Raw genomic sequence first — 57,671 nt, forward strand, 5'->3', positions numbered from 1 at the left:
TTCCGGGGCCAGCGTGACTTGCACTTGCAAGTCGGCATTGGCCGGACTGACCGTCAGCGCACTGGAAATGGCCTGGTTGTCAGCGCGCGTATCCGGTTCGCTCACTTCGCGCAGGATATCGCTCTTGACGCCGATGTAATACACGCCGTTCAAACGCGCCGGCAGGCGTAAGCTGGCGCGCGCATCATACGCCTCGCCGCTCAGTAATTGTCCTTGGTGACGCAGCACGCCCAGCACCACATCATCGTCATTGCCGATGATATTGTCGCGGCTTAACACCACCTGATCGCTCCAAGCCCCGGGCGCGCTCTCCTGGCCCTGGTTTTTGACGCGCCATTGCACATCCAGCATGCCGCCTGAAACCGCAGTCGCGGCCACGCTTAACATCTCCACTTTCAAGTCGGCATATTGCTTGGCGGCGGCAATCACGCTCAGATTCAGGCTGTTATTGCTTTCCGCATCTTGCGTCAGATTCGCCTCATACAACAGGCCAAGCCCGGCGCTGTTCATATCCGCTTCCACCGTGACTTCGATTTCGCCTGTGCCGCGCAAACCTTCCGGCAGGGTGAAGCTGAAGCTGCGCTCAGCGCTGGCGCCGGCTTCCAGCAAACGGTCGCGCTCAAAGGCGACGCTGGCGTCCAGCAGTTTTTCTCCGCTGCGTTTATTGCGCACCACCACCCGGTCGGTATAGGCCAGCGGGGTGGCCACCGCGCCGGCATTCACATCTTCCCAGGTAATCGTCAAGCGCGCGCCGGCTTGCGCCACGCCATCGCTGATGCGCAAATTGCGCACTTGCAGATCCGGCCCGCTGGCGAAGTTCTGCTGTCCCTGATTATTGCTCTCGCCTGTCCCTTGCGCATTCGCTTCGGCCACTTCGGCGCCGCTGTCAACCAGGATGCGCAGCTGGAATTGGCCGGTGGACAAATTGCCGCCCGGCCAGCTCAGTTGCAGGCTGCGGCCACGGCTGGCGCCGGCGGCGAACGGCCCGCCTTCGAGCAGATCGCGCAAACTGCCTTCCACCACCAGCTGATTGGCCAGGGTGTTCCAGATTTGCACTTTTTCGCTGAACGGCTGGGTGATTTCTTTGCCGCCCCGGTTGACGGTGCTCCAATTGATATTCACCACTTGCCCGGCCACCAGCGGGCCATCGGCTTGCAGCGCCACATTGTCGACTTGCAAATCGGCGTATTGCGCCAGCGCCACGCGGATTTCGCGCAGTGCGCTGTTATTCCCTTCCGCTGTGCCGTTGGCGTTGTACTCTTTGAGCACATTGTCAGCGTCGGTGGTGAGCGAAACGGCCAGGCGGCCCGCGCCTGCCGCGCCATCCGGCAGGCGCAGGGTGTAGCGGCGGTTTAAGGATTGCCCCACCTCAATCGCCCCTTCTTCGCTCTCGATGTGGGCCAGGCTGATGTTGGCGATAGTGGCGCCGGTGTCCAGATTGCGCACCACCAGGCGGTCATTCCAGTTGCCAGCGGCGCGCAGCACGCCCCGGTTTTCCACCGTCCACGCCACTTCCACGCTCTGCCCGGTTTCCACCCCTTCGGACGGGGTGATGCGCAGATCGTTTAAGAACAGATCCGGGGCCGGCTTGACTTGCAGACTGTCGAGCTGGATCGGGTCATGTTGCGGAATCAGCCAGCTGGTGAAGGCGTATTTGCGGTTGACCTGGCTGTCATTGTTCAAGCCTTCCAGCACCAGATAATAGGTTCCGCTTTGCTGGAATTGCGCCGGCTCCTGATCGTAACCGCCGTAGTTATACCAGGCTTGGCTGGCGTCAAATATGGTGCGTCCGGAGGCGTCAATCAGACGCCAGTAAATCCCGGTGGCGGCCGGGTTGGTTGGCAGGCTGTCAAAATAATATTTGTCGCCGGCTTGCGCGCTCAGGCTGTAGAGCCGCATGCCATTCGCCACTGCCAGCACGTCTTCCACGCGCTGGCCCGAGACCAGGGCTTGCGCTTCGCTGCCGCGCCAGATGCGCATGGCGCCGTTTTGCGCGCTGTTGCTGGTGTTGCGCACGGTCAGCAGATACTCGCCGGCGGCCAGCATTTGCAGCGCGTCACGGCTGTTGCTGTTCATCCAGTTGTCAAACACGGCGCCGTTCGGGCCATCCAGGCGCCATTGCAAATTGGCGTTGCCGCTCAAACTGTCAAAGGCGAAGAATTGCAGACTGTCCACCGATAAGCGCATGGTTTGCCATTCGCCCGCCTGCAGCGTCAGATTTTGCGCCAGCTCTGTGCTCAACATCGTCGGCTGACGCCAGGTGAAGCTGTAATTGCGCGCACTATTGCCGGCGTTGATATTGCCTTCCAGCCACAGGGTGTAGTGGCCGTCGGCGGCGATATCGAGCAAGCGCAGGCCGGATTGTTCGCGCAGCGTCAGCAGTCGCCCGGTGCTGTCAAACACCCGCACATCGCCATAGAAAGAAAGGTTTTCCAGCATGAAGACATCGCCCGCATGCGCCTCAAAGCCCAGCAGGCGGCTGGCCGTGCCCGGATTGACGCTGCCGCTTTGCGCGCCCGGCGTCAAGGCGCTGGCCTGGGATGCCGTCCAGGCCGCAAAATTCACGCTGCGCTCGCTGTTGTAGCGGCTCTTGATGCTGAGCATGTAGTCGCCAGCGGCCAGATGTCTGAGCTGGTCGCGCGCATTGCTGAATTGCCCTTCAAACACCACCCCGTCCGGGCCGCGCAGGCTCCAGCTGAAGTTGGCGTCATTCACCATGCCGTCAAACACCAGCACCTCGCCCTGATCCAGGTGCAAGGCGTAGTTGCTCTGTCCCATCGCCGGAATCTGCGCGCTCAGCAGCTGATTTGTTTGCAATACATTGCGGCTCAAGCGCAGATTCGCGTTGAAGGAAGCTTGCAAGGGTTCTGTGCCGGGCGTGCTGCGGCCCACCAGCAGGAAGTAATCGCCTTCTTCGCTTAAAGTTTGCATCACCCCGTCGGCATTGCCGTTACCGCTGGCGATCAATTGCCCAAGCGCAGAGTACAAACGCCATTGGCTGGCGCCGGCTGCTGTGCTGGATTCGATGTCTTGCACCACGCTGGGCGCAGCGCCAAAACCGCTGGAAGCCGCCACCGGCGCAATGCTGGCCTGAATCACATAGCTTGTGCCGGTCGGCGTGCCGCCCGGCTGAGTGTTTTGCGGATTTTGCGGATATTGCGTGAAAGCGAAATAGTAGCGTCCGCTGCGGGTGGCGGTGTAATTCAGGAAAGAATTCACCCCGCTGGTGCTGCCGGCGCCGCCATCAGAGGTATTGGAATCGTCATTCGCGGCGACTTGCACGCCATCGCTGTCATACACCCACAACATGGTGTCCATGTCGATGTAATCCACGTCCAGCGTCAGGGTTTCGCCCTGCACCAGGTCAACAGCGTAAAAATCAAAGTCTTGCGTCAGATTGTGCAGGCCATTGATTTGCACGCGCGGCAGTGCGGGGTTGGCCACATCCGGCGAAGGGCCAATCCCGAACGCGCTGCGCGCGATCAATTGCGCATTGGCGCGCGTGTTGTTATTGCTCAGATTGCCGGCTTTGTATTGGAAGCCGTCGCCCGCCATTGCGTTAAAACGCCAGGCCAGCGCTTGATTGCCCAGGTCGGCGTTGACCATCTGCCCCAGCGGCAGATTTTGCGCATAGGCGCTCAAGGTTTGCAGCGTGAAGCTGGCGCTTTGCGCCTGCGCCCCTTGCGCCTCCAATTCCAGCACATACGCGCCTTGCGCGCCCAGTTGCAAGGGTTGTTGCATCTGTCCCAGCTTGCCTTGCGTGATCAGCGCGCCTTGCGCATCGCGCAAGCGCCAGTTGACCTCGACCCCGGCGCTTTGCTGCAGCCAATACAAGCCGGCGGCGTCAGCGCTGAAGCTGTAGCGCAGCAGGCCGCTGGCGTCAAATTGCGCTTCGGTCTGCGCCCCCAGCACCAGCGGAATGGCGGGCGGCTGGCCGGCGATCTGCAGTTCAAATGCAAAGGCGGCGGCGACGCCCGGTGCGGCGTCCAGCAGCAAATAGTAATCGCCCGCCGCCAAACCTGCGGCCTGCCCTGCGCTTTGCAGATTGCCGCCGGCCAGACGTTCGCCTTGCGCATTCACAATGCGCCAGGCCCCGGCGGGGGCGTTTTGCGGGCCGGCGTAACGCACGCTGCCGCCTTGCTCCACGCTCACGCGCCATGCCTGGCTTTGGCCTGCGCTCAGATTGGCCGACAGCGCGCCGCCGGCGCTGGCTTGCGCCTGCGCTTGCCAATCTTGCAGCGCAAGGCTGATCTCGCCGCTGACCTGCGTTTCATCGGCGCTTTGCAGCAAGAGGGTGTATTCGCCGGCGGCCAGATCCAGCAGGCTGGCGTCAAACAAGACGCCGCTGCCACGATTGACGCCTTGCGCATCCAACAGCTGCCAGTTCAAATCCGCCCCGGCCAGGCCGTCGAGTAAGAGCGATTTGCCTTGCGTCAGGGTGAAGCGGTAGCCCAGACGGCCATAGGCGTCGGTTTGCCCTTGCACCGCCTGTCCGATTTGCAGGTCTTGCAACACAAGCGGGCTGCGCAGTTGCGCTTGCAGGGTGATGTCGCCGCTGCCGCCTTCGCGCCCCAGATGATCCGAATCAAACACCAGCCAATAATCGCCTGCCGCCAGATCGCGGCGCATGGCGCGGCTGGCCTCGTCCCAGTCTTGCACCACTTGCCCTTGCGCGTCCAGCAACACGCTGCGCAAGGGGAAGGGGCTGTCGCTCACCCCGGCCAGACGGAATTGCTGGCCGGCTTGCGCGTGCAGGCGCAAGGCCAGCGCGCGCGCATCGCGCACATTGACGGTTTGCGCCTGGCCATCGGTTTGCAGCGCGCTCACGCTCTGGTTCAAGGCTTGCCATTGGAATTGATAGCTGACGCTGCCTTCGCCATTGCCTTGCAGGCGCAGCAGATATTGGCCGGCGCGCAAATGCAGCGCTTTGGCGTCAAAGTTCAGATTGCCGCTGCCGATTTCCTCGCCGCTTAAGCTGCTCAACTGCCAGCCCGTGTAGCGGCTTGGCTTGATATTGTCAAACAGATACAGACCGTCGGCGCTGATGTCGAGCAGCAAGTTGTGCTGCGCGCCGGAATCCAGCTCGCCTTGGTTTTCCTGGCCCGGCGCAACACGCTCCAGCGCTTGCGCGGTGAGCGCGACGCTGAGCGCCCCGCCATGGTCTGGCGATGCGTCCCACACGATGTAGTAGCTGCCCGGCAACAGCATGGGCGAATCGCTGTTATCGCTGCCGTTGCGCCAGTCAAACAGGCGCTCGCCGCGCGCATCCAACAGGCTCCAGGAGCCATTCGCCGGCGTGTTTTGCGCCACATAGCGCATGAATTGCGGCTGGCTGACTTCAAACTTCGCCAGCAGCGCGCTGCCGGCTTCCAGCGTGCCGGACAGATTGCCATCCGCCGCCAAAGCGGCCGCATTGCGCAGGCTGTGCGCCTGCAGTGTCAAATTATTGGCGTCTTGCGCGCCTTCGCCTTCGCTGCTGGCTTGCAAACGGTATTCACCCGCCGCCAATTCCAGCGCGTGGTCCCAGTCGCCGCTTGCGCCGCGCCAAACGGAGACGCCTTGCGCATCCAGCAAATTCAGCGACACATAGCCACTGTAGGCGCGGAAATCCATCCACAACGTCTCGTTTTGCGCCAGCGTGAAACGGTATTCCGCCATGCCGCCGCGCGCCAGCGCGATTGGCAAAGGCGTGTCCACTTGCAATGCCGGCGCCTCTTGCACCGTCAGCCCAAAGCTGATTTCGCGCGCGCCGCTTTGCCCATCCACCCAATCGGCGTCCCACACCAGCCAATACGTCCCGGCGGCCAGATTGTTGACGCTGGCGGCCTGGTCGCCTGCGCGCCAGTCGCCCAGCGGGGCCCCTTGCGCGCCGAACAAACGCCATTGCCCCTGGCCGGACTGCTGCGGCGCATACTCCAGAATCTGTCCCGCTGTCAGCTCCACGCGCCAGGCCTGGCTGGCCCCGTTTTCGACGCTGAATTGTTGTGCGCCATTTTGCAGCGCGCCGGCCTGGCTCATGTCTTGCAGTTGCAGGCTGAAGGCTGCGCCGACATCGGCGCTGTCCACCAGAATGTGATAGGTCTTGTTTTGACCGTCTTCGCCCAGCCAGTGCAGGCCATCGCCGGCATCGATTTCTTGTCCTTGCGCATCAAACACGCGCAACACATTCACGCTGCCCGGCTGGCGCAAGTCCAGATAATATGGTTTGCGCGCCTCAGTCGCCAGGGTGAACCATTGCAAGCCGCCGGCGCCGGATTGGCCAGCCACGGCCACGCCCGCCGTGAGCGCTTGCGCTTGCGCGGCGATCTGCACAAAGTCCAGATTCACCAGCACATTCGCCAAGGTGCTGGCCTGGCCTTGCTCACCCGGCGCCGCTGCCGCGCTCTGCGGCGGGACGCGCGCTTCAATCGGCCGCAGATTGCCGGTGCTGTCCCACACCAGATAGTATTGGCCGGCTTTGAGGCCTTTTTCAAAGTGCGCTGCTGCCAGATCATACGAACCGTACACCAACTCCCCTTGCGCATCGAGCAAGCTCCAACTGCCTTCCAATTCGCCAATCGCGTTGGCTTTGTATTGCAGGCTGTCAAAGGCTTGCGCCTCGATTTTCCATACCAGCGCCTGACCGGCGTGCACGCTTTGCTCGATATGGCCATCCGCCGGCAGCGCTGGCGCATTGCGCAATGACTGCAGGCCCCATTCATATTCGGCGCCATCGCCCTGCAACACCAGGGTGTATTGGCCGGCCCCGAGCGCCAGTCGCGGATTGGCGCTCAGTTCGGCGCGGCCATCGTGCAACATGCCGTTTTGCACTTCGCGCCCCTGGCTGTCGTACAGGTTCCAGTAAATATCGCGGTTGAGAATCTTGTGCGCGTCCAACAGCAGCAGCTCATCGGTGGCCAGGGTAAAGCGGTAGGCCGCGCCGCGCTGATCCAGCGTGCCGCTCACGCTCTGTCCCAGATTCAAGCTGTGGCTGTGCGGCGCGCTATCGACAAAGCGCACTTGCACGCGCTCCACGCCTTCCGGCATGCCCGCCAGCACCAGCCAGTAATCCCCGCCGGCTTCGCTATGCCACTCCCATTCGCCTTCGCCATTCGGCACATGCGCCAGACGGCGGCCCGTGTTGTCCCAGATTTGCCAGTAATGCCCGGATGGCGCGCTGACCTGGTAGCGGCTGCCGGCTGCCAGCTGTACGCGGTACAAAGAAACCCCGGGGCTGCTCTCAAATTCGCCTGCCGCCAGCGCCGCTGCGCTGACTTCGCCGCTGTGCGCGCTGCTTTGCACGTAATAGTCGAGGGTGGAATCGCCTTCCACTTCGCCTCTTTCGGCCTGGATGCGCAAGGCGTAGTCGCCCGCTTCCAGCCAATAGCCATTGCCCAGAAATTGATTGCCGGCAAAGCCATCGTTCCAGCGCTCGCCGTCCGCACTCTCCAGGGTGTAGTTGAAATAGCGGCCATCCCGTCCCTGTCCGCCGAGCGCATACATGCCGGCTTGCGCCACATGGAAGCGCAGCACTTTTTCCGCGCCAGGGGCCAGGCTGAGCTGTTGCGGCTGATCGATTGTCAGGGCATCGCCCGCCGGCAGCGGGTCGTCGCGCCGGATAAACTTATAGTCAATATCGAGCGCCAGCGCATCCACATTCTCCAAGGCGCCGCTGATCAGGAGCTGGTAACGGCCGCCGCGCGCAGCTTTCCATTCTTCCAGCTTGGCGTCGCGCGCATCCTGCACTTTGCCGCCTTGCGCATCCAACAGGAACCAGCGCAAGCCCTGGCTGGCGGCGTGCTGCACGTCGAGGCTGATCACCTCGCCGGCTTGCAAGTCCAGATGGAACAGCGCCGCGCCGCTGCCCGGATTAAGCTCAATATGTTGCACACTGTCGCGCGTCAGGGCCGCGCTGCTCATTGCCTTCAGGCTGCGCATGGCGAATTGCACGCTTTGCGCCTGGCTTGCGTCGCTGCGGGTGAGCAGCAGTTCATAGCTGTTTGTCCCCAGCATAGTGAACACGCCTTGCTGGTCAGCGCGGAAATCGCCGGAAGCCAGTTCACCGCCGCCGGCGTAACGCAAGCGCCATTGCCAATCGCCCTGTCCCTGCAAGGCGTCCAGCCAGGCCAGGCCGGTCGCGCTTTCGCCGGCAAAGGCAAAGCGCAGCGTGCTTTGGCCGGCGGCGAATTGCGCTTGCTGCACCTGGTTTAAGTTCATGCTTTGATATTGCAGCAAATCGGCCTGCAAGCTTGCTTGCAGCGCTGCCGCTTGGCGCCCTTGCGCCACCAGATAATATTGGCCGGCGCTTAATTGCCTCAGTTCATATTCGCCGGAACCGGCGATATGCGCATATTCCGCGCCATTGCTTTGCACCAGGCGCAAGAGCATTTGCTCTGCATCCAGCGCGCCAAAGAGTTGCAATAAGCGGCTGCCGCCTTGATGATCGATTTTCCAGACTTGCGCCGTCTTGCCATACGCCAGGTCAAGCGCGACGCCGCCCGCCGGCAGGGCCGGCGCTTGCGACAGATCCAGCAAATTGAAGTCATAGCGTTGTGTCGCGGCGCCGCGATTGCGCAGCGACAACACATAGTCGCCCGGATACAGGGTGATGATGTTCTCGATCGTGTCTTGCGCCACTTCCCAATCCACCGCCGGCGCGCCCACCCGCTGCAAACGCCATTCGATGCCGCTCAAATCTTGCGCCGGATTCAACATCAGTAAGCGCTGGCTGGCGGCGCTGAATTGGAAGCTGTGCACCTGCGCGCCGCCGGCTTGCAATTCGCCGCTGAGTTGCTGTCCCAGCGTGGTCTGGAAGTTGGTTTCTGAACGCTCCTGCACGCTGGCGATGTAACGCATCGGCGCATCTTGCGCCATGCCTTGATCCAGCACAATCAGGTAGTTGCGCGCGGCGTCAGCCGGCACGTCCCATTCCACCAGGCCCTGGCCGAAATAGCTGCTGGCGATCAATTGATGGCTGCTGCGCTCATACACATAGATGCGCCCGGAACGGCCATCAAGTTCCCGCATGTCCAGCATCAAATGTTTGCCCGCCGCGCCGCTGGTTTCAAACATGGCCATGCCGCCCGCCACCAAGCCGGGCCGCTCTTGCGCCACGCTGCCCAAGCGCGGCAAATCAGCCGCGTCCATATCGCGCAAGGCGAAGCGATAGGCGCCCGGCACGGTATTCCCGCCGCGCATCACAAATTGATAGTCGCCCGGGGCCAGTTCCAAAGTCTGGGCATCGCCCAGGCTGCGTCCCTCAAACAGGGCTTGCCCGTTGGCCAGGTACAAGCTCCAGTTCATGCTTTGCCCTTCAATCGCATCCAGCAGCAAATGGCGCGACTGGCTCAGGCTGAAGGTCCAGGTGTCAGCCACATTCGAGGCGGCCAGTCTGGCCCCGCTCACGGTGTCCAGGGTCAAGGGACGGGTCTGACTGCGCGCCACGCCGACTTGCACATGCAGGCTGCCGGCGGCGTTATTGCTCAAATCGCCTTGCAGCACCAGCACATGGCGGCCGACAGGCAGATTCCATTGCCGCTCATATTGGGTGCGCTGCCAATCCATCTCGACCTGGCCATTCGCACCCAGCAGCATATAGCTGGCGCCGATGCCGCGTTCCTGATACCAGCTGATCGGCTCTGTGCCGGTGGTGTCAAACGCAATCAGGCGCGCGCCATTACCGGGGGCCAGCGTGATTTCGTTCAAGCTTTCCAGATTCTGCGGCGCGCCGCTCAAGGCCGCGCTCACATCCAGCAAACGCAAGGCGTATTCGCCGGTATCGCTGCTGCGCGAGCGCAGACTCAGGGTGTATTGCCCGGCGCGATTCAACTCCAGCCGGCTTTGGTAGCTGTTTTGTTCAGTTTCAATCAGGCCGGTCCAACTGCGGATTGCTCCTTGCGGGCCGCGCAATTCCCATTCGATATCCGGATTGTTGCGCAAGCTGTCAAACAGCAGCACTTTCGGCGCATCCAGCGTGAAGCTGTATTCCACGCTCTCGCCGCGCACACTGAAGGCGCCGGCCAGCGTTTGCTCCAGCGTCATGCTTTGTTTTTGCACGCGGTTTTCCAGCAGCGCAAAGGGGAAGTCAAGCGCTTGCGCTTGGCTCGAATCCAGCACCAGATAGTAGTTGCCGGCGCCCGGATTGAACACCGTGCTGCGTGACAGGTTGCCGCTGGCGCGCACTGCGCCCTGCTCTGAAATCAGGCGCCAGTAGCCGCTGCGGTTATCGCCCAGCGGGGTGAAATACAATTCCTGCGCTTGCGCCAGACTGAGGCGCCAGATTTGGCTGCGCTGGCCGGCTTCGATCTGCGCTTGGGTACTCTGTCCCACTTGCAAAAGCGGCGCGGCGCTGGCCTGCTGCACCCGGAATTGGAAAGGCAAGCCGGTCTGGTTGTTATTGCCTTTGACGATCAAGCTGTATTCACCGGCCGGCAAATCCAGCAGGCTGGCTTGATGATCATTGAATGAACGTGCGCTGACTTCATCGCCGCGCGGCCCGCGCAAACTCCATTGGGTATCGCTGCTGCCCATGTCAAACAACCATTGCCCGCCTTGCGCCAGGGTGAAGTTGTATTGATGCACCTGGCCCGCTTGCGCAATGCTGTCGCTCACGTTTTGATTCAATTCCAGGCTGTGGCTGACGATTTGCTGCGCCACCACTTGCAGCGCAAAGCTGCGGCTGGCGGCATTGTCTTGATAATTGCCGGCCACCACCAGCAGGTATTCTCCGCTCAGCGGCAAAACGATGTCGTTATAGTCACTGTGGGTGTAACCGCTGCGGATCAATCTGCCATCCGGCCCCAGCAGATGCCAGGGCAGCGAATCGCCCTGATTCATGCCATTGAAATTGATGCGCTGCCCGCTTTGCCCGTTGAAGCGGTATAAGCGGCTCATCGAGGCAGGATTGAGCACATCGCGCACTTCATCGCCCAGGTTGTAGGCGGCCCCGGCCTGGGCGGTCAAGACCCGCAGCTGGAAGTCGCCAGCCGTCTCGCTCCAGTTGCGCAGCTCCAGTTCGTAGCGGCCCGCTTCCAATTGCAGGAATTGGTTTTGATTGCCGCCGTCGGTATAAATCAGATTATTCCAGCCGCGCACATCGCCTTGCGGCCCTTTCAGGCGCCACACCACACTATTGCCGGCATTGCTGCGCAAAAAGTCCAGCATCAAGAGCTGCGCGCGGTTTAATTCAAAGTTGTACAGCACGCTTTGATGGCCGCCGTTGAAGGCGCCTTGCTGCAAATCATTGAATTGCAGCGTCTGCCGCGTCACCTCTTCGGCGCGCCATTGGTAGCTGTAGTTATAGGAAGACTGGCCAGTCCAGTAATAGCCATCCAGCATGAACACATATTCGCCGCTGTGGGCGGCGGTAAAGCGGCTGTCGTGCCCATCGTCCGGCAAGCTGACTTCGCGCCCGAAGGGGTCGATCATGCGGGTGTAAGCATTCACGCCGGCACGGTGCAAGACATAGCTTTGCCCGGCTTGCAGGTTGAGGCGCACGGCGTGAATCGCAGCGGCGGGCTGTTCCTGTCCGCTTTGCTGCTGGCCCAGATTGATCAGGGGCAGGCTGTTGACATCGCTGAGTTTGATTGCATACGCGCCGTTGTAGCCATTGGCGGCCAAGGTCAATGCATAATCGCCGGCGCTCAGGCGGTAATACGGCAGCAGATTGGAAGAGTCGCTTGCATTCAAGCCGCGCGCCGCCACTTCTTCACCGCGCGGCCCTTGCAGGCGCCAGGTTTGCCCGCCCTGGAACAGTTGCGCATCAAAGATCAGGCTGCTGTCTTGCGCCAGATTGAAACGCAAGACCCGGGTCTCGCTGCCGGAGGCAAAGTTGCCGCTGATTAAATTACCCAGGCTGATCGCCTCACCCGCCGGCAAAGCGGCTGGCGGGGTGTTTTTAATGAAATCAAATTGGAAACGGTAGTCCAGCGCTGCGCTGTTGTTGTAAGCGCCTTCCACCAGCACCACATAGGCGCCGCTGAAATTGAATTTGAGCGAGCTGATGTCGCTGGCCAGATTATTGCGGCTGACTTCGCGCCCGAAAGGATCCAGCAAACGCCAGCTGGCGCTGCCGGCGCTGACTTGCTGACTGTCAAAACGCCATTCATCGCCGGCTTGCGCATTCAGCACATAGACCTGGCTGGCGTTGCCCGGATCCAAGCGTCCGCTTTGCGCCACGCCTGTGTTTAATGCTATCCCCTGGGACAGATCCAGCACGGCAAACGAAAATGCGCCGCTGGCGCGCCCGACCCCGCGCACGCTCAAGCGGTAATTGCCGGCTTCCAGATTCGCCAGCACCGGATTGCCGTTGCCATCATCGCTGTTGGCGAAGTTGCGGAAAGCCATCACCTCGCCGCGCGGGCCGCTGACGCGCCATTCCAGATCATTGCGCGCGCTCAACACGTCCAGCGCCAGACTGCGCTGGCTTGCCAGCGTAAAGTCATAGTGCCGCCATTGGCCCGCATATTCCAAGGCCCCGTTTTGCGCCTCGCCCAGGGACATGCTATGCACCCCGTCTTGCGGCTGGCGCAGGGTCAGGGCGTAACTCAGACTGGCGGTGGCGGCGTTGCTATCGCTGCCTTCCAGCAACAGGTAATAGTCGCCGCTTTCCGGCAAACTGATGCGGCCTTGCGCGGTTTGCGCATTGCCCGTGCCGCCCAGCTGCTGGCCCCAGGCGTTCCATAAACGCCAGCCCAGTGTGCCGCCGCTGACGTTTTCCACATCCACCATCAGACTTTGCCCGGCTTGCGCGTTGAGGCGGTACAGCTTGCTGCCGCGCGCATCGTCCAAAGCCCCTTCTAAGCGCCCATCCTGCGCCACGCTTTGCGCGCCGGCGCGCGACAACAAACGGAAATCCAGCGAGCGCGTGGTGTTGACATCGCCATTTATTTCCAGCACATAGCGCCCGGCTTGCAGTTTGAGCCAGTTTTGGCCGCCGTACATATTGTCATAGCGCGCCTGGCCCTGCCAGGATACTTTTTCGCCGCCGCCCTCATCCAGCAAGCGCCACTTCAATCCGCTCATGCTGCCCAGCACATCCATGCTGATGTCTTGCGCCTGGTTCAAGTTCAGATCAAAACGCGCGGTCTTGCCCAAGCCGTCGATATGCGCGCTGGCGATGGTATCCAGGCTTAAGCTGCTGCGGCTGTCTTGCACCGGCAGCAGTTTGAAACTGAAATTGGCGTCCTGGCTGTTGCTGTTATAGCCTTCGACCAAGAGCAGATAGGCGCCGGCGGCGCCAAGCTTGAACGGCCCGCTGTTGCTGCGGATATCAAACTGCGAACCCACCTGGCGCCCGAAGGGGTCGATGAGGCGCGCCACCGCGCCGCCGCTGCTCATGCTCTGCGCCTGGAAGAACACGCTGCCTTCGGCGGTCGCATTAAAGCGGTACACCGCAGTTTTATTGCCGCCCGCCAGACTGCCGCTGATGCTGTCCGGCCCCGGCTGCACATCCTGCGCCGCGTCCGCATCAATCATGCGCAGACTGAAGTCGCCAATCGCATCCTGTGTCCCGTCCACCGTCAATTTGTATTTACCGGCGGGCAAAAAATATGCCGGGCTGGTGTACCCGGCATCGGTATCGGAGAAATTGCGCGAAGCCACTTGTCCGCTGGCGCCATCCAGTTTCCAGCTCAAATCGCTGCGGTTGATCAGGCTGTCAAACACCACCCGGGTCGGCGTCTCAATCACAAATTCATACGCCTGCTGTTCGCCCGGCACTTGCAATTGCCCGCTTACCGTCAGCGCCGCCGGATTCACATCCGCCGAAAGCAGCACGCGCGCTTCCAAAGACTCAAATTTCAAACTCGGCTTGAGCGCGCTGGCCGCCTGCAAGTCTTCACTGCGCATTTCCTGCTTAGCAACAGCGCCCTGGCCCGGCTTTTGCCCGTTATTTGCGTTTGACATAGCTTTCCTTTTGATCTGAGTCTTTCAAGCGCCGCTTTGCATTCCTTTTTGCGGAAGGCTGCGGCATATGTGTATGGTTATGCTGTCAGTGCGCGGCAATTCACTTCAAGTAAAAATTTTCCCGCGCGCGACCTGTAGTTTCCCACAGGCAAATCCTGTTGAATTTACCTGTCCGCCAGATCATTTTCAAGCAAAACCCGGCGCAAATACTAAGTACAAGCGTCCCCGCTCCTCTCTCAAATAACAAACAGGCGCTATGACAAAACGGGCGCTGCGGGTGCTTGGCACAGACTTAAAAAAAATGTAATTTTCTGCAAACCTCATTGTCATTTGATATGACAAATTATGCTTTCAGGTAGATTTGCAAAATGCGCGATGGTGAGCGTCATCAAGTAATTTATGACGCTTTTAAAAACATGCAAGCGGGGCCAATCAGAGGCGGGATAAAAAACGATGCGGGCAGGGCCAAGGCGGCAAAGCAAAACAGCTTCAGCCGCCTTTATCCGGTTCTGCTGCAGGGGGTGCGGCGGCATCGAGGCCGCGCAAGAATTTGAGTTTTTCGCCGATTTTGATTTCCAGCCCGCGCGGGGCCGGCTGATACCAGCCGGGTTCTTGCATACCGTCCGGCAAATAATTTTCACCGGCGGCGTAAGCCTGTTCCTCATCGTGGGCATAGCGGTATTGCGCGCCATAACCGAGGTCTTGCATCAAGCGTGTCGGCGCATTGCGCAAATGCAGCGGCACCGGGCGCGACTGGTCTTTTTGCACAAACGCCTGGGCTTGTTTGAACGCCATATAGCCGGCATTGCTTTTCGCCGCCATCGCCAGATAAATCACAGTTTGCGCCAAGGCCAGTTCGCCCTCGGGCGAGCCCAGGCGCTCATAGGTGGCGGCGGCGTCATTGGCAAGCTGGATCGCGCGCGGATCGGCCAAGCCGATATCTTCCCAGGCCATCCGCACGATGCGGCGCGCCAGATACAGCGGGTCCACCCCGCCATCGAGCATGCGGCAAAACCAATACAGCGCGGCGTCCGGGTGCGAGCCGCGCACCGATTTATGCAAGGCGGAAATCTGATCATAAAATTGCTCACCGCCTTTATCAAAGCGGCGCGCATGTTTGGCCAGGGCATTGCTGATGAAATCGGCGTCAATCTGCTCTTTGCGCGCAGCGCGCGCGGCAGTGGCGCACTGTTCCAGCAAATTCAACATGCGGCGCGCATCGCCATCGGCATACTCCACCAGCAAATGCAAAGCATCCGCGGCAAACGCCAGCCGCCCCAATGCCGCATCGCCGGCTTGCGCGCGCGCAATCAATTGGCGCAAATCCTGCGCATCCAGCGCCTGCAGCACATACACCTGAGCGCGCGAGAGCAAGGCGGAATTGACTTCAAATGATGGATTTTCCGTTGTGGCACCGATCAAAGTCACCAAGCCGGATTCGCAATACGGCAACAAACCGTCTTGCTGCGATTTATTGAAACGGTGGATTTCATCGACAAATAAAATCGTATGCCGGCCACGCAGGCGGTTGTGTTCGGCCTGCTCCATCGCGGCGCGAATGTCTTTGACGCCGGAAAACACCGCCGACAAGGCGATGAATTCGCAGTCGAACGCGGCGGCGGTCAAGCGCGCCAGCGTGGTTTTGCCCACCCCCGGCGGCCCCCAGAAAATCATGGAATGCGGCTGGCCGGCGTCAAACGCCAGGCGCAAAGGCTTGCCCTCGCCCAATAAATGGCGCTGCCCGATCACCTCTTCAATCCGCGCCGGGCGCAGGCGCTCGGCCAAGGGTTGATGCGGCGCGCTGGCCGCAGCGCCAAATAAATCGCCGCTCATTGCTGCAACACGTCCACCCCGGCAGGCATCTGGAAGCTGAATTGGGCCGCATCCAGGGCCGGATTTTTTTCAAAACGGGAAAACTGCAAGCGGGTTAATTGGCCAAAGGCATCGCGCAACAACATTTGTTGCGGCAAGCCCTGGGCAAAACCGATTTGAATGGTTTGAAACGATTTATCCGCACTGCGCGGGGTCAACTCCAGCCACTCCAGACCGTCTTTGGCGCCGCCATCTTTGACGCTGAAGTTTTTATCCACATCATTGCTGCCGAATAAAATCGCAGCCGGGCTTGCGGTCAGCACTTCGCCCAATTTGCGCACGCTGACCTGGGCCAAATCCTTGTCCCAGATATACAGCTTATCGCCATCCGATTGCAGCACCTGGGCATACGGTTTTTGATAGGTCCAGATAAATTTACCGGGACGGGCGAACAGAAAATTGCCGGTCGAGGTTTTGCCGCGCGCCTGGCTTTCGCCCTTGGCTTGCAATAAAACCTGACTGAATTCACCGCGCGCGCTCTTGGTGCTGCTTAAAAATTGGCGGAATTGGCTCACGCCATCGGCCAGCGCCCAATTCGCGCTGCAAGATAAGATGGCGGCGCTGACCAAGCGCAGTAAAACTGATTTCATAGACTCTCTCTGATTAGGCATCGCTGTTGCCCGCCGGCACCAGGATTTCCCGGTTGCCATTGCTTTGCATGGCCGACACGATGCCGCTGGTTTCCATCTGCTCAAGTAAGCGCGCGGCGCGGTTATAGCCGATGCGCAAATGGCGCTGCACCAGCGAAATCGAGGCTTTGCGGTTTTTCAAGACCACCGCCACCGCCTGATCATACATATTGTCGCCCTCGCCTGCCGCACCGCCGCCGGCAAAGGCCGCCGCCACATCGCCGCCGCCCTCATCGCCCACGCCGCCTTCCAAAATGCCTTCGACATAATTCGGCTCGCCCTGGGCTTTGAGATGTTTCACCACGCGGTGCACTTCATCATCTGAAACAAACGCCCCGTGCACCCGCATCGGCAGGCCGGAACCGGGCGGCATATACAGCATATCGCCCATACCCAGCAGGGTTTCGGCGCCCATTTGATCCAAAATCGTGCGCGAGTCGATCTTGCTCGACACCTGGAAAGCGATCCGGGTCGGGATATTCGCCTTGATCAAGCCGGTAATCACATCCACCGAAGGACGCTGGGTAGCCAAAATCAAATGCAGGCCGGCGGCGCGCGCTTTTTGCGCAATCCGCGCAATCAGCTCTTCCACCTTCTTGCCGACCACCATCATCAAATCCGCCAATTCGTCGATGATAATCACAATCACCGGCAGCTTTTCCAGCGGCTCCGGACTGTCCGGAGTAAGCGAAAAAGGATTCGGAATCAACTCTTCGCGCTTTTTCGCATCGGCGATTTTATGGTTGAAACCGGCCAGATTGCGCACCCCCAGATGCGACATGAGTTTATAGCGGCGCTCCATCTCATTCACCGCCCAATTCAAGGCATGCCCGGCCTGGCGCATATCGGTCACCACCGGCGCCAGCAGATGCGGAATGCCCTCATACACCGACATTTCCAGCATCTTGGGATCGATCAAAATCATGCGCACATCCGCCGCCTCAGCCTTGTACAGCAAAGACAGAATGGTGGCGTTAATACCGACCGATTTACCGGAACCGGTGGTGCCGGCGATCAAAAGATGCGGCATCTTGGCCAAATCCGCCACCACCGGATTGCCGGCGATATCCTTGCCCAGCGCAATCGTCAGATTGGAAGCGCCGTCGTTATACACTTTGGAGCCTAAAATCTCAGACAGGCGCACAATCTGGCGCTTCGGATTGGGCAGCTCCAGGCCCATATAATTTTTACCGGGAATGGTTTCCACCACGCGAATCGACGTCAGCGCCAGCGAGCGCGCCAAGTCGCGCGCCAGATTCACAATCTGACTGCCCTTGACCCCGGTGGCAGGTTCGATTTCATAGCGCGTAATCACCGGGCCGGGATACGCCGCCACCACCTTGGTTTCGACATTGAAATCAGATAATTTCTTTTCAATCAGACGCGAAGTGAATTCCAGCGTCTCAATGCTGACGGTTTCTTGCACCACCGGCGCATCGTCCAACAGCGCCAGCGGCGGCAAACCGCCCTCGCCGCTGGTTTCAAACAGGCTGACCTGACGTTCTTTTTCAATCCGCTCCGATTTTTGCACCGCCACCACCTGCGGCTCGATCTTGACCTTGGGCTGCGGGGTTTCCACATGTTTGGCGCGCACCTGATCTAACACCACCTCGCGCTTGACGGCGGCTTCCTGCCCCAGCTTGCGGTCTTCCCGGTCTTCATAGTGACGCCGCACCCAGTCGTACACGGTTTCCAGCGCCGCGCCGATTTTCTCGGCCAAGTCCAGCCAGGACATCTGAAAATACAGCGCAAAGCCTGAGGCCAGCATCAACAACAGCAACAGCGTGGCGCCATTGAAGCCCAGCGCCAAATGCGCGGTATGGCCGATCACCTCGCCAAACACGCCGCCCGGCGCGCGCGGCAATTGCACATTCAGGGTGTACATGCGCAGATATTCGATGCCGGAAGAACCGGTCAGCAGCAGCCCGAAACCGACGCTGCGGGCAATCCGCACGCCATCGCCTTCCAGCGGGGCCGGGCCTTGCACCGGATCACGATGTAAATCACGATAGCCGCGCCACACGGTGCGCAGCAATAAGACTATCCACCACCAGGCGGAAAAACCGAAGATATACAGCAAAATATCGGAAAGTTTGGCGCCCAGCCAGCCGCCGTGATTGGAAATCGCGCTGGCCGCCACCGAATGCGACCAACCCGGATCATACCGGTTGTAAGAAAACAGGGCTAACAGAATAAACACGCTGGCGCCCAGCAAAGCGAACCAGCGCAACTCCGCCAGCAGATGCGAGAGGCGGCCCGGCGCCGGGTTGCGTTCGTCATCGTTCCTGATATTCGCGCTTTTTGACTTGCTCATAGGGCTGATTCTGAAGCGGCGCGCGCCGCAAAGCTGTCATTCTACTGAGAATAACCGCCCTTGTGCAGGCTGATTTCATCTGCGGCGTGGACTGTTACGTCAAAAAAAGCGCTTTGTTTCATTTTTTACTATATTTTTATTACGGCAAACCTTTCAGAGCGATGCAGGCAAAAGCCAACTCCCCCTAACTGATCTATAATGCAGCCCTTTGCGGCATGCGCCGCGTCCCGCCGGCATTCCCCGCCGGCACTATGAGGCAATACGACCATGACCAAACACGCTCACGTTCTGATCTTAGGCTCCGGCCCGGCCGGTTACAGCGCCGCCGTGTACGCCGCGCGCGCCAACTTGAAACCCGTGCTGATCACCGGGGTGGAACAAGGCGGCCAATTGATGACCACCACCGATGTGGAAAACTGGCCGGCTGACCCGAATGGCGTACAAGGCCCGGAATTAATGGAGCGTTTCAAGCAACACGCCGAACGCTTCAACACCGAAATGATTTTCGACCACATCCACACCGTGGATTTCAAACAAAAGCCGTTTGTGCTCAAAGGCGACAGCGGCGAATACACATGCGATGCGCTGATCATCGCCACCGGCGCCTCGGCGCAATACCTGGGCCTGGAATCGGAACAGGCTTTCATGGGCAAGGGCGTATCGGCCTGCGCCACCTGCGACGGCTTTTTCTATCGCAACCGCGAAGTAGCGGTGGTGGGCGGCGGCAACACCGCCGTGGAAGAAGCGCTGTACCTGGCCAATATCGCCTCCAAAGTCACGCTGGTGCACCGGCGCGATAAATTCCGCGCCGAACCGATTTTGATCGACCGCATGATGGCCAAAGTCGCCGAAGGCAAGATCGAACTGGCGACCGACCACACCCTGGACGAAGTGCTGGGCGATGATTCCGGCGTCACCGGCATGCGCATCAAGTCCACCAAGGACGGTTCGACCCGCGACATCGCACTGCAAGGCGTCTTCATCGCCATCGGCCACAAACCCAACACCAGCATCTTTGAAGGCCAGATCGAGATGAACAATGGCTATATCAAAGTCAAGAGCGGTCTGGAAGGCTTCGCCACCATGACCAATGTGCCGGGCGTATTCGCCGCCGGCGACGTGGCCGACCATGTGTATCGCCAAGCCATCACCAGCGCCGGCACCGGCTGCATGGCGGCCTTGGACGCACAGCGCTTCCTGGAAGCGCAATAAGGACGCTGCGGGGCGGCTATGACGCAGGGCTTGAAGCAATTTGCCGATCTGAAAATCCTGGCAAAACAAATCAAGGAACGCGCCGCGCAGGAACGCGAGGCGCAACGCCTGCGCGCGATTGCCGCCCAGCGCCAGCGCGAGGAGGCGAATCTGTTCCGCCTCGCGGTGGGCGCGGTGACCCCGCTGAAAGACGACAACCGGGTCGAACCTTTTTTCATCACGCCGCAGCCGGTCGCCTTGCAATATCTGGCCGATGAGCAAGCCGCGCTGGTGGAATCGCTGTCAGATGAGTTTGACGCCCTCTCCCTGCTGGAAACCGATCAGGCGCTGAGCTACACCCGGCCAGGCGTCGGGCCGGAAGTGGTGCGCCGGCTGCGCCGGGGCCACTGGGTGATTCAAGACGAATTGGATTTACACGGATTGCGGCGCGATGATGCGCGCGAAAGTCTGGCGCTGTTTTTGCGCCTGGCCGGCAAGCGCGGCATCCGCTGCGTGCGCATTATTCACGGCAAGGGGCATGGCTCGGTGAATAAAGAGCCGGTGTTAAAAAATATGGTGTTCCGCTGGCTGGCGCAAAAACAGGAAGTGATGGCGTTTTGCGTAGCGCGCGCCGCTGACGGCGGGGCCGGCGCGCTGGTGGTTTTACTGCAGGGGCAAACCCGGCAGCATCAGCGGCATAGCGCACACGACCATGTTTGAAGCTGTGCGTCACGCCCCCTGTTCCCCTTGTTTCGGCTGCCCTTGCGCCGCCTCAAAATCGGCATAGCCTTTTTGCACCAATTCATAGGTTTTCTGGATACCGCTGGCGATATCGCCTTGCAGCACATTCAAGCCTTGCAAAATATCGCTGGCCTCATTAAAGCCCTGCTCAAACCCGCCGCGTATGGTTTGCATGAAATCTTTGAGCAGCTTGCCTTCATCCTCACCGGGATGCTGCTGTTTATAGGCTTCAAAAAAGCCGGTGGAAAGTTTGACGATGCGCTCGGCGGTAGCCTCCGGGGAATTATCCTGCCCCATCGCGTTTTGAATCGCGTTTTCGCCCAAATCTGACTGCAAGGCTTCGTTAATGCCTTGAATCGCGCTCTTGTAGAGCAAGGCCAGAGGTTGATTGCCGCTTTTGATCGCGACTTGCAGCGAAGATTGCACCACTTGTGCATTGAGACTGATTTGCGCCTGCTCACGCGCAGTGCCGCCGGCTTTGATTTCGCCGGCATTCTCCGCCGCACTGGCGGCGGCGGGAAGTGAAGCGGCTTGATTGGCGCCGGCGTTGCCGCTGATTGCGATACTCATGATGTGCTCCCTGTTGCCCTGTTCTGAATGCTTATCGGCAGGCGCCGGGAAAACTGCAAGAATTTTTAGCGGGGCGTATTTGTTGGGGGAGCGGGAAAGACGTGAGGGCAGATGGCATATCGAATCAAGCTCATTTGGGAACAGACTTGCTTCTGTAATGGGAACCCTCTGGCGCCCAGAACACCGCGCCAGATGGAGGGAGTTGCAGGTTTGGCGCAAGTCCACGCGCGCTCAGCGCACGCCGCAGCCCCTCCAAACCTTCCTGTGTTTCAATAATATAGCCCCCGGTAAGTACATCACCGTAGTGTTTCTCTGTATTTGTACGGGCCAGCGCCACGATGTCCGCCAGATTCCGATCCAATGACCAAATGTGGACATCTTGATCTTTAGCGTAAGTCTTAATGCGCCAGTTCTTGCCATCAGCTGCGTAGAACTGCACAGTGTCAAAGGCCGTATCCGAAGCGGCAGTTTCCACATTCTCAGAATAGCTGCTTTGAACGGACAGGAAAAAAATAACGAGAACCATTTTCATGATGTTTACTGGAATCTGTGCTGCTGCAGTGTTTAACTGTTCCCTATGCCCCTTAAAATCTGCGCCAGGCCCGGAAGCAAACCTGACGCAGAATAAGCGCTGTACGCGGCTCAGAACCAGGGCACGGTGGCTTGCTTGCTCAAACCGTAATCGTTGAATACCCCGGCGACTGGCTGCGGCTGCGATGGGCCGCGCTGCACATACAGGCGGAATTGCTGCGCAGTGCTGCGGCTGGTGATGCGCAAAAAAGGCCCCTGCCCCAAGCGCGCCTCGCTTTGCTCCAATTTCTCGCGCGCCTGCTCTGGCGTCATGCGCCCGCGCTTGATCGAGCGGCGCAGTAAGCGCTCAGGACTGCTCTTGAATTGCTTACGCAGCAAGCTGCAATGCGTCGCGCCTGCAGGAACCGGCGTCACCGGACTGACTTGGGTGTAATCGCGCAAACCCTTGAGCCAATCCAGCGCCATCAGCCGCGCCAGCGCCGGCGCGGCCCCATGCAAACGCAAGACTGCGCCCAGCGTATGACGCTGCTCTTGCAGCCCCGGAAAACTGAGCCCGATTTCACCGCGTCCGGCGTCGCACAAAGCCCGGTGCAGCTTGGCGAACAGCGCATTCATCAATACCGGTTCAGGAAATTCCGGATCAGGCAAAACCCGGATCTCGATGTAATGATCCATAGCGCAACCTCAGTTCGCTTCGCCAAACACGCCGCCGCGCACCAGGGTGGCGATCACATAATGTTGTTGTTTGACATCCGGGGCGCTGTTTTTCAAGACCCATTGATCGAGCAGATTATAAAAATCCATTTTCTCGCCCGGTTGACGATAGGCCACGCCGCGATTGGTGACAGAACCATACGGCTCGACCGCAATCGGCCCCAACTCCGCCGCACTCGGGTACCAGTCGTCAATGGTGCGCAAGGCGTTGCCGATTTTTTGCGAGTGCAAGGCGGCAGTCTTATCGACCTCGTATAAGAACTTGCTCTTTTTCCCCTCGCTTTTATCCAACACCAGTTCCTGCGATGGAAACACTTCCTGCCCGACGCCAAGCCGGGCGTAGGCCTCGATTTGCAAAAAGGCATATGCCTCACCGGCCAAACCCTGGCGGATCACTTCAGCCAGCGCCGCCAGATCGGCATCGGCCTTGGCGAAACTGCGCAAATCAAAGGCGGCGGCGTCAAACGTCCAGGTTTGCGCGACTTTTTCTTCGACGATATGGCGCACCCGCACTTGCAAGGCTTCCGCCCCGACCCGGTTGCGCCATAAAAAGCGGGCATTCGCGATATTGTGTGCATAGCGCAGCGCCAGTTCTTCAAAGCGATGGGTGGCGATATAGTCATTGATCACCTTGGCCAGCGCGGCTTGATAGGCTTGATCATTGCATGCTGAGGGCAATGCTAAATTACCCAGCACGCGCAAACTGAACGAGACTTTCAGCGTGTCCGCGTCAAATGGCAGCGCGGCCACATCGATGGTTTGCAGATTTGCGTTTTGAATTTCAGCATCCAGTTTCGCGGGGTTGGTGGCAACATCCTCAGCATGCGTTTCAGTCTTTTGCTTAGCCTTGGCTGATTTGGGCCGATTGGAAATAGTACCGCGTACAGATTTTTCTCTTAACTCTACCGCGCGCCATTTGTCAGCATCATTGCGCTCAGCCCAATTCCCGGCGAACATCAAGCCGTCTGAGTTGGCGAGCTTGCGCTCAAAAGCGAGTACGGAAGCTGTTTTCAACGTTGCATTAGTGGATTTAGCCATGATGTATTCCTTCAAATTAATTGATGCAGTGATAGTTGATTCGGGAATGCCAGCGTTGCTGTTGCCTTAATCGTCGTCTTCATCATCGTCGTCATCTGCGCTGAAGGTTTGATACGAGTTATGACATAGATAAAAGTCGCCCTCATGCTTGTGCTGCCAAAGTAATTGCCGCAAATCCTGAATGCGGTGTGGCGAGAGCCATTGGCCGATGGAATACGCCGATTCGACAAAGCGAAATGAGGTAACAGTGTCTCGCGTATCTTTGACTTGCCCTGCAGGATAGAGTGGCGAGATGGCGCGATAGCCTATGGCCAGCGGCGCCAGCCAGCCAGGCCCGGGTTTTGGCCGGCGTGCCCAGAGATAGGCGCCATCTTGATCCGGGCTGGCGGGCGCATCATATTGCAGGGTGCAAAAATCCAGCCAGGCATCCAGCAATTCCGCATCAGGCCGGGTTTGTTGCAAGTCGGCCCAATGCGCCTGCAACAAATCATGCCGTGACACCAGGGCAAAACCAGGCAAGAGACGTTTGATGACCTGACGGCGAAATTTGGCGCGCTCTTGCTCGCCATCCGGCATATCAGAGAAAAACACCGGTTCGCGAGCATCCATGCCAACAATCAAGCCGCCCGCCAAACGCAGGCTTGGCACAGTTTGTTTGAACCAGTTCAGCAAGCCCAGGTGGTTTTGCTCGTCATCGTATTTATCAAAATCCACCTGACCCGAGCCGAATTCGCACTCAATCATCAATGAGACTGTGCAATGCATTTTGCCTTCTTCGATGATGGGGGCGGTTTTGCCTTCTTTCGTCAAAGGATGGCGGCTTTGCACCAGGCTATAGTCGCCTTTTGCCGCAGGTTTGAGCACATTAACCTGATGCTGGTGACAGATCACGGCGCAACCGCCAAGGCGCACGCCTTGTGCGGCAAACAATTTACGTGAAAGCGCATGCGTGAAGCCGGTAAAATGGGTGATGGCTGGAAAGCCCCAGGTCAGGCCGGTCACCGCATTGGCGTTTTCCACTTGCAGATGACGCAATATCAACACCGACCTCATATTGCCTCCCGCATATCGTCATAGCGTAAATCAGCGCGCAAGCGGGCCTTTGCCCGCTTCAAATCCCTTTTCCACTGCTTTAACTCATCATCACCCATAGGCAAATCATCTGAACTGATTTTGTCATTCAACCAGCGCGCAAAACGGCGATAGATTTTTTCGCGCCAATCGTCTGCGTCCCTTTCTTGCAAGAACGCCTCATCTGTTTGCGCGCGAAACGGATCAAGCCAGAGTTGTTCGGCGCGAGGCAAGGCGCTGGATGCGCTCCACCCGGCCAGTTCGCGCATATCTTGCAAAGACATGGCGTAAAGCAGCAGCGCGTCAACTAATTCCTCCACCAATTCACGCCGGAATTCGCGGATTTTCATATTGCTGGCGGCGGTTTTTTTCTCATGTAACAAGCGTTTCAGTTTGCGTGCAGTGTTGTTGGCAAAAAAACCGTTATGGCGTTCCCAGGCAAACCAGAATGCATCAGATGTCTGAAAACTGGGAAGCTTTGTGTTGTGCCAATCTGGCGGACGGCAACTGAGCAAGTAAGCACGCCCGCCACGTTTGCTATTGCCCATGGAAATGTTTTGCGGCTTTGTACCGCCAAACTTCATCGCAGCAAGATCAGGAAAATAGATATCCGGGTAAGCGCATGCCTTGTTTTCGCGGCGCGCTTTGCGAATTTCTTTGGCGGCCTCGGAAAAACGTTGCTCGTTGATGCGTTCATGCAGACTTTGCGCAAGTACGGAAGAAAACATGGGGCCAAGCAAATGGTATTCGCCGTTTTCCAATGGGAAATAGACTTGCCGCATCAGGGTATGACTGCGTATTTCCTTGGCGCGGAAGACTTGCTGAAAACCGTTCAGCCAATCCGCCAATTGCTGCGGATCTTGTGCAAACGGGGCCAGCGCACTGGCGTCGCCTGCTTCCAGCATCTGCGCCAGACTGCGCCCATCGGCTTGCAATTGCAGCAGCGCCGCCACATCCAGCGCTGCAGCATTGCCGGCCACGTCCGCCTCAATCTGCGCCAGCGTGCCGGTGCAGACATAGCCGCAATGGACCTGCTGCGGCGCATAAATATTGGCCGCTTTGGCGTCGCTGTGGGTGAATTTTGCGCCATGAGTGACAAAAGCGATTTGCCCGGCGCGCTGCGCCGCATCATTCAGCCAGGCGGCGGGGCGGTGGGCGTCTTCCAAGGCGGTTTTTTTCTGCAAAAAATCAGCATGAATCAGATGCGCTTGATCCGGGCTGTCTGTTTGCGCCTTCTCTGCCTCTTTTTCCAACTTCTCCAGCTTGCCGGCCAAACGACCGGCTAAAAACGCTCTGATGGTGTGCTGCATTCAAGCTCCTTATTCAGGTTGTGGCGCAGTTCAGGTGTTTGTTTTGCGGCGCTGTCGGCAGCGCTCTTGTTTGGAATATTGAGTCAGCTTGTTCCTTGCAATTTATCCTGTCATCAATTCAGTACAGATTAATCAGCTTGCGCCAGCCATACGCCAGGCTTGCCAAATCATCTCCACATCCAAGGCAGCGCGGTGTGCGCCGTATTTGCCAGCCAATTCCGCCTTGTTGGCAAGAAACCGTTTCCATGCGGCCGGATCTGGCAGGGTTTCCTGCAGGGGCAGAACGTGAAACAGTCGAATTTCACCAGCGGCGCGGAATAAGGTTTGCAGCCAGTCATCATCCCATGGCGCATTGTCACTATAAAAAATGCCGCCGCACAGATGGGCCGCAGCGTTAATTTCTTGCGCCACATCGCGCGCCGCCGTGCCCTCATTCAATAATTGTGTGCGGCTGATGCCATGCAGTTTTTGCGCCGCCTCATCCCAATGCAGCCAAGCGGCTTCAGGCCGGATCAGCCACTGCCGGATTTCTCCGCGCCAGCGCAACGCCACTTCAATCGGATAGGAATCAAAATGCAGGCCGCTGGCTTCCAGGTCAATAATGGCGATCTCGCTCATAAATTGAAAAAGCGATGTCGTTGGCATGGATGTTTTCTACATCGGCTCATTTTTCACACCTTCAATTGAAGAAAATTCTCTTTACCTGCTTTCCGGGTAGCGCTTCTTGCATTCGCGTTTTCTGTCTTGGGGCCTTCCTGAACCGATTGCCAAGCGATCCAAGGGAGATGCGCGCCACACTGCGATAAACCCGCACAGCCTTGGCTTCGCCCTGTTTGGGTTTGGCGGCCATAGCGTGCTTGAGTCGCCACCAATGCAACCATGTGAGCAAGGCAATGATCATGACAATGGGCAACGCAATTGCCACGGTAAACATCGCGCCAAATTTATTGGATTCGGCTGTCACCATTAAATTTTGTATCACTTGCAGCAGTTCGAAGATCTTGCTCATTTTTCCCTCACCAGGCGTTATCGCGGTCATCCGCTGGTTTGGATTGTAGTACAAAAAACTTCCGCCTGCTAACTGTTTGCTTTAAAAAAATTGGCCATTCTTGAAATAGGCAGAATGGAATATAATGTTGACACTACTGCACAAGTAGCTCAGAAATGCTATCTGATAGCTTTCTTTACACACTCCACTGCCGCACAGGCAGCCAAGGCCCGCTGGATCACTTCCTGCGGGCCTTTTTTCTGCAACATGCCCGCAGCCCCCGCCAGCTTAGCGCCCTCAATTCGCCAACGGCGCCAAAATCCCCTCACACTCCCTGCTCCTGATTTTGCAAAACGCCGCTATATCCAAAAACACAGGCTCCGCCTCCACGGTGATGGGCAGCAGCATCGCTTGCATATACAGCTTCACCCAAACGCCGCGCTTTTGGCGGATATCGCGCAAAAATGATTCTGGCGGCGCGGTGATAAAAAGCGGCAGGGCAAACGTTATTGCCTCCAGCTCAGTTTGTTCGACCGGCTCATTGCTGCGACAGTCAGATTGCATCAGATCATTGACCAGCTCCTTGCCATCAGGCGTTACAAAGCATGCGACCGGGCGCAAGGCAAGAAAACGCCGCATACGCTCAGAAATCCAGGGATATCTTGGGAAATCCGCTTGCACGGTGTAAATCAGATTACGATAGTGCGGCCGCTGCGCTTCGCGCTCAATGCGCACGACTTGCAGCGAGCGCACGGAAAGGCTGTGGTAGTAGTTCAGTCCCCATAGCGTCGCTGCTGCAGCCATGAGGAGCAAAATGATGCGACTCGTCATAGCGCTCAGGTATTTGCTTTTACGCCGCTGGCTTGCGCAAGCTTTGCGCTATGCAAATCTGTCCCTCTTGAATATGAATTGATGGAAAGGTAAGGCGCTTGATCAGGTTTGCGTAATCCGGCAAATCTTCCTTGCTGTATTGCGGGCGGACTTCCTCGTAGTAAGACGACAACTCAGCCTCCGCTTGCATCATAAACATCAAATCCTGACTGAATTCCTCAAGAGTCTCATCGTCGGCATCGCCGGCATTGACGCATGCTTCCTTGATTTTCATATGCAATCTAAGGGCGTAGATCAGTTCCATCAAAGTATTCATTCCCAATTCGGTTTTCATACGGGCATTCTCCATTATGCTGAGGCCGATTGATCGCATTGATTTCTTGCGAGAAATACCACCCTCACTCCACCCTCCTATACACCCCAAACCCCTCCGCATAGCGGTAATCCTTCACATTTTCATGCAAGGCAATCACGCCAAATCTGCGGCTGGCTTGCTCCAGGCTGATGTCCAGATCCTGCGCCAGCTTGATGAGCAAATCTTTCAAATCCCATTTCATCCAAGGCGCCACGCCCGGCGCCAGGGTGATTTCATCGATCAACAACATGCTTTCGTCTTGTATGCTCAGGCGGCCATCTTTTTCCACAGCATGCAGCAGCGGCTTGTCGTCTTCCTGCTCCATATAGAACACATATTCCTGTTCAGCCTGGCCTGCGCGAAACGGGGTGTGGCTTTGCAATTCATAAGCCCATTGCACCGGGCAGCGCCACCACAGCGCGCCATACCATTCCGTCGGCGCTTCACTCCCCAAGAGGCGGGCGCGCAGCTGTGCGTGTTCCAGATCGGCCAAACTGCGTTTGGGCTTGAGTTTGGCTGATTCCTGAATGCGCGGCAGCGCGCTGATGATGTCGATGTGTTCCGGCGGGATATTTGCTTGCAAATCTTTATCGGCAAGCGCCAGCGCGCCATTTTCCACACCGGGCTTGGCATACGCGATTTGCTTGCCGGTGAGCGCATTGAAATTGTGACTGAGCACAAGCACGTTGGGCGCTTGCGGCGGTATTTGCCGGTGGCGTTGCACCCGTCCCGCCAACTGAATAATGGAGCGCAGCGAACTCGGTTCTACCACACTCCAGTCATAGTCATGGTCGCGCCCGACTTCAGCCACCGGGGTGGCGAACACCATAAATATCACTTGCCGCGCATGCGCGCCTGCCAGCGCGGCGCGCACCGATGGGCATTGCCACACCTGCTCAGGCTGGTGACGGCTCAAGGCTTGATCCAACACGCCTTCCATCGCGGAACGCACTGCCAGCGGATGGCGGCTGTGATAAATGCAAAAACGCACTTGTGTATCGTCCGGCCATGCGCTGCTGAGCATGTTTTGCGCAACCGCCACCAATTGGCGGATATTGGCAAAGCGCAGCAAGCCAAAGGAAACCTGCTGCCGCCCGTCCGGCGTCGGGCTGGCATGCGCCGCATGCAGGCGCAACACGCCTGCTTGCATGCTGCGCGCCATCGCCGCCACCGCTTCTTTTTCACTCAGTATGCCCGTGGGCATAGGCAGCCAGGCGCCGCGCCGCAGGAGCGCGCTTTTTTGCTGCAGATTTGCGCTGCGCTGCGCCACAAAGACGGCATGCGCCTGCACCATCTCATCTTGCTTGGCGCAGGCGGCGCTATGGCGGCCAAATTCATCAAACCAGGCGCACAGCACCGGCGGCATGGCGCCTTCATCTCCGCGCGCGGCATGAAACAAGGCGCGCCCTGCCGCATAGGCTTCAAATAATGCTTGCACCAGGGCCGGCGGCAAGGTGGCGGAAGATAACACGATGCGTGTCCCCAGCATGCCGGCCCAGTGAATCAGACGGGCTAAGGCTGGCATATCGGACAAGTCAAAATCGTCCGGCTCGTCCACGATCAAATCACCGCTTAACAGGCGCAACATCGGCCCGATCTGCCGCCCGCCGCGTTCGCCCTCAGTGGCCGGCATTAAATAGTCAATGGTGGACACCAAAATCGGCGCGCTCAGCAAGCGCCGCAAATTCGGATCATGCGCCAATAAACGCCCCAGCCGGCCTTGATCCAAGGCGCCCTCATAGCGCACATAACTGTCCTCATCCAACAGCGCTTGCGCCGAGGCGCTGCCGCTGGCTTCCGCCGCATCATGTTGCGCGCCCAGCTCATGCAGTTGGCGCACGGCGGCGGAACCGATCAAGACCGCCAGATCATCATCTTGCAAGCGCAGCCTGTTGCGCAAGGCGTCCCCGGTTTGCAGCGTGAGGGTGCGCAGGCCAAGCGCAATCGAAAAGCGGCAACCCTGTTTTTGATCGGCCAGGGCGTACAGAATGCGCGCATTGGCAAAGGTTTTGCCGCAGCCGGTGGAGGCCATATTCACCCCGAAAAAACCCTGTTTCACGCTGGCTTGCGCCATGCTTTGGGCCAAATCAAAGGCCATGTCCTGCCATTTAAAGCGCGCATCCTGCACGCGTTTTTTGAAACCGGGGTGGCGCGACAGCGCCGGCAGCGAAGCGCGCACAGCCGGCAGCATGCCGGCGATTTGCTGCGCCAGCCAGCCTACGCTTAAATTGTGTTCATCCAGACGCTGTTTGAGTGCGCCGCTGCTGCGCTCGGTATTGGCCCAGACTTGATAAGCCGGGTCTTGGCGCGCCGGCAATGCGCCCTGGCTGGAATAGCTGTGGTCTGCCAGCATCAAACTGAGGCGCGCCAAGTGCGCAGAAAAAGAATCCTGCAGCCAATCCGGGCCAAACAACTGGCCGTGCCGCAGCGCGCGCGCCGCCAGCAGCTGCGCTTTACTGCGCCAGGTTTGGCTTAGCAGCGGTGTGCCGTGTTCAAACTTCCATACTTTGCAGCGTTCAGCCGCGCTGCTGTCGGCGTATTGCGGGGAATTCCAATGCGCATTCATGAAGCGCTCTTCCAACCATTGATTGGCGTTGGCGATGACTGCCTTGGATTTATTCTCTTTGCAGGGATAATCATGCAGCAAGCGATGGTGCGAGACGATCAGCCAGCCGACGCAGCGCGCCAGCGGGGTTTTCAGATACAGCCGGAAGGGGTTGACTGCGCGCGGATCGGACAGCTCACGCCCGTCTTTGCTTTTTTTGGGCGCGGGCGCCATCGCATCCAACACCTGCTTCACGCGCGCGTCATCTGCCGCCGCCACCTGCGCCAGCGCTTGCAGCCAGGCTCGGTCGTCGCGCCCATCGACAAAGGCGGCGAACAGCAGCAAGCTGACCCATTCATGCCGCAGCGGTTCGACAGTGTGCGCCGCTGTCTTGAGCTTGGCCTGAAACAGCTGATTGGCTTTACCAAAATCATGAAACAGCCCGGCAATTGCCGCCAAACAGGCAATCGATTCCAGGCTGCGCCACTGGTTTTCATCGGCGGCGCGCAAAATGTCGCGTTTGCTTTGATGGGTGGGGGCGGCGCCGTTGTCATTAAAGGCGGCGCGATTGCCGACAATCCACAGCAATTCAGCATGCGCGCCTTGTTTGATCCACCAGCAAGCCACCGCAGTATTGCGGCGCGCACTTTGGCGCAACAATTTGCGCAACACATCCAAACCGTCTTGCGTGATCAGGGTTTGCCAGGTGCGCTCGCCTTTGCGCTCGGCAAATTGGTCGAGGATGCGGCGGCTTTGCTGCAATGCGTTTTTACTGCATTCAGAAATCAACAGCACATTCATTTGCCCACCTGAGAAAAACGCAGTGCGGTTTCTTTTAAGGTGTCGATCATCACATCCAAGGCGCCGGCGCGGTGAAAGGCGTTGATGCAGCGTTGGCGGAATGCGCTTTCATCATCGCCGGCGGCAGCGGCCAGAAACGCTTGCGGCAAAATCAGTGCATCTTTGATCAAGTCGGCGACATCAAACACCAGGCCGCCGCGCCGGGTTTTGCCATGCAAAATCGCCAAGCCATGCGGCAGGCCCAGCACCCAGGTCGCGCTGGCGGCCAAGCCATAGGCCAGATAATTGCCATGGTCTAAAAAGCGGTTGGCCGGGTCCACCCCGCTGCCGCGCTTGCCGCGTGTGAATTCGCCATAGGCGCTCAGTTGCGCCATGGTTTTATAGAGTTGTTTGGTGAGGCGCGCTTCCAGATTGAGGATATCTGTTTGACTGGCGGCGCCGGGCAAGTCCGCGCTGAAGTCTTGCAAAATGGATTCGAGTTGCGCTTCATCCAGCGCCAATTTGTCATCGCGGCTGTGTTTTAAGCGCAACCAATGTTGCCTGATTTGCGCTGCGCGCACGGTTTGAAAATGTTTGGCGGCGTCTAAACGCGCTGCATCCTGATACCAAAAACTGCACCAGTGTTGCAAGAATTCGGTGGGGCGGTATTCGCTTTGCGGGGAAATCCATTCCACCGCCTGTTCCCATTCGCTGCCGGCAATCAATGGCGTGCCGCCGCCGCCGCAAAACCCGACCATCACCCCGGCCCTGGCGAATTCGCGCATGGCCGGCTGCGATACCGAGCAACCTGTGCCGAGCAAGATAAAGCTGGTATTGGCGATCGGGATATTCCAATACAGCGAGCGGCTGCCTTCGTCTGTCACATATTCCACGCGCCCGCCATTGACCAGCACGCGGCAATGTTCGAGGTAGTACAAATTGGCGCGTTTGGAATGCAGAATGCTTTTCAAATCCGAAGGGGAAAAATCTTCCATGGGTTTTCAGGAGGGGATGCGGAGCATTTATTATCCGGTTTTTGCCGCTTGTTGCCGGCTTGGCGTGAATGAATTCTCTTTTTTGATATGCAGTTTTTAAGGTTTCGTTGTTTTTCTTTCACATGGCGCATGGGTCAGTTTTTGCGCCGAGCGCAATGGCCATGGACAAGCCTTTTTTTGGCGCTATCGCTAAGTGCTTGATTTTAAAGGGGCGGATTTGAGGGGCTGAAAAAAGGGTATACTCGGCTGAACCGGGCTTTTTTCTTTAACAATCAGAGAGTTGGGATGGGAAGAAGTCGGGTTCACTGCCGCACAGGCAGCTTAGAAAACAAAATACGCGGGTTTGCCGCGCAAATTGATGTTCACTGCCGCACAGGCAGCTTAGAAAAGCTCTTCCCCCTTCAAGTCTTTCAGGGACACGTTCACTGCCGCACAGGCAGCTTAGAAATTTTCGCGTTCTTTAGCCGCCAAGGCGAATTCGTTCACTGCCGCACAGGCAGCTTAGAAATTGATATCACCGTCCCGACCTTGACGAAGTATGTTCACTGCCGCACAGGCAGCTTAGAAAAGTCTGTTTTTTCGCTCGACTTCGCCGCTTTCGTTCACTGCCGCACAGGCAGCTTAGAAATCGCTCATGACTGCCGCACAACTTGGCTTGGAGTTCACTGCCGCACAGGCAGCTTAGAAACAGACCGGGACAGGGCAAGCGCAGTCCTTGAAGTTCACTGCCGCACAGGCAGCTTAGAAAACGGCGGGCGGCGATTCGATGGGTCGCTCGCAGTTCACTGCCGCACAGGCAGCTTAGAAAAGCACAACATCCGCCCTGATGAACTGGAAGGCGTTCACTGCCGCACAGGCAGCTTAGAAATTAGGATGAGCTTCTATCAGGTCGCTCAGACTGTTCACTGCCGCACAGGCAGCTTAGAAATTGCCGATATTGTCGCCGTCGGGCTTGACCGTGTTCACTGCCGCACAGGCAGCTTAGAAAATGGAATTTGTGCGGGACGATAACCGGCGTTAGTTCACTGCCGCACAGGCAGCTTAGAAATGATATGGAAGACAAAAAAACAGTCAAGCCGCGTTCACTGCCGCACAGGCAGCTTAGAAACTAAAACAGCGCCATCTGGCGCGAATCAACCTGGTTCACTGCCGCACAGGCAGCTTAGAAAATCGCGCTCTGCTGCTGATATGAGCATCCATGGTTCACTGCCGCACAGGCAGCTTAGAAATTTCCAGCCTGGCCGATAACAGCTCCACCAGCGTTCACTGCCGCACAGGCAGCTTAGAAATATTGGCCCCATCACCGTCAGCGCGGCCCGGCGTTCACTGCCGCACAGGCAGCTTAGAAAAACCGGATCAGGACAGCCCAGCCTTGCCAGAAGTTCACTGCCGCACAGGCAGCTTAGAAAATCGCGGTACTGTGGTGTGGGACAAGGGGCGCGTTCACTGCCGCACAGGCAGCTTAGAAATTCGGTGAACGTGGCCCAAGCAGCATGCGGTGGTTCACTGCCGCACAGGCAGCTTAGAAAATACAGTCCCCTTTTGTCAGCTTGCCCTTGTTGTTCACTGCCGCACAGGCAGCTTAGAAAAGTACGCCGGGCGCGACATGGCCGAGTATGGCGTTCACTGCCGCACAGGCAGCTTAGAAATGGCCGTGCTGCACACCCTGCCAAAAACACGCGTTCACTGCCGCACAGGCAGCTTAGAAATGGCTTGCTGCAGTAAGTCTTGAGCCGCGCTGGTTCACTGCCGCACAGGCAGCTTAGAAAAGCCGCAGACATGCCCGATGCGGATGGCATGCGTTCACTGCCGCACAGGCAGCTTAGAAAAGCAGCTATGCAGGTTGGCGGCGGGTGGGAAAGTTCACTGCCGCACAGGCAGCTTAGAAACAGGCTGTAGCGCAGGTTCGCGGCCTGCCCGCGTTCACTGCCGCACAGGCAGCTTAGAAAACTTTCCGAATGGCAAACCGCGCATGATTGAGGTTCACTGCCGCACAGGCAGCTTAGAAATTGCGCGCGGCTTCGAGCATAAATTGCTGCGGGTTCACTGCCGCACAGGCAGCTTAGAAATTGCACCAGTCATCCGGCTTTTTGATCGCCCGGTTCACTGCCGCACAGGCAGCTTAGAAACAGTGGGTAAAAAATGCGCAAAAGCGTTTAACGTTCACTGCCGCACAGGCAGCTTAGAAAACACATAACCGAGGAGTGGCTTGATTCCGCGATGTTCACTGCCGCACAGGCAGCTTAGAAAGCTTGGTTTTTTCCGCGAGCCGTCAACCAGCTGTTCACTGCCGCACAGGCAGCTTAGAAATGAACAAAACGGCAACAGGCGTCAATATCATCGTTCACTGCCGCACAGGCAGCTTAGAAAAGGGAAAATCCATCGCGCAAGCCTGCGAAATAGTTCACTGCCGCACAGGCAGCTTAGAAATGCAATAAGTCGGCGCTGATGCTGGCGGCGGCGTTCACTGCCGCACAGGCAGCTTAGAAAAACAGCCGGCGCCCCTGGTTGTGGTTCCCTGGCGTTCACTGCCGCACAGGCAGCTTAGAAATGCAACTGCGCCGCCAGCACCGGCAAGCCTTCGTTCACTGCCGCACAGGCAGCTTAGAAATGGGCGTGCAAGGGACAGAGTTTTATCGGTTTGTTCACTGCCGCACAGGCAGCTTAGAAATTTTTTCCGCCGGACTTCGTTGACCGACATCCGTTCACTGCCGCACAGGCAGCTTAGAAAGGAAACGTCAACAGATCAGTCCCCCGAGTGACGTTCACTGCCGCACAGGCAGCTTAGAAAAGCAGATCCAGCGCCAGGCACAACCCGCGATGGTTCACTGCCGCACAGGCAGCTTAGAAAATTTTGCACAGCGGCGAAAGCAAAACCCCGGTGTTCACTGCCGCACAGGCAGCTTAGAAAAGTGGGGGACACGATGAGGGCGCGATCTGTCCGTTCACTGCCGCACAGGCAGCTTAGAAAATGCTGCGTTTTTCAAACGGCGCTTTGCAGATGTTCACTGCCGCACAGGCAGCTTAGAAAGCAGGGCGGGGCGTGAGGGGTGGCCAGGCTGAGTTCACTGCCGCACAGGCAGCTTAGAAAAATAAGTGGGCGGTGGGCTGGCTGACGTTGAAGTTCACTGCCGCACAGGCAGCTTAGAAAATGATAAAGGCCGGATTTGTTAAAGCGCTCGCGTTCACTGCCGCACAGGCAGCTTAGAAAGTCCGGATCTTTTTGGATTTCCAGATTCAAAAGTTCACTGCCGCACAGGCAGCTTAGAAACCTGCAGTCCCGGCGGGCTTTTCCTCTCGTACCGTTCACTGCCGCACAGGCAGCTTAGAAAAAAGCATGCGCGGACTGCACATTTTCGGATCTGTTCACTGCCGCACAGGCAGCTTAGAAAGCGGCATCGTCGGATTTTCGGGCGCGGTGCTGGTTCACTGCCGCACAGGCAGCTTAGAAATGACACGGGGCGGCCAGCAAACTACAGAGGGAGTTCACTGCCGCACAGGCAGCTTAGAAAATGTGTCAAACCGCGAGTTATTTAACGAATCTGTTCACTGCCGCACAGGCAGCTTAGAAAAGCTGGAGGCTGGCCAGGTCATCGCCGGCTGGGTTCACTGCCGCACAGGCAGCTTAGAAATTGGGGTGGGCTTGCCGGCGCGCTGTGCTTGAGTTCACTGCCGCACAGGCAGCTTAGAAAACATACGGAAAGGCTGCCCGCAGCAGCATATTGTTCACTGCCGCACAGGCAGCTTAGAAATTCCAGCCAGGGACAAACGTGCAGGTGGTTCCGTTCACTGCCGCACAGGCAGCTTAGAAAAACCCGGATGGGCGCAGCAGCTGTGGACAGTCGTTCACTGCCGCACAGGCAGCTTAGAAAAGCAAAAACCAACAAGACAGCGCATACAACAAGTTCACTGCCGCACAGGCAGCTTAGAAACGCCGGTCAAGTTCGGCCGCTACGGCGCGCGCGTTCACTGCCGCACAGGCAGCTTAGAAAATGGTTCATTGCTATCAAGTCGTCAATCGTCAGTTCACTGCCGCACAGGCAGCTTAGAAAATCCCGAAGGGGACGGAACAGCATTGGGCCGCGTTCACTGCCGCACAGGCAGCTTAGAAAAAGCCCATGGTTGACGCACCGAGAATGCGAGCGTTCACTGCCGCACAGGCAGCTTAGAAAAAAATCGGCGTTGAGCGAGTTGGCATTCGCATGTTCACTGCCGCACAGGCAGCTTAGAAATTGCGCAAGCTGGGTGTTTTCATCCACGCCGAGTTCACTGCCGCACAGGCAGCTTAGAAATGTACAAGCATGATGCAGCCGTTTTGGCACCCGTTCACTGCCGCACAGGCAGCTTAGAAATGCACGACCATTGCGCACTGCGCCCGAATTTCGTTCACTGCCGCACAGGCAGCTTAGAAATAATATACACACATCAGCAGCACAAACAAATCGTTCACTGCCGCACAGGCAGCTTAAAAATCAAGTGTCCATTTTCGCGGGTTCAATCCTTCAGTCTCCGAGAAGCCGGATCGTGCAACCGTTCGCCCTGAGCCTGTCGAAGGGCATGGTTGATCATGGAAAACCGTGGTTCGACAGGCTCACCACGAACGGCAAAACACAAGTGGCTCGACAGGCTCACCACGAACGGCAAAACACAAGTGCTTCGACAGGATCACCACGAACGGCAGAAGCAAAACCGTGGTTCGACAGGCTCACCACGCACGGCAAAACCCAAACTGCCTTTCCCCCTCCACCACACCCGCCGCATTTGCCTGACGCTTTCCGATACCGATCCCGCGCCAAGCCGAGGCGCCATCAGCCGCCCCCCAATGCCTTGCTCCACCCGGACAATTTTTATACGCTGATCAGGCCGGGGCGTCTGGAAAAATGGCACAATGGCGGCTTTTCAGCGGCGCTCTCTCTCCGCCCTCTTCTGTTTGCTTTTTCTGCTTATCGCCCATGTCCATCCAGCACAGCTTTCTCTGGCACGATTACGAAACTTTTGGCGCCAATCCGCGCGCTGACCGGCCGGCCCAGTTCGCCGCCATCCGCACCAATGCCGATCTGGAAGAAGTGGGCAAACCCATCATGCTGTATTGCCAGCCGGGGCTGGATTATCTGCCGGATGCGCAATCCTGTTTAATCACCGGCATCACGCCGCAGCAATGCCTGGAACGCGGCGTGCCGGAATATCAGTTCGCGCAAACCATTGAAGCCGCTTTCGCCCAGCCGGGCACGGTCGGTTGCGGCTATAACACCCTGCGTTTTGATGATGAGGTGACGCGCTTTTTGTTGTGGCGCAATTTGCTCGATCCTTATGCGCGCGAGTGGCAAAACGGTTGCGGGCGCTGGGATATTCTGGATATGGCGCGCACCACCTGGGCGCTGCGCCCGGAAGGTTTGCAGTGGCCGCGCAATGAGGAGGGCAAAATCAGTTTCCGGCTGGAACATTTGAGCGCGGCCAACGGCATTGTGCATGAGCAGGCGCATGATGCGCTGTCAGATGTGCGCGCCACCATCGCCATGGCGCGCTTAATCCGTCAGGCGCAGCCGCGTTTATATGATTTTTGCTTTGCGCTGCATAAAAAAGAGCGCGTGAAACAGGAGTTGGGCTTGCATTTGCCGCTGGAACAGCGCCGCCCGGTGTTGCATGTCTCGGGTATGTTCGGGGTCGAGCGCGGTTGTCTGGCGCTGGTGTTTCCGCTGGCGGAGCATCCGCATAATAAAAATGAAGTCATCGTCTGGGATTGCGCTTTTGATCCGGACGAACTGTTCAGCCTGGATGCGGAACAGGCCCGCCTGCGCATGTTTTCCAAGACGGAAGATTTGCCGCCCGGCGTGGCCCGTCTGCCGATTAAAACCATCCATCTGAACCGCTCGCCGGTAGTGATTTCCGCTCTCAAAACCTTGAGCGCGGCGCGCGCCGAGGAGTTCGGCATGAATCTGGCGCAGGCGCAGCAGCATGCCGAACAATTACGCGCCGCCCTGCAAAGCGCGGATTTGAGCGCGCTGTGGCGCGATTTGTATGCGCGCGAAGATTGGCAAAGCCAGGATGTGGACTTGGATTTGTACGGCGGTTTTGTCGGCCCGGACGACCGGCGCCAACTCAACAGCCTGCGCGCGCTGGATGGCGATGCGCTGGCGGCGAAACGCTTGCATTTTCAAGATCCGCGTCTGGAAGAATTGCTGTTTCGCTACCGCGCCCGCAACTTCCCCGACAGCCTGAACGAGGCTGAACAAATGCGCTGGATGGAACTTTGCTCTGCGCGCCTGCTGGAAGGCGCTGGCGGCGCGCGCGATCTCGACAGCCTGCTGGCGCAGTTGGATCAATTGCAGGAAGGCGCGGATGAGCGCACCATGGAAATTCTGGAACAGGTGCACGCCTGGGCCGAACAAATTGCGCCGATGTGAGAAGTCCATGACTTACAGCACAGATTTATCCGCGCCGCTGGTGATGCTGGACTTTGAAACCACCGATATGGGGCCGGAAATGGGCGGCCGCATCACGGAAGTGGCGGCTTTACGCATCGAGGGCAGGCAAATCACGCAGCGCTTTGTTTCGCTGGTGAATTGCGGCGCCTATGTGTCGCCTTTTATCACGCAATTGACCGGCATCACGCAAAAAATGGTGGATGGCGCGCCGCCGGCGGCGGAAATCGTGCCGGCGCTGCTTGAATTTATCGGCAGCGATGTGTTGGCCGCGCATAACGCCAGTTTTGATCAGAAATTTTTACTCAATGAGGCGCGCTTGCAGGGCATACAGCCGCGCCACGCCGGCATGCTGTGCTCGGTGATGCTGGCGCGCCGCCTCTTGCCGGGTTACCGCAGCTACAGTCTGGGCCAGATTGCCGCTGCGCGCGGGATTGCCTTTTCTTCGCGTGCGCACCGGGCGGAAGCGGATGCGGAGGTGGCGGCGCATCTGGTGTTGCAGATGGTGGATAAGCTGGGGCGCGATTTTGGCCACGCCAGCATTGCGCCGCAACTCTTATTGCAGATCAATCAAAAGAGCGCGGCGCAAACCCCGGCGTTTTTACGCAAGCAGCTGTTTGAGCAGGCATAAAAAAACCCGCATCCGGGGATGCGGGCGCAAACCTTGAGTAAAGCATGTGCCCCCAATGACGACACAGGGCGCAGTGTGCGCTCAGCACATGTCAGCGCTGTGACATGCGCCGCATATCTTGCGCTTTATGCTTGGCGGAATTTATTGATTTCATCGCGCGTATGCAGCGCGGCGCGGCGCGCGGCGGCGGCAAAGTCTTCATCATCGTGCGGCTTGGCGTACAAAATCGCGCGCGAGGAATTGATCATCATGCCAAGGCCGTTGGCGGTTTGCCCGGCTTGCACGGTGGCTTGAATATCGCCGCCCTGCGCGCCCACGCCCGGCACCAGCAAGGGCATTTCGCCCACCAGGGCGCGCACTGCCGCCAATTCCTGCGGGAAGGTGGCGCCGACCACCAGAGCGCATTGGCCGTTGGCGTTCCATTTTTGCGCCACCAGTTGCGCCACATATTGGTAGAGCGGCATATCGCCTACCTGCAAAAACTGCAGATCGGAGCCGCCGGCATTGGAGGTGCGGCATAAAATAATCACGCCCCGGTCTTTCCATTCCAGATACGGTTGCACCGAATCAAAACCCATATACGGATTGACCGTCACGGCATCGGCTTTGTAACGCTCGTATGCTTCTTTGGCGTATTGCGCAGCGGTGGCGCCGATGTCGCCGCGCTTGGCGTCCAAAATCAAAGGGATATGGGGATAGGTTTCGCGCACATAGGCGCATACCGCTTCGAGCTGGTCTTCCGCGCCTTGCGAGGCGAAATAGGCGATTTGCGGTTTGAAGGCGCACACCAGATCAGCGGTGGCGTCGATGATGGCGCGGCAGAAATTGAAAATCCCGTCCGGCGCCATTTGCAAGTCTTCCGGCAGTTTGTCCATGTCCGGGTCCAGGCCCACGCACAACAGGGAATCATTACGCTGCCAGGCTGCATTCAATTTTTCGACAAATTTCATGGCTGACCTTTTCTACAAAGAGTTTGCGCTTGCGCGGGCGGGGCATCTTGCTGTGCTATGCTGCGCGCAGTGGCGCGCCTTGTCAATTCCGGCATCGTCATCCTTCGTTTTGCAAAGGGCGATATTTTACCCTGGAGCAAGCCCGATCCGGGACACAGGCTGTTTGCATGCCATGCTGAGAATGCTTTTATGACCAATCCCTCTCCTGAAGCGCCGCTGCGTTTAGCGTCCTGGCGCGAATTAGCCTTGCTGGCTTTGCTCACTCTGTGCTGGGGCTTGAATTGGCCGGTGATGAAACTCGGGGTGCAAGATTATCCGCCGCTGGCGTTTCGCGCTATTTCCATGGGCTTGGGTTTGCTGGTGCTGTATGTGATTGCGCGCATCGGTAAAGTTGCGCTGGCCGCGCCGCGTGCGCACTGGCGTCAGATCATGCTGTTGGGCATACCGAATATGGTGATCTGGCATGTGTTTATCATTCTGGCGGTCAAGCAATTGAGTTCGGGCCGCAGCGCGATTCTGGGCTACACCATGCCGCTCTGGGCCGCCTTGCTGGCCTGGCTGCTGTATCGTGAAAAACTGAGCGCGCGCGCGGCATTCGGCCTGGCTTGCGCCGGGGCCGGGGTGGCGCTCTTATTGCAGCAGGAATGGCTAAGCCTGTCCGGGCGTCCCTTGGGTTTGCTGTGCGCCTTGATCGCGGCTGCCGGCTGGGCTTTGGGGACGATTTTGCTCAAGCGCGATGCGCCGCCGCTGCCCACCATCTGCCTGACTTTCTGGATGTTGGCGCAAGCCCTGCTCTGCCTGTGCCTGGGCAGCTTGCTGTTTGAGCGCGCTGCCTGGCGCGCGCCCGATGCCAAAACCTGGGCCGCGATCTGGTACAACGCGGTGGTGGTGTTTGGCTTTGCGCATGTGGCCTGGTTTCGCTTAGCGCGCCTGTTGCCGCCGCTGGCGTCCGGCCTGTCGGTGATGTTAATTCCCATGGTGGGGGTGTTTTCCGGGGCCTGGCTGCTGTGGGAAACGCCGCATTGGCAGGATTATGCGGCGCTGTGCTTGATGCTGCTGGCGATGGGCGCGGTGTTGTTGCAGAAAAAAGAATGAGCCGGCAGGCAGCAGCGCTGGACGCCCCTGGCGCAGCGCTGGCGCCGGGGGCGGGCCGGCCTCAGTTGCTGCGCTTACCCTGCAATTCGGCGCGGGTTTGCTCCATCATATCCAGCATGGTTTGCGCCTGCTGACGCACGCCAGCCGCCGGCGCGCGCGTCAAGCTGCGCAGCTGAGCCATCGCCTTATTCAGCAATTGGCGCGCTTCGTCGCTGCGGCGCATGGCTTGCAGGCATTGCGCATGCAGCAGTTGCAAACGCAATAAGGCTAATTGCAGCAGTGGATTCTTCGGCGCGCGCAAGGCGCAGCGCTTGAACATGGCTTGCGCGGCTTCGATATGCGGCAGGGCCAAATCTTCCCGCCGCGCGATATGCTGAGCGCGCGCCAGCGCTTCTTCGCTCTCGCCCAATTCTTCAACCCAGTTCAGGGGCGCCGGTGTGACTGCGCACAATTCGACAAAGATGCTGCGGCTGTGCTGCAAATGCGGCATCGCCATATCCACCTGGTCGGCAAACACCAGCACCTTGCCCAGCATGCGCGCACGCACGCCAATGGCCGCGCTGGCCTCCTCGCTTGGCGCGTCTTGCGCCAGTGCCTGGGCTTGATCAAGCGCGTCTTGCAAGAGTTTGATCGCGGCGCCGTGCTCGTCGGACAGAAATTGCAAGCGCCCCAGCAAAAATTGCACTTCGCTGCGCTGTTCGCGCAGGCTGATTTGATTGGCCGGGCTGGCTTGTATGAGGTCAAGTTGCTGTTGCGCGCGCAGCAGCGCTTCTTTGCACGCGGCGCGGTCGCCGCCCAAATCGCCTATCGCATGTTGCAGCAATAATTGGCGTACGAATAATTGTTGCGCCAGGCTGTCCTGCGCTGCCATCTGAATGAGTTTGGGCAGAGCATCCAGGCTGCGGCGCAATGCGCGCTCGGCTTCCTGCAAGGCATCGATCTGGTAGTGGTAGCTGGCCAGCATTTCCAGGCTGCAGCACAAGCCGCCCTGGTTTTCCGCATTCGGGCCTTCATCTTGCTCCAGGCTCTCAAAATCCTGCAGAGCGCGCTGAATCAATTCCAGCGCTTCGGGGGAGTTTTGTTCAAACAGAATTTGCGCTTGCTGCAAGCAGATCCAGCCTGAGAGCTGGCGCCAGTGGCTGCTGGCGGTCTCGCTTTTGAGCAATTTTTCATACAGTCTGGCCACGCTGTCCTGTTGCTGCGCCAATTGCGCCATGTCGCCTTGCGCATGCAGCCAGGCGTGCTGCTCGACCAAGGCGTCCAGCAGTGTGAGCAAGTCGTCCTGACTGGTGTGCTCAAGATCGGGTAAGGCGCTGTCAATCAAGGGGCGCGCGGTGGCGCTGCGGGTGAATTCGGGCGCTAACAGGCGCAGGTAAAGCGGGCTGGTGTGAGTCATTGTGAATAGGGTCTTTCGCGATAGGGCGGCATGCGCCGGGGCGCATGAAAACAAAGCGGCGATTGTAGCGCATACTGCGCTGTCAAAACGCATCTGCTGCGGCAGAATGCGGCGCGCCATGGATTGCCACCCATCTTTTTGCCATATGGCAAGCTTTGTCACAGACTTACCACAATTCTTTGCCAAACTGATACTTATTTATGCGCAAAAACATGCCGCGAAAAAGCGCAGGATATGATGTCGCGCATGCATCCGCGCGCTGACTGCGGCTTGCCTTTGTTCTTCCACGCGTTTTCCTTTCGAATGGAGCTCCCCCCCATGCGTGACACGGCTCTGGCGCCTGAGAGCGCCGCTGATCTGGCCCTGCGCCAAGAAATCAGCTCAGGCTTGCAGCAAGCCTGCCCTGTGATTTCTCCCAAATTTTTATATGACGACATGGGTTCGCGTCTGTTTGAAGCGATTTGCCTTTTGCCTGAATATTATTTAACCCGCACTGAGGCGCGCATTTTCAGCCGCCATCAGGATGAAATATTAAGCGCGCTGGGGCAGGATATCTGCCTGATCGAACCCGGCGCCGGCAGTTGCGAAAAAGCGCAAAAACTGCTGCAAGCGGGTCTGGCGGCGTGGCAATATGTGGCGCTGGATATTTCCGCCGATTTTCTGCAGCAGGCCGCCAGCCGCCTGCGTCAGCATTTCCCGCAGCTGGAGGTAATGGCGCATAGCATGGATTTTTCGCGCGAATTTGAGCTGCCCGCACAAGCCCAAACCGCGCGCCGGGTGTTTTTCTATCCCGGTTCCTCGATTGGCAATTTCATGCCTGAGCAGGCGGTGGATTTGATGGGGCGCATGCGCGACGCCATGGATGAAGATGGCGGCTTGCTGATCGGGGTCGATATGAAAAAACCCAAGCGCATCCTGGACGCCGCCTATGATGATGCGATGGGCTTGACGGCGGCTTTCAATCTGAATCTGCTGCGCAATGTGAACCGCATTCTGGAAGCCGATTTTGATTTGCGCGAATGGCAACACCAGGGTTTTTACAATGTCGCGCAAGGCCGGGTGGAAATGCATCTGGCCGCCAAACATGAGCTGCTGGCGCAATGGCCGGGCGGCGCGCGCCGCTTTGAACGGGGCGAATCGATTCACACTGAAAACAGCTATAAATACACGCTGGATGAATTCGCCGCCCTGCTCAAACGCGCCAGCTTTGCTGTGAAACAGGTGTGGCAGGATGAGGATGCCTGGTTCTCCGTGATTTATGCGAAGCCGGTATGATGGGCGCGGCGGAAAAATTTCAACAGGTGCGCCAGCACACCCTGGCGCTGATCGAAGGCTTATCAGCGGAAGATTGCTGTGTGCAGGCGATGCCGGACGCGAGTCCGGCGAAATGGCATTTGGCGCACACCAGCTGGTTTTTTGAAACCTTTATCCTGGCGCGCTTTGCACCCGGCTTCCAGCCCTTCGATGCGGCCTATAAAGTCTTATTCAATTCCTATTACCAGGGGGTGGGCGAACAATATCCACGTCCCAAACGCGGACTGCTGACCCGTCCCGCGCTGCCTGAAGTGCTGGCCTACCGCCGCCATGTGGAGCACGGCATTCTGCAACTCTTGCAAGCCGCCCCGGCGGATCAAGCGCTGCTAAGCTTGCTCGAACTTGGCTTGCAACACGAGCAGCAGCACCAGGAATTATTGCTGACCGATGTCAAATATCTCTTGTCCTGCAATCCGCTGGCCCCAGCCTGGCGCGTGGACTGTCGCGCCAGCAGTCCCGAAACGCAGGCCATGCATGCGCCGCAGAGCGCGTGGCGCAGTTGCGAAGGCGGTTTGCAGGAAATCGGCGCAAGCGGCGCGGGCTTTTGTTTTGACAATGAATTGCCGCGTCACACTGTGTATACCGCGCCGTTTGCGATTGCCGCAACGCCGGTCAGCAATGCGCAATGGCTGGCGTTCATCGAGGCCGGCGGCTACCAGGAGCCGCAATATTGGCTGGCCGAGGGCTGGGATATGCTGCGGCGCGAAGGCTGGCAGGCGCCGCTGTACTGGCGCCGGCAGAACAGCGCCTGGCAGGCGTTCACCTTAAACGGCCTGCAAACGCTGCCGCTGGCGGCCCCGGTGATGCATATCTCTTATTTTGAAGCCGATGCCTTTGCGCGCTGGGCCAAGGCGCGCCTGCCGAGTGAGGCGGAATGGGAAATCGCGCAGGCGCAAGGTGTGCTCGAACATGCGTTTGACCGGGTATGGCAATGGACGCAGAGCAGTTATGCGCCCTACCCCGGTTTTCAGATTCCGCCCGGCGCAGTCGGTGAATACAATGGCAAATTCATGGTGAATCAATATGTCTTGCGCGGCGCCTCGCTGGCCACGCCAACCGGCCATGCGCGCGCCACCTACCGCAATTTCTTCCCCGCCAGCGCGCGCTGGCAATTTGCGGGCTTGCGCCTGGCGCGGGATTTGACTTGATTGTGTTGCAACCGTCCCCGGCGGGTTTGGCTTACAGATTGGCAGCATTCCAGGAATGATAGCGGGCTGGCTTAATCAGGGACGGATTGCGATGGGCATGCCGTTTGCGGCATGTCCCGGCCTTGTGCGCGACTGAAGTTGCACCCCCACACACCCACAGCAAGCCCCCCCCCTTCATGCCACCTTGGCGCACTGCCTGGGCAGCAAAAATCCCAGACTGGGACAGGGCTTGATATGCAAGGCGTGCAAGTAATAGCGCAGCAGCACATATTCCAGCGCGCTGCAGTCACGCGCCAGAAGCGGGTATAACTGGCTTTCCTGCTCCGCCACGCGCATCATCTGCAACAGCACCGGATAAGGCGATTGCGGGGCCCAGTCTTGCGCATCACACACAATCCCATAACGCGCCAGCGCCGACGACAAGATAGCGCGCTGCGCCACATAGGCGGCATGCAAGAGCATGCCCAGCGCCGCATCTTCAGCACTGCCGGCGGATGGCGGCTGCAGCAAGAAATCCTGCCATTGCGCAAGCGTGTATTGCGCCAGATGCTGCGCGCGCAGGCTGTGCAAGTGTGGCGCGGCCTGCCCCATGTCCGGGTGCAAACTCCAGGCCGGCAATTCCAGCGCGGCCCAATCATATTCGCGCGCGCCAGCGGCCAGCAAACTGAGTTGCTGCGCCCCTAAGCTTTGCGCCAGCGCAGTCCAATGCAGTTTTAAACGGTATTGGCGCGATAAAAAGGTTTCGCTGGCGTATTGCATAAAAGCGTGCACCTGATCAATCGAGCCGAAATGGCGCACAAATTGCGCATTGTAGTAATACGAAGGATGAATCAAACCGGGTTCGGCGTGTGGCGCACCGGTCACCGTCAGCGCATCGCTGCGCGCATTCGGCGGCAAATGCTGCAAACATTCATACACCCGCAATGCCGGGTAACTGTCCGCTTCGTCATAGCGCACATCCAAACCTTCTTGCACAAATAATTCCAGGGTCTGGCGGATCGAAGTAAAGTCAGCATAGGGATTGCCCAGCCAAGACCACAAAATCCAGCGCGGCTGGCGCATATGCTCAAATTCCGGCTCCTGATCGATTTCCATAAAATCTTTGATCTGCTGCACCGCGTTTTTAACCCGGTATGGCTCGCGCATGCGCGCCAGATTGCCATCGTCCAAGGTGGTGAAGGCGCCGCTTTGTTCAATCAACAGGCCGGAGCGGCGCAGAATGCGCAATTCATCCTTATCAAACACCCCCGGCAAAAAATACGCGCGCCAAAAGATCGGGCGCTGCAGCTGCGCATTCATATTGATAATGCGCTGCGCCAATTCCATCACATGCTTTTTACAGGTATTCAATTCCGAGCAGATAAACCAGAAATAGCGCAAACCGTAGGCCAATAATTGGCGCATTTCCGCTTCCACCACATCCAGATTGCGCCGCCGCACGGTTTTGCCTTTGACAATCGGCTCGCAGCAAAAAGAACAGGAACAAGGACAGCCGCGCGCGATTTCTATCGCAATCGATAAACCGGTGTCTTTATACGAACCCAGCCCCGGCACGGCTTCCAGATGCGCATTGCGCAAATTGCGTTCGCCGTGAAAGCGGAAGATTTCATCAATGATGTCCGGCGTATATTCCACCTCATCCAGCGGGCCGTAATACACGCGCTGGTTTTGCCGCCAGACGCCGTTTTCATCGCGATACAGCAAATTCGCCACGCCCCCGGTCTGGCCGGCCAGGACGGCATCGAATTTTTGCAAAAAATCATCCGGCTCGCCGACCACGCCGTAATCCGGCTGCAAATAGTCTGCCGCCTTGCTGCCATTCACACTGAAATTAAAGCCGCCGACAATGATTTTGGCGTCGCACAAGCTGCGCACATGGGCGATCGCGGCGCGCGTTTCTTCCACTGGAAACCAGGGATTTTTGGGCGGCTGACGCTGGATGCTCAAATAATTATCCGCCGCCACCGAGTCCGCCTGACGCACCGTAAAGCCGACCGCGCGCGGGCGGTGGCGGCGGATCAGGTGGGCGATGCAATCGAGTTTATCAGCCAGCGACAAATCCAGCCCATCCCAGCGCACCACCTTCAAACCGGCGCGCCGCGCCAAGGCCGAGACTTGCACAAAAGCATACGGAAACACCGGGCGGCCCGGCAGATTGCTCAAATTCAAAAACAGCATATCAACCGCGTCGGGCGGGTTGATTCCAGTGTAGGCAGGCAACATAGCGGGGGCGGGGAAAGGGTTGCGATGGCAAATTGTATGCGCGCGCGTTGGCGCGGCGGGCAAAAGCGCAGCAATACCGCGCCATTTTGCGCGCGCCTGTTGTTTGCCTGCCGCAGCAGGCGCGCGCCGCCGGGTAAACGCCCTACAATGCGCCATCAACCATACGCTATGGGAGCTGCCATGTTCGCTTCGCGCTATCTGTGTTTTTATCTGTGTTGCGGCTGTGCTTTGGGCAGCGCGCTTGCGCTGAGCGATGCGCTGTGGCGCCAACATGTCTGGCTGTGGCTGCTGTTTTTGCTGGCTGCCGCGCTCAGCGTGCTGGGCCTGCACGACATCAAACAAAAGCGGCGCGCGATTTTGCGCAATTACCCGATACTGGCGCATTTCCGCTTTTTATTTGAAGCGATCCGCCCTGAAATCCGCCAATATTTTTTGGAAGACGACACCGAGGCGCGCCCGTTTTCGCGCAACCAGCGCAGCCTGGTGTATCAGCGCGCCAAGCAGGAAACCGATAAACGCCCGTTTGGCACCCAGCTCGATGTGTACGCCAATGACTATGAATGGATTAACCACTCAATTGTGCCGGGGCAGCCGGCCAGCCATGATTTCCGCATCGAAATCGGCAATCACCCGGACTGCCCGCGCGCCCAGCCTTACAGCGCATCTGTGTTCAATATTTCCGCCATGAGTTTCGGCGCGCTCTCGGCGAATGCGATTCTGGCCTTGAACGGCGGCGCCAAAAAAGGCAATTTCATGCACGACACCGGCGAAGGCAGCATCAGCGTGCATCACCGCACGCATGGCGGCGACCTGGTGTGGGAAATCGGCTCAGGCTATTTTGGCTGCCGCACGCCGGACGGCAAATTTTCGCTGGACAAATTCAAACAAAACGCCGCCGCGCCGCAAGTCAAAATGATTGAAGTCAAACTCTCGCAAGGCGCCAAACCGGGCCATGGCGGGGTTTTGCCCGGGGCCAAGGTGAGCGCCGAAATCGCCGCCGCGCGCGGCGTGCAAATTGGCGAAGACTGCATCTCGCCGCCCTGCCACAGCGCGTTTGCCACGCCGCTGGAATTGCTGCATTTCATTGAAACCTTGCGCAATGCCTCGGGCGGCAAGCCGACCGGCTTTAAACTCTCGATTGGCCACCCCTGGGAATTTTTTGCGATTGTCAAAGCCATGCTGGAGTGCGACATCGTGCCGGATTTCATTGTGGTGGATGGCGGCGAAGGCGGCACCGGAGCGGCGCCGGTGGAGTTTTCCGACCACATCGGCACGCCTTTGCAAGAAGCGCTGCTATTGGCGCACAACACCCTGGTAGGGGCGAATTTGCGCGCCAAAATCAAGCTCGGCGCCTCGGGCAAGGTGATTTCCGCGTTTGACATCGCGCGCACCCTGGCCCTGGGCGCGGATTGGTGCAATAGCGCGCGCGGCTTTATGTTTGCGCTGGGCTGCATCCAATCGCAAAGCTGCCACACCGACCGCTGCCCGACCGGCGTCACCACCCAAGACCCCAAGCGCCAGCAGGCTTTGTATGTGCCGGACAAAATTGAGCGGGTGTACCACTTCCATCAAAACACCTTGAAAGCCTTGCGCGAACTGGTGGCGGCGGCCGGCTTGAACCACCCCTCAGAACTGCGCCCGCATCACCTGGTGCGCCGCATTTCCAGCAGCCAGGTGCGGCTGGCGGCGAATCTGCTGCCGTATATCAAGCCCGGGCAATTGCTGGATGCGGCGCAATTGGCGGAGTTGCCGCCGGTGTTTCAGTATTATTGGCCGCTGGCGCAGGCGGGGTCGTTTTTGGCTGGAAGAGTACCTATACTACAAAACTCCTCAACCTCTTAGAATATGTGTATAAAGGTTTATCGAACTATTTTCTTAAACCATCCAATCACAACATGAATACTTCAATTAAGTACCAGATCTTTGTTAGCTCTACGTATCGTGATCTTAAAGACGAACGAGACCAAGTGATCAAAGGCATACTTGAGCTAGGACATATCCCTATCGGCATGGAGATGTTTAGTGCCGCAGACGAGGATCAGTGGCAAGTCATAGCAAAGAAGATTGATGAAGCAGACTACTATGTGCTGATCCTCGCACACCGCTATGGAACCACAACATCAGAAGGATTAAGCTATACAGAGAAGGAATATGACTATGCCATCTCACAACACGTCCCTATTCTCGGGTTTATTATCGATGATGAGGCGCACTGGCCAGCAAATAAAATGGATAAAGATGCTACCGCACAACAACGCCTTTTTTCATTTAAAGAGAAAGTTTTAAAGCGCCTCATTAAACATTGGACAGACAAGCACGATCTACACGCAAAGGTCTGCGCAGCACTTGTAAAGTCTTTTTCATCCAACCCTCGCACAGGTTGGATTCGTGCCTCAGAAGCACCAGCAATACAGGGATCATATGAGTCAGAGCAGTTTGGGGCATCCAGCAGACTTCGCATTGATATATATTACTATTCAAATAAATCAAACACACCTTTTAGCAAGGATCACGCGAATGCTCTTGCAAGTCAGTATCTCCGTCTTGGCATGTCTCCGCGCGTACTTCAACATGTACAAGGTAATCCAGACGCATTTTTCATTGGAGCACTTGTGACTGCAGCAGAATTACGAGCTGTTCTTACCTCCTTTGACACAAAGACACTTAAATATCTTTTTCCTCCTGACTCACCTGACTCTGAAGCGGAGCGTGTCAAGGTAGTTGTCGCAAAAAATCGATTAAGCAACCATGCGCTGGTCCAGCTTTGATGGCGGATTAAGCCAGACCTCATTGGGCGCCAGCCAGGGCCGTGTATGACGCTTCCAGCGCAGCGGATGGCGTTGCCGGGCTTCGGCATAAACGTCGCGTCGGCGCTCCAGGATCGCATTGGCGGCGCCCGTATGGCGCTGCTCCGGCGTCACATAGGCCAAGGCGCTGTGCAAATGGGTGCAGTTGTACCAAGTCACAAATTGCAGTGTCCAATCCCGAGCCTGCGCGATGCTCTCAAAGCCTTTGGCTGGATAGCTGGGCGCATATTTACAGGTGCGGAACCACGCTTCGATATGGGCATTGTCATCGGAGACGCCAGGCCGGCTATGCGAGGAGCCGATGCCCAGCATTTCCAACTTGCTCTTGAGCGTGTGCGAAGTTTGCGCAGCACCGTTATCGGCATGCAGCACCAATGGCGTGCAGCGGCGCTGTTCACGCCAGCAGGCGCGCTCAATCAGTAAAGCAGCTTCCTCACCATTTTCCCGCTCGTGGACTTCCCATGCGACCAGTTTGCGGCTGTAAATATCGAGCACGGCATACAGATAAAAATACTGGCCGCGCACCCGGCTGGGCAGGTACGTCACGTCCCAGCTCCAGACCTGGTTGGGGCCATGGGCGACATGGCGCACCGGCTCGCTGGCCACAGGAGCCTTGCTGCGACCCCGGTGATGCTGCTGGTCGGCGCTTCTCAGCACACGATAGAACGACGATTCCGATGCCACATACGCTCCCTCGTCGGCCAGCCGCGGCACGATCTGCGCTGGCGGCAAATCGGCAAAGCGCGGTTCATGACACAGTTGCAGGATGCGCTGACGTTCTTCATCAGACAGTTTGTGCGCAGGCGCTGGCCGCTCTGCCTCCGGTCGGCCGTCAGGACGAATTTCACCGTCACAACGCCAACGTTCCAAGGTGCGCACGCTTAGACCGAGTTCGGCGCATGCCAATGCTAAACGCGCACCAGCCTTCCGGGCCTGCAGAATATCGGCGATCATTTCAAGGCGCTGGGGCAACGCAGTCATGCGTCCTCGCCGTCGATCCCCAGCGCCTCGTACTTTCGGGACAGAACCAGCAAGGCCGCTGTTTCCGCCAGCGCTTTTTCTTTACGCCGCAAATCCTTTTCCAGCTCCTTGATGCGCTTTTTGTCTTTGGCCCGGGCTGCAGCATCGGCTTGACTGCTCTGGCTGCTAAGCGCAGCGTGCATTTCTGTGCGCCAGCGCTCCAGTTGCGCTACCAGCAAGCCTTTACGGCGGCAATACTCAGCCAGCTCTGCTTCGTTCAGCGGCGCCGCTTCCAGTACTGCAGCAAATTTGTCCGCAGCACGCCATTGCTCGGGGTTTTGTCCGTCGCCAGGCACAACACGACCGGCTTCACGGGCCTGCTTCCGCCACAGGTAAAGCGTAGCCTCTGGCACGCCGCTTATCTCAGCGACCTCGGCCACAGACTTGTTTTGTGGTGCGCTCATCAGCTTGAGCACATGTTCTTTCTTCTCTTGTGTGTATTTCATTATCGTCTGTTCCATCGCCCCCGGGATGGATTAGAACTCCAAATCACTGGAGGCGACAACTATTTTGACACGGGGGGGAAGGAGGAGATTTAAATGGCCGCCGCATAGGAATTGGATACGACTCAAGCTATAACCAATCAATTCATGCATCCAACTCAGCTGCCCGACCGAAGCAGATTACTCGCGCTCAACTCAAGCGGCTTCTTGACCCAAGCCTAACTAATGGAGAACTCCATCGGCTAATCTTTGAGTGGACGCGACCTAATCCATAATTGCAGACTCTGCATTAAGTTCCATTATCAAATTTATGGATAGGAGGCAATTGTCTCCATGATCGGAGCACTTGCCGCAGCAGGCGCTTAGCCATTCACCTGCACCCACTCAATCACTTTAGCAAGCGTGCAAGATTGGCGGCACAGCATGGCGTTTTTTTCGCCATGCGCTGATGCGCGCTGCCTGGCTGCAATTTATTGCGTATCCAATGCCACCATCATCATCATACGCAGCAAGGCCGGCCATTCCTGCTGCCGCGCCGTCAACCGTTTTTCCGCCTCTAATTTGTCCAGAATGCGCAAGGCCTGTTGTGCATGGCTGCGCGCTTTGTCTTTGGCCGGCTGGGCCGCATAGAGGCCGAACAGTTTGACATGCGAGAGCGCCAAGTCTGACTGCCATTCTGCATTCAAGGGATCGCGCTGCGCCAGCTTTTCTCTGATCTGCCGGCTGCGCGTAAAACTGCCCAAGGCCGCTGACAAATCGCCTTGCGCTTGCTGGATGTCGCCGATTCTCTCCAGACTCACACTCAGATCGCGCTGCCACTCGCTATTGCCCGCATCGCGCTGCGCCAGCCTTTCGAAGATCTGCAGGCTGCGCGTAAAACTGCCCAAGGCCGCTGACAGATCGCCTTGCGCTTGCAAAATGTCGCCGATTTTATTCAAACTCACACTTAGATCACGCTGCCACTCGCTATTGCCCGCATCGCGCTGCGCCAGCTTTTCGAAGATCTGCAGGCTGCGCGTAAAACTGCCCAAGGCCGCTGACAGATCGCCTTGCGCTTGCTGGATGTCGCCAATTTTATTCAAGCTCACACTCAGATCGCGCTGCCACTCGCTATTGCCCGCATCGCGCTGCGCCAGCTTTTCTCTGATCTGCAGGCTGCGCGTAAAACTGCCCAAGGCCGCTGACAGATCGCCTTGCGCTTGCTGGATGTCGCCGATTCTGTCCAAACTCACACTCAGATCGCGCTGCCACCGGGTATTGCCCGCATCGCGCTGCGCCAGCTTTTCTCTGATCTGCAGGCTGCGCGTAAAACTGCCCAAGGCCGCTGACAAATCGCCTTGCGCTTGCTGGATGTCGCCGATTTTATTCAAACTCACACTCAGATCGCGCTGCCACCCGGTATTGCCCGCATCGCGCTGCGCCAGCTTTTCTCTGATCTGCAGGCTGCGCGTAAAACTGCCCAAGGCCGCTGACAAATCTCCTTGCGCTTGCTGGATGTCGCCGATTCTGTCCAAACTCACACTCAGATCGCGCTGCCACCGGGTATTGCCCGCATCGCGCTGCGCCAGCTTTTCGCTGATCTGCAGGCTGCGTGTAAAACTGCCCAAGGCCGCTGACAGATTGCCTTGCGCTTGCTGGATGATACCAACCCAAACCAAACTCTTACTCAGATCGAACTGCCACTGGGTATTGCCCGAATCGCGCTGCACAAGCTTTTCACTGATCAGTAGGCCACGTTTAAAACTGACCAAAGCCGCTGACAGATCGCCTTGCGCTTGCAAGATGTCGCCCATATCAATCAACAAATACGCCTGAATCGCCTCTTGCTGATCGTGTGAAATATCTACGCTTGGCAATAACTGCTGCACTTTGGCATAGGCCAGCATGGCTTGCGCCAATTCCCCGGCTTGTTGTTCCATCCGGCCCAATTGCCACCAATCCCATACACTGGCGCCAGCCAAGGCAACCACCCTTTTCCATGCCGCCAAGGCGCGGGCGCTGTCTTTGCCGCTCCACAAGGCTGCTGCCTGTCTTTCTTTTTCCAGCAAAAGTGCGCCTTGCGCTTGCATTTCCTGGCGCAAGGCGGCGGCTTCCTGCTCCACTGCCTCTGCCGTGGGCGCCACATCGCCGGCGCGCAAGGCTTGCACGCGGCGCTTGTCTTCCTGGCTGGCTTGCGGCGACTGGGCTTTTTCAATGGCGTTTAAGGCGGCTTCGGCGCGATAGCGTTCAAGTTCTTGATTAAGTGCTCTTTCCTTTAAATTCCAATCGGCTTCTTTTCTTCGATACTCACCTAATGTTTTTGCAATATCAGGTTCACATTGTTGAATAATGTTCACTGTTGTGTTTTTTTGTTCGATGTGAACTTTTGCGTTACCACAGATATTGGTGACGTTTGCATGTTGTGATGGCTTTGGGTTTGCCTTTGATTGCGCAAAAACCTGCACGCTGCCACAAAGCAATACAACAACCAAGATTAATTGTGATGCACTACTTGCCATTGCCCACCCCCTGCTTAATCGTCACAGTAGCGCTGCCGCTCACCCCGTCCACCTCGGCTGTTTGCCCGCCGGCGCCGGCTGGGCTGGATTGGTTTATTTCAACTTTGGCCTGGTCTTTCACATTGCGGGCTTTTGCCGTTTGCGCGCTGGCTTGCGCACTGCTGGAGGGAGGCGGGCTGGCTTGCGGTGTGGGCGCGGCGCCCTTGGCGTTTTTTTGCAATTCCACCTGCGCGCTCAACCACATTTGCCAACCGCCCAGGGCCAAGCTGCCGGCTAACGCCAGCGCCAGCAACAAGGGCCAGGTTTTTTTCCACAGCGCTGGGCTGCTCTTGCTGCGCCAGAGTAAAAACGCCATCAACAACAGGATAAAGCCGATTAATTGCAATGGCCCATTGATTTTCGCCACCAAGCCCGTCATGCCTTCCATGCCTGCCTCCATATGTGGTTCTGGCATAGCCTAACCTGAAAAGCAGGCGCAGAAAACAGAAATTGTGCTGTACTGTGGATACCATGCAGCACAGTCGGCATGAGGCTTTCTTTGGGCTTTCTTTGCCATGCTTGGGTATGTGGATGTGCGCCAATTTTTAGTGGCTGGCGCCGATGGCATAGGACAAACAAAAAACGCCTGTTGCAATACATACTTTGCGCACCCGGGGTGCGCAGGCGCTTAGCCATTCACCTGCACCCACTCAATCACTTTATCCAGCAGCGCGCGCCCGCTTTCGGGGTTGCTGTGGTTGACGAAGGCGGCCAGGGCGTAGCGCTGGCCGGATTGCGCCAGCACATAGCCGGCCACGCTGCGCACGTCTTTGAGGGTGCCGGTTTTGATGTGGGCCTGTCCCTGGGCCGGGCTTTGCAAGAGGCGGCGGCGCATGGTGCCATCCACCCCCACCAGCGGCATGCTGGCGATGAATTCCGGCATGTGCGGCGCGCGCCAGGCCAGTTGCAGCACGCGCACCATGCCGGCTGGAGAAATCCGTTCGCGGCGCGACAGGCCGGAGCCGTTGTCCAGAAAACAGGGGGGCAGTTCTAACAATCAAACTTTTTTGGAATGTTAGAACTAACCTTATTGTTGTTTGGAACTACCCCCGTTGACTTCCTTCACAGCGCCAACCCAAGCTAATGCCCAGTGCGATCGGGCGCGATTATTTTTTGGCGCAGACGGCGGTGAGTTGGGGTGGATTTGTAACGGGAGATACTACATCTTCAACGATGCGTGTTTGCCTTTTGGCTGTTGCCTGATTATCAAGAAGGGAATTAATATACATCGGACTGGAATAGCCAATATCTTTTTCGGCGACATTATCTTTGTAAAATTGAATCATGGCGCGTGCCTTTTCCATATTCGCGGCGCTTGGTTGCGCCCAATGGCTGCAATCTTCACTTGCTTTGGCAATATTTTGCGCCAGCGTGAGCGAATCATCCCACAGAATAGCTAGTGAAAAACTGATTAAATAGTTTAAGTCTTCCAGGGTGTAATCCGGCACATCGCCAAAACCCGGATCGGCCAGCACCAGCGCCCCCAACTCATCAGGGTATTCTACCAAATTATCATTTGCCAAGCGGATTAACATAAAGCCACCATAATTTGTTTAGCAAGCTCGCGTTCAAGCGCTGCAATTTGCGGGTATTGGTCATATGGCTTCTCAGACATGAGCCAGGCAATTCCGCCTTGCGCGTCAAAGCGGCTTAAGTGCGATAACTTTCCCCGCAAAATGTCGTGCATGGCGCGGGCAGCCCTGTCATAAGCGCGAGCTTTTGTATTTGCACCACCGGGTCTGCCGGCCTCCAAATCCTCTGTCAACAAGTAAAAACCAAATATCGAAATGATTTGCAGATCAGCCTTACTAATTTTATTCAAAGTAAAGTCATTTTTCACAAAAGCTAAGTTATTGATTTTATTGATAAATATTAATCTGGAAAATGGTTTTGCAAAGTGCAAGGTTAGTAACCATTTGAACTGCCCTGTGTGCAATCGCCAATGAAATGCCAATTCCATTTACAGGCGTCGAAACTGAAGAATCCATGCTGCCATCAGCATTAGTGAATTTCAAACCAAGCACATAACCACTTATACCATGGACGCTATTGTAGCTCAAAATAACGCGGTATCTGTTTCCATAAACATTGATTTCCTCAACTTTCTCGCGGACTTGCTGCAAAAGTGGGTGGCCTGCCATAGTGTTTTCTCAAAAAATAATTGATGGTAATGTGCTCACCTGCCGCTCAGACAAACACGAATCTTGCGCAAGCGTGGTTTGGAAAATACATCGCAATCATAGCAAGTCAGGCAGGCATTCACAATAAATCAATGGGTGCAGACAGCGCGCCACATGCGCTTGAAAAGCGTCAGTCATGCACAAGCCGCAACCGAATCATATCCTCCGTACAATCGTTTTGCGATTCGCGCGCGGCCAGTGAGCAATTAAGCCATCAGTTGCGCATGCTGGAAGTGCGCGCCTTTCTCAGCCACGCTTCTTTAAGCCGGGCTGAACGCCTGCATGGGCGCCTGCATGGACGCCCCCAAAGCAAGCGTGCAAGATTGGCGGCACAGCATGGCGATTTTTTCGCCATGCACTGATGCGCGCTGCCTGTCTGCAATTTATTGTTTATCCAATTCCGCCACCGCCTTACGCAGCAAGACCGGCCATTTTTGCTGTTGTGGCGTCAGGCGCTTTTCCGCCTGTAATTTTTCCAGAATGCGCAAGCCCTCTTGCGCATGGCTGCGTGCTTTGTCTTTGGCCGGCTGGGCGGAATAGAGGCCATACAGTCTGGCATGCGAGATCGCCAGATCCAACTGCCACCCTGCATGCACGGGGTCGCGCTGGGCCAGCTTTTCTCTGATCTGCAGGCTGCGCGTAAAACTGCCCAAGGCCGCTGACAGATCGCCTTGCGCTTGCTGGATGGAGCCTATTTTCTCCAAACTCACACTCAGATCGCGCTGCCATGCGGTATTGCCCGCATCACGCTGCGCCAGTTTTTCATCGATCTGCAGACTGCGCGTAAAACTGCCCAAGGCCGCTGACAGATCGTCTTGCGCCTGCTGAATCTCGCCGATTTTATGCAAACTCACACTCAGATCGCGCTGCCACCGGGTATTAGCCGGATCGCGTTGCACCAGCTTTTCGATGATCTGCAGGCTGCTCGTAAAACTGTCCAAAGCTGCTGACAGATCACCTTCCGCTTGCTGGATGTTGCCGACTTTTATCTGACTGACAACCAGCCCGTGCTGCCATGCGGTATTGCCTGCATCGCGTTGCGCCAGTTTTTCACTGATCTGCAGGCTCTGCTTAAAACTGCGCAACGCCGCTGACAAATCGCCTTGCGCTTGCAATATCTCGCCGATTTTCTGCAAGCTCACGCTC

The 57,671-nt window shown here is 57.7% G+C and carries 34 protein-coding genes, 1 pseudogene and 1 CRISPR repeat array (2 of these 36 running past the window's edge); of the genes and pseudogenes, 9 read left to right on the plus strand and 26 right to left on the minus strand.

Features of this window, described 5'->3' with window-relative positions; translation table 11 throughout:
- The 4 genes from V8J88_RS11335 to V8J88_RS11350 form a co-directional block, all read right to left on the minus strand.
- Positions 1-13,884: the 5' portion of an Ig-like domain-containing protein gene (locus V8J88_RS11335; RefSeq protein WP_338849642.1), read on the minus strand. 30,711 nt of this gene lie to the left of the window's left edge; only the first 13,884 of its 44,595 coding nucleotides appear in the window; the start codon lies at positions 13,882-13,884; its stop codon lies off the left edge, out of view.
- A gap of 489 nt (positions 13,885-14,373) precedes the next feature.
- Positions 14,374-15,717, minus strand: coding sequence for a replication-associated recombination protein A (locus V8J88_RS11340; protein ID WP_338849643.1), 1,344 nt, complete (start codon positions 15,715-15,717; stop codon positions 14,374-14,376).
- Positions 15,714-16,346, minus strand: coding sequence for an outer membrane lipoprotein chaperone LolA (gene lolA / locus V8J88_RS11345; protein ID WP_338849644.1), 633 nt, complete (start codon positions 16,344-16,346; stop codon positions 15,714-15,716). The genes V8J88_RS11340 and lolA overlap by 4 nt, the downstream gene beginning before the upstream one ends.
- A 13-nt stretch (positions 16,347-16,359) precedes the next feature.
- The gene (locus V8J88_RS11350) at positions 16,360-18,699 is read right to left on the minus strand and encodes a DNA translocase FtsK 4TM domain-containing protein (protein ID WP_338849645.1); all 2,340 of its coding nucleotides are present in this window, start codon (positions 18,697-18,699) and stop codon (positions 16,360-16,362) included.
- Positions 18,700-18,966: 267 nt separating this feature from the next.
- On the opposite strand from V8J88_RS11350, the gene trxB reads away from it, so the two are divergent.
- The gene (gene trxB, locus V8J88_RS11355; RefSeq protein WP_338849646.1) at positions 18,967-19,911 is read left to right on the plus strand and encodes a thioredoxin-disulfide reductase; all 945 of its coding nucleotides are present in this window, start codon (positions 18,967-18,969) and stop codon (positions 19,909-19,911) included.
- A gap of 18 nt (positions 19,912-19,929) precedes the next feature.
- Positions 19,930-20,610, plus strand: a complete 681-nt coding sequence (locus tag V8J88_RS11360) for a Smr/MutS family protein (RefSeq protein WP_338849647.1) — start codon at positions 19,930-19,932, stop codon at positions 20,608-20,610.
- Positions 20,611-20,619: 9 nt separating this feature from the next.
- Here the strand turns inward: V8J88_RS11360 and V8J88_RS11365 are convergent, their stop codons facing one another.
- The 12 genes from V8J88_RS11365 to cas1f form a co-directional block, all read right to left on the minus strand.
- Complete coding sequence (locus tag V8J88_RS11365) at positions 20,620-21,201, minus strand: DUF5610 domain-containing protein (protein ID WP_338849648.1); 582 nt, start codon at positions 21,199-21,201, stop codon at positions 20,620-20,622.
- Positions 21,202-21,331: 130 nt separating this feature from the next.
- Positions 21,332-21,733: a hypothetical protein gene (locus V8J88_RS11370; RefSeq protein ID WP_338849649.1), complete on the minus strand. Its 402-nt coding sequence runs from the start codon at positions 21,731-21,733 to the stop codon at positions 21,332-21,334.
- A gap of 110 nt (positions 21,734-21,843) precedes the next feature.
- Positions 21,844-22,407, minus strand: a complete 564-nt coding sequence (gene cas6f, locus V8J88_RS11375) for a type I-F CRISPR-associated endoribonuclease Cas6/Csy4 (RefSeq protein WP_338849650.1) — start codon at positions 22,405-22,407, stop codon at positions 21,844-21,846.
- A 9-nt stretch (positions 22,408-22,416) separates the two neighbouring features.
- Positions 22,417-23,484 (minus strand): type I-F CRISPR-associated protein Csy3, encoded by a 1,068-nt coding sequence (csy3, locus tag V8J88_RS11380; protein ID WP_338849651.1) that lies wholly within the window; start codon positions 23,482-23,484, stop codon positions 22,417-22,419.
- Between the two features lie 66 nt (positions 23,485-23,550).
- Positions 23,551-24,537 (minus strand): type I-F CRISPR-associated protein Csy2, encoded by a 987-nt coding sequence (gene csy2, locus V8J88_RS11385; RefSeq protein WP_338849652.1) that lies wholly within the window; start codon positions 24,535-24,537, stop codon positions 23,551-23,553.
- Positions 24,534-25,865, minus strand: a complete 1,332-nt coding sequence (gene csy1, locus V8J88_RS11390) for a type I-F CRISPR-associated protein Csy1 (RefSeq protein WP_338849653.1) — start codon at positions 25,863-25,865, stop codon at positions 24,534-24,536. Before csy1 ends, csy2 begins: the two co-directional genes overlap by 4 nt.
- A 132-nt stretch (positions 25,866-25,997) precedes the next feature.
- A complete protein-coding gene (locus tag V8J88_RS11395; RefSeq protein WP_338849654.1) occupies positions 25,998-26,483 on the minus strand; it encodes a hypothetical protein in 486 nt (161 codons plus the stop codon).
- Positions 26,484-26,544: 61 nt separating this feature from the next.
- On the minus strand, positions 26,545-26,874 hold the full coding sequence (locus V8J88_RS11400) for a hypothetical protein (protein WP_338849655.1): 330 nt from the start codon (positions 26,872-26,874) through the stop codon (positions 26,545-26,547).
- Between the two features lie 276 nt (positions 26,875-27,150).
- A complete protein-coding gene (locus V8J88_RS11405; RefSeq protein WP_338849656.1) occupies positions 27,151-27,684 on the minus strand; it encodes a hypothetical protein in 534 nt (177 codons plus the stop codon).
- A gap of 19 nt (positions 27,685-27,703) precedes the next feature.
- Complete coding sequence (locus tag V8J88_RS11410; RefSeq protein ID WP_338849657.1) at positions 27,704-28,018, minus strand: hypothetical protein; 315 nt, start codon at positions 28,016-28,018, stop codon at positions 27,704-27,706.
- Between the two features lie 64 nt (positions 28,019-28,082).
- Entirely contained in the window at positions 28,083-31,385 is a 3,303-nt protein-coding gene (gene cas3f / locus V8J88_RS11415) for a type I-F CRISPR-associated helicase Cas3f (RefSeq protein WP_338849658.1), read from the minus strand.
- On the minus strand, positions 31,382-32,359 hold the full coding sequence (cas1f, locus tag V8J88_RS11420; protein ID WP_338849659.1) for a type I-F CRISPR-associated endonuclease Cas1f: 978 nt from the start codon (positions 32,357-32,359) through the stop codon (positions 31,382-31,384). The genes cas3f and cas1f overlap by 4 nt, the downstream gene beginning before the upstream one ends.
- Before the next feature lie 300 nt (positions 32,360-32,659).
- Positions 32,660-36,831: a CRISPR direct-repeat array (repeat unit 28 nt; unit sequence GTTCACTGCCGCACAGGCAGCTTAGAAA).
- 480 nt (positions 36,832-37,311) lie between these two features.
- Here cas1f and sbcB point away from each other — a divergent pair.
- A complete protein-coding gene (gene sbcB, locus V8J88_RS11425) occupies positions 37,312-38,763 on the plus strand; it encodes an exodeoxyribonuclease I (RefSeq protein ID WP_338849660.1) in 1,452 nt (483 codons plus the stop codon).
- 7 nt (positions 38,764-38,770) lie between these two features.
- The gene (locus tag V8J88_RS11430) at positions 38,771-39,412 is read left to right on the plus strand and encodes a 3'-5' exonuclease (RefSeq protein WP_338849661.1); all 642 of its coding nucleotides are present in this window, start codon (positions 38,771-38,773) and stop codon (positions 39,410-39,412) included.
- A gap of 125 nt (positions 39,413-39,537) precedes the next feature.
- Here the strand turns inward: V8J88_RS11430 and pyrF are convergent, their stop codons facing one another.
- A complete protein-coding gene (gene pyrF, locus V8J88_RS11435; RefSeq protein ID WP_338849662.1) occupies positions 39,538-40,362 on the minus strand; it encodes an orotidine-5'-phosphate decarboxylase in 825 nt (274 codons plus the stop codon).
- A 189-nt stretch (positions 40,363-40,551) separates the two neighbouring features.
- On the opposite strand from pyrF, the gene V8J88_RS11440 reads away from it, so the two are divergent.
- On the plus strand, positions 40,552-41,457 hold the full coding sequence (locus tag V8J88_RS11440) for a DMT family transporter (RefSeq protein ID WP_338849663.1): 906 nt from the start codon (positions 40,552-40,554) through the stop codon (positions 41,455-41,457).
- A 61-nt stretch (positions 41,458-41,518) separates the two neighbouring features.
- On the opposite strand, the gene V8J88_RS11445 is transcribed toward V8J88_RS11440, so the two are convergent.
- On the minus strand, positions 41,519-42,853 hold the full coding sequence (locus V8J88_RS11445; protein WP_338849664.1) for a hypothetical protein: 1,335 nt from the start codon (positions 42,851-42,853) through the stop codon (positions 41,519-41,521).
- A gap of 318 nt (positions 42,854-43,171) precedes the next feature.
- Between V8J88_RS11445 and egtD the strand changes: the two genes are divergently transcribed.
- A complete protein-coding gene (gene egtD, locus V8J88_RS11450; RefSeq protein WP_338849665.1) occupies positions 43,172-44,128 on the plus strand; it encodes an L-histidine N(alpha)-methyltransferase in 957 nt (318 codons plus the stop codon).
- Complete coding sequence (gene egtB, locus V8J88_RS11455; protein ID WP_338849873.1) at positions 44,128-45,315, plus strand: ergothioneine biosynthesis protein EgtB; 1,188 nt, start codon at positions 44,128-44,130, stop codon at positions 45,313-45,315. The genes egtD and egtB overlap by 1 nt, the downstream gene beginning before the upstream one ends.
- Before the next feature lie 174 nt (positions 45,316-45,489).
- Here egtB and V8J88_RS11460 read toward each other — a convergent pair whose 3' ends face one another.
- Complete coding sequence (locus V8J88_RS11460; protein ID WP_338849666.1) at positions 45,490-47,493, minus strand: hypothetical protein; 2,004 nt, start codon at positions 47,491-47,493, stop codon at positions 45,490-45,492.
- Positions 47,494-47,718: 225 nt separating this feature from the next.
- Here V8J88_RS11460 and V8J88_RS11465 point away from each other — a divergent pair, with 225 nt between their 5' ends.
- Together V8J88_RS11465 and V8J88_RS11470 are read left to right on the plus strand one after the other, a co-directional pair.
- Positions 47,719-49,380 (plus strand): FMN-binding glutamate synthase family protein, encoded by a 1,662-nt coding sequence (locus V8J88_RS11465; protein ID WP_338849667.1) that lies wholly within the window; start codon positions 47,719-47,721, stop codon positions 49,378-49,380.
- A gap of 53 nt (positions 49,381-49,433) precedes the next feature.
- Complete coding sequence (locus V8J88_RS11470; protein ID WP_338849668.1) at positions 49,434-50,306, plus strand: DUF4062 domain-containing protein; 873 nt, start codon at positions 49,434-49,436, stop codon at positions 50,304-50,306.
- Here V8J88_RS11470 and V8J88_RS11475 read toward each other — a convergent pair.
- The 7 genes and pseudogenes from V8J88_RS11475 to V8J88_RS11505 form a co-directional block, all read right to left on the minus strand.
- A pseudogene (locus V8J88_RS11475) lies at positions 50,277-51,814 on the minus strand (IS3 family transposase). The gene V8J88_RS11470 and the pseudogene V8J88_RS11475 sit on opposite strands and share 30 nt — an antisense overlap.
- Positions 51,815-52,278: 464 nt before the next feature.
- Positions 52,279-54,144 (minus strand): hypothetical protein, encoded by a 1,866-nt coding sequence (locus V8J88_RS11480; protein ID WP_338849669.1) that lies wholly within the window; start codon positions 54,142-54,144, stop codon positions 52,279-52,281.
- Between the two features lie 151 nt (positions 54,145-54,295).
- Positions 54,296-54,733 (minus strand): hypothetical protein, encoded by a 438-nt coding sequence (locus V8J88_RS11485; protein ID WP_338849670.1) that lies wholly within the window; start codon positions 54,731-54,733, stop codon positions 54,296-54,298.
- 240 nt (positions 54,734-54,973) lie between these two features.
- Positions 54,974-55,342, minus strand: a complete 369-nt coding sequence (locus V8J88_RS11490; protein ID WP_338849671.1) for a D-alanyl-D-alanine carboxypeptidase — start codon at positions 55,340-55,342, stop codon at positions 54,974-54,976.
- 109 nt (positions 55,343-55,451) lie between these two features.
- Positions 55,452-55,880 (minus strand): hypothetical protein, encoded by a 429-nt coding sequence (locus V8J88_RS11495; RefSeq protein ID WP_338849672.1) that lies wholly within the window; start codon positions 55,878-55,880, stop codon positions 55,452-55,454.
- A complete protein-coding gene (locus tag V8J88_RS11500; protein ID WP_338849673.1) occupies positions 55,874-56,305 on the minus strand; it encodes a hypothetical protein in 432 nt (143 codons plus the stop codon). The genes V8J88_RS11495 and V8J88_RS11500 overlap by 7 nt, the downstream gene beginning before the upstream one ends.
- 603 nt (positions 56,306-56,908) lie before the next feature.
- Positions 56,909-57,671 carry the 3' portion of a tetratricopeptide repeat protein gene (locus V8J88_RS11505; RefSeq protein ID WP_338849674.1) on the minus strand. It continues 1,853 nt past the right edge of the window, so the window shows 763 of its 2,616 coding nt (coding positions 1,854-2,616); the start codon falls outside the window, past its right edge; its stop codon occupies positions 56,909-56,911.

Origin of the sequence: Massilia sp. W12, assembly GCF_037300705.1 — a bacterium.
GTDB lineage: Bacteria > Pseudomonadota > Gammaproteobacteria > Burkholderiales > Burkholderiaceae_D > JACPVY01.

Bases quoted from the DNA above. Each gene is read 5' to 3' on its own strand.
- sbcB (WP_338849660.1), top strand. From the start codon at position 37,312: ATGTCCATCCAGCACAGCTTTCTCTGGCACGATTACGAAACTTTTGGC.
- V8J88_RS11410 (WP_338849657.1), bottom strand. From the start codon at position 28,018: ATGAAAACCGAATTGGGAATGAATACTTTGATGGAACTGATCTACGCC.
- V8J88_RS11340 (WP_338849643.1), bottom strand. From the start codon at position 15,717: ATGAGCGGCGATTTATTTGGCGCTGCGGCCAGCGCGCCGCATCAACCC.
- V8J88_RS11405 (WP_338849656.1), bottom strand. From the start codon at position 27,684: ATGACGAGTCGCATCATTTTGCTCCTCATGGCTGCAGCAGCGACGCTA.
- V8J88_RS11360 (WP_338849647.1), top strand. From the start codon at position 19,930: ATGACGCAGGGCTTGAAGCAATTTGCCGATCTGAAAATCCTGGCAAAA.
- csy2 (WP_338849652.1), bottom strand. From the start codon at position 24,537: ATGAGGTCGGTGTTGATATTGCGTCATCTGCAAGTGGAAAACGCCAAT.
- V8J88_RS11485 (WP_338849670.1), bottom strand. From the start codon at position 54,733: ATGGAAGGCATGACGGGCTTGGTGGCGAAAATCAATGGGCCATTGCAA.
- cas6f (WP_338849650.1), bottom strand. From the start codon at position 22,407: ATGGATCATTACATCGAGATCCGGGTTTTGCCTGATCCGGAATTTCCT.
- V8J88_RS11400 (WP_338849655.1), bottom strand. From the start codon at position 26,874: ATGAGCAAGATCTTCGAACTGCTGCAAGTGATACAAAATTTAATGGTG.
- egtD (WP_338849665.1), top strand. From the start codon at position 43,172: ATGCGTGACACGGCTCTGGCGCCTGAGAGCGCCGCTGATCTGGCCCTG.
- V8J88_RS11440 (WP_338849663.1), top strand. From the start codon at position 40,552: ATGACCAATCCCTCTCCTGAAGCGCCGCTGCGTTTAGCGTCCTGGCGC.
- V8J88_RS11470 (WP_338849668.1), top strand. From the start codon at position 49,434: ATGAATACTTCAATTAAGTACCAGATCTTTGTTAGCTCTACGTATCGT.
- V8J88_RS11495 (WP_338849672.1), bottom strand. From the start codon at position 55,880: ATGTTAATCCGCTTGGCAAATGATAATTTGGTAGAATACCCTGATGAG.
- V8J88_RS11370 (WP_338849649.1), bottom strand. From the start codon at position 21,733: ATGAAAATGGTTCTCGTTATTTTTTTCCTGTCCGTTCAAAGCAGCTAT.
- V8J88_RS11460 (WP_338849666.1), bottom strand. From the start codon at position 47,493: ATGCTGTTTTTGAATTTGAGCAATCTGCCGGGCCGCCCGGTGTTTCCG.
- csy3 (WP_338849651.1), bottom strand. From the start codon at position 23,484: ATGGCTAAATCCACTAATGCAACGTTGAAAACAGCTTCCGTACTCGCT.
- V8J88_RS11365 (WP_338849648.1), bottom strand. From the start codon at position 21,201: ATGAGTATCGCAATCAGCGGCAACGCCGGCGCCAATCAAGCCGCTTCA.
- V8J88_RS11465 (WP_338849667.1), top strand. From the start codon at position 47,719: ATGTTCGCTTCGCGCTATCTGTGTTTTTATCTGTGTTGCGGCTGTGCT.
- lolA (WP_338849644.1), bottom strand. From the start codon at position 16,346: ATGAAATCAGTTTTACTGCGCTTGGTCAGCGCCGCCATCTTATCTTGC.
- cas3f (WP_338849658.1), bottom strand. From the start codon at position 31,385: ATGAATGTGCTGTTGATTTCTGAATGCAGTAAAAACGCATTGCAGCAA.
- egtB (WP_338849873.1), top strand. From the start codon at position 44,128: ATGGGCGCGGCGGAAAAATTTCAACAGGTGCGCCAGCACACCCTGGCG.
- trxB (WP_338849646.1), top strand. From the start codon at position 18,967: ATGACCAAACACGCTCACGTTCTGATCTTAGGCTCCGGCCCGGCCGGT.
- cas1f (WP_338849659.1), bottom strand. From the start codon at position 32,359: ATGGAAGATTTTTCCCCTTCGGATTTGAAAAGCATTCTGCATTCCAAA.
- V8J88_RS11500 (WP_338849673.1), bottom strand. From the start codon at position 56,305: ATGGAATTGGCATTTCATTGGCGATTGCACACAGGGCAGTTCAAATGG.
- V8J88_RS11395 (WP_338849654.1), bottom strand. From the start codon at position 26,483: ATGAGCGAGATCGCCATTATTGACCTGGAAGCCAGCGGCCTGCATTTT.
- pyrF (WP_338849662.1), bottom strand. From the start codon at position 40,362: ATGAAATTTGTCGAAAAATTGAATGCAGCCTGGCAGCGTAATGATTCC.
- V8J88_RS11430 (WP_338849661.1), top strand. From the start codon at position 38,771: ATGACTTACAGCACAGATTTATCCGCGCCGCTGGTGATGCTGGACTTT.
- V8J88_RS11350 (WP_338849645.1), bottom strand. From the start codon at position 18,699: ATGAGCAAGTCAAAAAGCGCGAATATCAGGAACGATGACGAACGCAAC.
- csy1 (WP_338849653.1), bottom strand. From the start codon at position 25,865: ATGCAGCACACCATCAGAGCGTTTTTAGCCGGTCGTTTGGCCGGCAAG.
- V8J88_RS11445 (WP_338849664.1), bottom strand. From the start codon at position 42,853: ATGACTCACACCAGCCCGCTTTACCTGCGCCTGTTAGCGCCCGAATTC.